Here is a 57,671-nt window from a genome sequence, read left to right on the forward strand (position 1 = left end):
AGATAAACTGCTCGCTGCCTTGATGCTCAAGATTTTGCCACTTTAATTGCTCTGCTTGATATTCCTGCCATTTTAATAATGCTTGGAAAGTTTCCTCATCAATATCAAGTGTTCTTTCCTCCGTGTTCTTCGTACTTTTAACATAGGGTTTATTCGAGTCATCTGTACCAATAGCTTGATGAATAAGAATTTTTTTGTTTTGAAGATTAATATCTTGCCATTGCAGTGCAAGAAGCTCCCCTTTGCGTAATCCTAAATTTACAAGCACGAGGAAAATTGCAATTTTTGAAATATCATCTGTTGCTTTCAGCTTTAGAATAAATACATCCAATTCATCTGGTGTATAGAACAGTTTTTCAGTTTGTTTATTACCATTCTTACGAAGTGCCATTTGTTCATTAGAACGCAATTCCTCGAGATCAACGGGATTTTTTGAAATAATTCCATAATTGACTGCATGTACTATGCATTTGTTTAATTCACTCGCTACCTTTGAAGGTCTTTTTAACTTCTTATCCCATACTTCAAATGACCGTAAAGTATCTGGGTAGGAAATATTTTTAACCTTTAAATTTCCATAGAAGGGTAGGATGTGGTTTTTGAACATACCTTTAATTTTCCCTAAAGTACTTTTTTCGATACTACTTTTTTCAAGGTATTTTTCATAGTGATTATGATAGAATTGCTCAAATGTAATATTTGAAATATCAGTTGCACTTTTTTGTAGTATTCCCGCTTGCTTTTGAGTATAAAAAGCTTTTGCTTCAGTTTTTGTTTTAAAACCACGCTTTGTAATGTCGATTTGCTTTTTCGTATAAGGATCGATCCCCCCATACATTTTCACCATATAATGAGGAACGCCTCTTTTCATATATTCTTTAACTGCTTTGTCCATTGTTGTCATTAGAAAGATCTCCTTTTGTGTTTTCCATTATTTTTTATGCTTGTACATTTTTTAAAAAGTGATTGATTTCCGTTTTGGAGAATCGCTTGCTGCGACCAATTGAATTACCTTTAAGCCCTTGATCAATAAGCTTTTGTAAACTTTTATAGGAAATTCCGATATAGTCGCAAGTTTCCTGAACGTTCAGCCACTCTTTAGCTGCATGCTCATTATGCTGTCCAATTGTTTCACCAAGTTTTTTTTCAAGGTTTTTATCAGGAGAAAATCCAAGCTTATTTCCAAGGTAAGAATCAAGCTTTGTATCAAGGATTGATTCAATGTTTTTTTTAAGGATTTTTTCAAGGCTTTGTGTAATTAAGCTTTCAATTTTTTCTTCGATTGATTTTTCAATAGTTTGTTCCATTTGTTTGTTCCTCCGTAATAGGTAATAGTGTTATTAAGCAATGAAGCCAGCAGAAGCATTAATACCCCATGCTACAAATTTGCAGAAAAGATAATTCAAAAAAAAGTGTCGGATACACCAAATCAGCTATTTATAAGCTTTCTAAGTCGGACAGAAGCTAGGATTAAGATAATTAAAATTGTTTACTTCTGAACATTTAAATTAGGTAGCTATGTTGTATAATTGGAAATTTTAGACTAGAAGAGAGGGTATTATGAAGAATTGTTCGTTATGTAATTTAGAGTTCGAACAGACAAAAATATCATCTTAAGTAATGGGTATTGCATGTTTTTACAATTAGATCAGGCACGCATAAAGGGTGTTCAGTTGGAAGGAGCAGGTATCATAATGCCTAAAATACATAGAGAGACAGCATTTGATTTATCGGCAGAAGAATGGAATGCAACCTATAAACTTCTTCATGTTGACTTGGAATAAAGATTGATTAAAACGCAGCTATTAATGATGTTTCTTATAGAAAATAATAGCCCCTATTTTGAACAAATATTGATCAAAATAGGGGCTATTTTTCATTTCAGTATTGGGCTTTTTGTAATAAAGATTGAACATTTCAGAAATCGAATATTCAACTAAACCACTCGTTAGTTGAATAATTAGGTTATCTTCTATTTTATAATAATCATCATAACCAATTAAATTAAGATATCCATCTAATCTATCATATCTAAAGTTAATTGATATTGTGATTGCATTCTTCCTAGCGTTTTCAGTTTATCGGCGTAAACAAGTTCGAATTTCTCTTTAAAATCATCCATGCCTTGAGAGAGTTTCATAACGGTAACTAAACCCTCTAAATGTTCTCTCAAAAATTTAAGACCGTTCTCTTCAGAAAGATATTGATGCAAACGATGTTTTCTGTCCGATCTATTCTTTTCACTGTTATATATAAGCGGATTTTTTTCATCTAATTTCTCCCATACATTTGGAGGTAACATGTCATATACATATTTGTTAGTGAATCCAGCAAAATAACGAGGTCTTTTTGTTGTTGTTGGATCGTATGGGAGCTTATAAAGGCGAAACAGTTGTTCAAAATAGTCGCTTTTAAATTCTCTTGAGTATGGACGTAATTCTTCTGAGATGAATTTTTCTAATAAAATCTGAAGTTCATCTTTACCTCTGATGTCCTGGTAATTGGTCGCCTCATCAATTAAAGCTGTAATTCCAACCTTTGCTAAAGACCTTAATAATATTTTTGCCTTTTCTAATACATGTTGCTGACCAGACTTAATTAATCCTTGTTTTTCAGCTTCCATGTAAATATCGCAAATAATAGGGATAGTATTAGCGTCATACCACTTTCCAGTTTTTCCGTTAAATTCCGCTACTTCAAACGGAGTTATTGTTTCTATTTGTTCAGGATACATTTCAGTTAGTAGCCCAGCTATAGTTTTTGAACCGATAATTGGTGGGAATCCCTCAATTCTTGTTTCTCCTTTTCTTGTTCGATCGAGTGCATTAAACAAGCTGGTGTCTTTTATAACTCTTCTACCATCATTTAAAACAGAACATGTTAATTTCGTATCGCCGATAAATAGTTCTGATTCTACGACGATTGCTCTTGAAAGTTCATGAAAATCCTTTGGATTAATTTGATTTTGATATTTTTCTACCAATTCTTTTTGATTCTTATTGAAATAGCAATCTTCATTTTCTTGTATCGCTACAAATATTTTTTCATTTTCAATTAAAAAGTAACCAACTTTTTTTGCATGGGGCATTTTTAAACATTTATCAACGTATCGAGGGTTACTGAAATCAAGCATAATATCCGCTCCTTTTTTAGGTCCGTATTTTAAATGTAAATTAGCAATATAAGGACCTGTAATTCAGAATATTAACAAAACATTCTCAAAATGTCCAATTTTTGGGTATTAAATATAAAAGAATGAATTATTTAGATGCTGGATAAGCAGTTGTAGAAAGTTAATTACTGAACAATATGAGTGGTTTTATTTAGTAAAGAAAAGTGTAAGGTGAAGACATTTCACCATTGATTACGAATACCTATTGTAAATAATCGATCTTTATTACAAAGTTACACTTCAAGAGGTTAAGAAATACTTAGATAGCCACTATAAACTGAATGTCTATAATTTAGTATGGAATTATGGTAGATCAGCAGGGCAGCATATACCACATGCTCTTTTGCATGTATTCCCTAGATATGATAACGAACCGTTAGCTGGAAAAGGAATTAGATATATATTTAAGGGTGAATTGCTGCATTTTTCAACAATTAGTCAGCTTTGCACAGTAATAACATTTACAGCACGCACACAACTCCTGCCCTAAAGTAAACTAAGTTACAAGACAATAATTTCAAACAAATAAGAGCTAAAAGTGCATTCAGATTAGCAGCTGCATTTGAGGTCTAAGTGCCTTTTTCTTTTTAATTGATAGTGTTTTTCTTTTTAATTGATAGTGTTTTGGTTTTCCATGATACGTGCTATTAATCGAAATGTAATAAGCGTGCTTGAAGCGAAAGTAATCCGTAAAGCTCGCTTTAAGATACGACAACAAGTAGGTTACACAGGCATGTATGTACACCTATACCTGCCTCTAGTTTGAAGGGAAAAGCGAGTGCGTGCACACATATAGGAATTTGTTGTACACAGTTGTCACATTTTAGACACAATCGTGGCGTTCCTGCCGTAAAGTGAACTAAATTAAGAGACGATAATTTCAAACAAACAGGGGGGATAGGTACATTCAGATCAGCAGCTGCATTAGAGGTCTAAATGTCTTTTTCTTTTTAATTGACAGTGTTTTGGTTTTCCATGGCACGTGCTATTAAACGAAATGTAATAAGCGTGCTTGGAGCGAAAGTCATCCGTAAAGCTCGCTTTAAGTGATAACGCCAATAAGTAGGTTTACGCACGGACGTATATACACCTATACCTGCCTCTAGTTCGAAGAGAAAAACGAGTGCGTGCACACATATAGGAATTTGTTGTACATAGTTGTCACAATTTGTACACATTTATAGCACTCCTGCCGTAAAGTGATCAAAATCAGAAGATAATAATTTCAATCAAATAGGGGCACAAGAGCATTTAGATTAGCAGCTACATTTGAGGTCTAAATGCCTTTTTCTTTTTAATTGACAGTATTTTGATTTTATAATGCGAAAAAGTTATATAACATTTATACAACTGTTATATAAGTTTAAAGAAAATTCAATAGGAAGATAATGACCGAAAAAACTACAATTAGATTCTTCCAATGAAAAAGACTCATAAAGATCAAAATAATGCAGTTATAATGCGAAAAAGTTATATAACAATTATATAACTTATGCAAGAAACAATATAAGTTATATAACATTTATACAACTTATATCGAAAAAGCCATAGGATATTTCTCGAATATTAGTGCCGCATTTATATGAAAAATGATATAAGTTATACAACATTTATATAACATTTATATAATTTATATCAAAAAAGCCATAGGGGTTTCTTGAATATTCAAGCCACATTTATATGAAATTGATATAAGATATACAGCATTTATATAAATAGAGGGAATTATCATTGGAAGAAATTGACTAGAAAAACTATTGTATAATTCCTCCAGGACAAAGGGGATTAATTAGCAATGGAAGAATTCGACTGAAAAAACTATTATCTGATTCCTCCAAGGATTTTAGCCTAATTAGAGCTTAAATTCTGAAAAAAATATTTCATTTTTTTATTGTAAATCCTTTAGTATCAAGGGTTGAAGTGCATAATTGCTTCGGTAATATCCCCCTAACCAATCGCTTACATCTAAGGGAAATGGTGCTATTGAATGTTGTTCATCTGAACTGTGATAGCCACGTTACAGTTTTAGAGGGTTTGGTGATTTACGGGCATGATTTCAATTCTCCGTAATTACAATTGATGAATATAAAAGAGCTAGTAGCCGCAAATTTTTGTAATAAAGCTAAACGAGCATATTAAAGTAGAAAGGGCATCTATTACTATTTCAGAAGTTTTTTATCTGGTAGATATTCCTACTGCTGCTTTGTTATTATTAAGGTAGTAATTAGATGCATAGTGACTTAATACACACTGGATAGGAATCATTTTCTTGAAATATTTGAATACCTGTTTTACTGGAAAAAATCATAAGTAGGTGAAAAAATGCCAGCAATCGAAATCCTATCTTTGCCGTTTAAGCAAGGTAGTATTAATCAAATAAGCAACACAGAACAATATTTAAATTACCCAGTCATTTATGTGCTGAATGGCAAAAAAGAGGCTTATATTGGTGAAACGGTATATTTTAAAAATCGAATGAAAGCACACTTAAAAGCTCGTAAAAATATAGATCAAATCAATCTCATCAAGCATGATGAATTTAATCGATCCGCAACATTTCATTTAGAAACGAAGCTTATAAATTACTTTCTTGGTGATGAAAAATATACATTGCAAAACAAAAGTAAAATGGCTAGTGATTTTACGCACAACTATTACAACAAACCGTACTACGATCAACAATTATTTAAAGAACTATGGCAGAAATTATATGAACAAAAGCTTGTTAATCATGAGCTTCATACGATTGAAAACAAAGACATTTTTAAATTATCTCCTTTCAAAGAATTGTCCATAGAACAACTCGAATTAAAAGAAAAAGTACTCGAATTTTGTGAGAAACAAGTACAAGCAACTACAACTGAATATGGCAGCTTGTTAGTGATAGAAGGTGAAGCTGGTGTAGGAAAAAGCGTTGTTTTAAGTTCGATTTTTAACACGATTCAGGAACGAGCTGAAGAAGCATCTTCACCACTGTATAAGACAGAAAACTATTTAGTTGTAAACCATGAGGAAATGTTTAAGACCTATAAAGGAATTGCGAAGCAGGTAAAGCATCTAAAGGGGAAAAACTTTGCGAAACCTACACCATTAATAAACACGCTTCAAAAAGAGCAGAAAAAAGCGGACATTATTTTTGTAGATGAAGCTCACTTATTGTTAACAAAGCCAGATACTTATAATAATTTTCATGGAAATAATCATCTTGAGGAACTTTTAAAGCTGGCAAAAGTAGTCGTTATTATTTATGACCAAGATCAAGTACTTAAGTTGAAAAGCCTATGGGGGGCTGCTACATTAGAGCAACTAAAAAAGTTGAGCACATACAAGGAAGAATATCAGTTATCAAATCAGTTCCGTATGCAGGCAAATGATGAGGTAATTAATTGGATTAATGCATTTAAACGTAAGCAGGTGCTGCCACTACCTCATGATGAAAACTATGAATTTAAAGTGTTTGAAACGATGAAAGCTATGCACGAAAAAATAAAGGCTCAAAATCATCAATTTGGATTAAGCCGTGTCGTTTCAACATTTGATTATCTACATAAAAAAGATGGTGGCACATATTATGTGAACGAATCAAATGGCGAATACAAAATGCCTTGGAACACAACAAGTACGAAATACACTTGGGCTGAGAAACCTGAAACAATTCATGAAGCTGGCTCCATTTATACAATCCAAGGCTTTGATTTAAATTACGTTGGTGTCGTGCTGGGTCCTTCTGTTCAATACGATGCTGCTAAAGATGAAATCGTTATTGATACGAGTAAGTATATGGACAAAGGTGCTTATACAGGTACGGAAGGCATTACCAATGTAAATGAAGCAAAAGAAAAAATCGTCTTAAATTCCATCAATATTTTAATGAAACGTGGCATTAAAGGGCTTTATATTTATGCAAGTGATGAAGCGTTGCGAGAGAAATTATTGTCTTATTAAAAAATAACGCTTTAAATGTTTGAGGACACTTAAAAAGTCGATGGCTAATTAAAATACTAATTCTTTTAATAAATTGATAAAATTCATTTTCTGTATAGATAATTGGAGGTAAGGTGTTATTAATGAACAGGAACATTAAGGATTTTACTATTGGAGTGTTAGCTTCTTTATCAGCTACATTTTTAACAACCTATGCTGTTAACATTATATTATTTGGTAAAACTATTAATCTAAGCGGATTTTTTAATTTAATTCTTGACTATAAGTTTTTATTCTATTGGATGCTATTTTTAATCTTTATAATAATAATTCGCTGGTTTATTAGAAAGCAAATATTTAATTTACAAACTCCTTTTCCTATGATTATAGGTTTAGGAGGACATTATGAATTAGAGTTTGAGGGAGAAGCTTATGGATTTAAGTGGAAAGTTTATGCGAATCCTAAACGTAGAAATAATTATACGGATGAAATATTGGATATCAATGTAGGTAAAGTGGAAGGTCCATATTGTAAAAATGATTACAGAAAGATGCAAAATACAAGAACATATTTTGGAAGATATAAATATAAATGCCCAAAATGTGGTTATAAAAGATTTCTTTTAAAGGATTCATGGACATTAAAATGTGATATTGAAGACGATCTTGAAGCAGAGTATAGGGAGAAATTAAAGTCGAATAAGCAAAACATTAGATAGTAGCTTACTAATGTAGATATATAAAATAATTTTAAGGAGCTGTTCGAAATGGGGAGTTTTCTAACAGAAATTAAACAGAAAAGAACTATCGAAGAATTAGTAGAGTTTATAAAAGGTGTCTACGAAAATGATACGTCATCATATTTGCCTGCTTTAATAAGTGAAGGTAGTTTCATTGGTACTGAAGAAAGTGATTTCTATTTAAAAGTAGTGTTAAAACATAAAGCATTAGATATTAATAAGACTTGGTTAAAAGGGAATCTGCAATTTTATTTAAATCAAGATGAAGATATTTATGATTCTTTAGATCTTTATAAAATATTTGTTCATAATTTAATTGTGTATAGAAACTTTAAGGAAACTAGCGTTTATGAAATTAATCCTAATTTGACTTCGAATGAAAATTATTCTGAATTAGGGGTTAAGGATTTAAAATATGTTGATGCTATTTACATATCAGGCATGCAACAAAATGAAGTACAAAATGTAATTCAATACGAAAAAAAAGGTTCAGATGAACATCTTAAAGTTAGTAAAAAATTCCTTGCGGATTATGTAGTCCACGAAGATTCTGAATGGAATACGGTATATGAATTGGTTGTTGAGTTTGAATATAGGAATAAAACTAACACTTTTGAACAGTTAGATTATCAGAATAACGAGAGTGCATTTATAGACATATCTACATCTTCTGGGGATATAATGATATTAGGGAGTATAAAAGTACCGTTTAAAAAAGAGGATAGGAAAGAAAGAACTATTAAAGTAATAGATTTAAATAATCATATCTTACGAAATCATAATCCTAAAAATTACAATGGAGATACTGATGAAGGATTTGTGGTTTTTTCGAAAGAAGCATATGAAATTTTAAAAGAGAGTTACTATTTTTATGGGATAGAAATTATTGATAGGCAGGATATTACTAAATCTATATTAGTAGATTATTTTCCTGAGAAAATTGTCTTTTTCGAAGCGGAATATAATAAACTCCCTGATAAAATTAAAGATAAAATTGACATATATAATCAAGAAATTTTGTACAACCTTGATGAAATCATTAGTAAAGCCATGTTTGAAATGCAATTAAACTCATCTTGGGGTTGGGAAAAGTATTTGGAACCAGATAAATTATTAGCAAGTTTATTTAGAGAGCGTTATTTCAATATTTCAACTGATCGAAATTTAAGTTTTACGTATCCTAACAATTTGGCGGAATTTGGAGAATTCATTAATATAATTGAAGAAATCTCTAAGATTAGGTTAGATAGATTCAATCAACAATCGGCTGAAGTTATAGCGTTAACAAATATTAGAGATAAAGCTAATATAGATGAGCTTACAAATTCATCAATTATTAATTTATATTTAAAATATTGTTATGCAGTTAATAAAAGATTGAGGGAGGAATAATGGATATTAAAATATTCGTTGGTCCTAATGGTTCTGGGAAAACTACAGCTTTAAAAAAAATATTTAAAGATAATCCAGCTGCCGTATATATAAACGAAGAAGGTCAACCACAGTTTAACCAAAGTAAAATGAAGGTTAAACTCGATTTTACTGCTTATAAATACATTTACAATAACGAATTAGAACGGGGTAGTGCTAATTCTAAAAATGCTGAAACCGAAACAATTTCTCCTAAATTAAATGCATTTATTAAATTACTTAGTAGCTTAGTTGAGAAAAATAAATATATGAATGATAAGCCATCTAAAGGTCAAGAAAAATTTACCAATATTTTAATGATATTATCCGAGTATAATTTAAATAATTTGGATTATATATGTTTTGATGAACCAGAGAATTTTTTAGATGAGGATCATATTAAATTAGTTTGTCGTTTATTTAGAGAATTAGCAAATGCGGATATAAAAATATGTATTGCTACACATAGTGTCCGTTTGCTTTCAGAAATTAATGTTAATATAAAAGACTTGTGTATTTTAAATCGAACAATAACAGGTGTAGAAACTATTAATTTAACATTAGAAAGATTGAGAAATATTATGGAAGAAACAGCTTGTAAGACTTTAAGTTTTGAAAACAGAAACTATACTATTAAAAATAATATAAAAACAAAATTAAATGCTTATGAAAATGAACTGTTTTTTCAAGCTTTAATTACTCAAACGCTATATAATGATGAGTTTTATAGATGCTTATTTAATAAATTTATTATATTAGTTGAAGGGAAATCAGAGATTTTGGCTTTTAATTCAATTAAAAATAGATTTGAGAGTTCAACTGAGTTCTATACTCCACACGGAAAAGTTTATATGCCTTTTTTTGTCGAAGTATTTAAAATATTAAAAAAAGATGTACTGGTTATTATTGATGGTGATGAGGGGAGCCAAGATGGATTAGTACTAGCTTTGACAGATTACTTTAAGGAGAAATCACTAAGCAGTGAAATTAAGTTAAAAGTACATAATCCAGATTTTGAAACTGTTTATAACATACCGAGTGATGAGATATTAACAGGAATTGGGATTTATCGTAGTACTAATGAATTTAAACCTATAGTCTCAATGATATATTTTAATGAAGTATCAAATCGTGATAATCTATACAATGAGATTTATGAAGTATTAAACCCTTTAGAAACAGTTTATGATTTTGAATAAATATAAATTTATTAATTAAAATGAATATTTTTTAATTGTAGTAATAAAAAAGATTCCTGAACAAGTCAGCCAACGAGAGGGAAAATGGATTTAAATTCAATTTATTCAGCCTATGTGAATTCCAACGAGATTAGCGGTCAGAAAATCCTATTCACAAACTATATTAGATTGCTATCCTACATCGTACATGGTGTAGGATTTTTTATTGCTCATTTTTTTCCACGTAATTTCCTTGATTCCGGTAATCTATAAATTTTCTTCAATCACTCCGTTTTTCCTCTCTTAAAATGTTAGCTAAGTAACATTGAAAATATAAATTAAGGCGGAAATGGATTTGGCATTGAGTTAACGTCATAAATGGCAATGGATTATACTCATTTTTTTGCAATATTATTCATTCACCTTGTCACTTGATATGGAGCCTCTATCGATATACTTCTGGCTAAGAAAGAGCAGAATAAAGATTATTAGGTAAAACAGCTTATCTTATAGATACCTCCATTCAAAGTATAAATATGCATATTTTTATGCATACCCTACATCGCCATTTATAGCAATTGTTAATTGACAAACACGGTGTAAAACATATTTTTGGAATAGTTTCTCTCGGAACTTTGTAGAATGAAAAAGTTGCTTGAAATATAAGCGATAGAGAGAAATAAATAAGCCATCTCCTATGCGTAAGAAAAATAGCAATTCGTTGTTATATCAACGTTAATAGAATTTCGGTGGCTAAAAAGGAGGATGAAATATGATTCACACAACGGAATTATTAATCAAACTAGATTACGAACATCTAAAATTTAGAAAGGATCACTATGGCAAGGAAGCAATAAACGAAATTTTACACAAGTATATGATTAAGGGTATTAGTATCGTGCAATTTTCAAATAAGCCAATTGCATTTTGCAAGATGGTAATAAATATTCCTTTGATTTTGAATAGAGGGAATGTAGAAGAGAACGATTATGAGCAAGTTGAACGTTATATTAAAGCAGCATTGAGTATCGTTTACGGTGATAAACAACTATTCAATCAGCATAATCTTAGTAGGATTGATTATCGATTTGATATTGAAATTTCAAATGAAAACATTAGGGAAATTTACGTTGAATTATTTAGGAAGTTAAAAAAGAAAACGGCTCACTTGAAAAAAAAGATTTATTTGACGTCACAATATCATCAATGTAAAAGCCTTCACATTATCTTCTATGATAAGGAACAAGAACGCAGAGACAAAAATGAATATATCGAAATATGGGAAAGAGGGGTGATGAGATTTGAAGTGTGTGTTGACAGAAATCATCTGAAGAATAAAAAGTATAGAAAAGGTGAACCAAGGTCTTTAAAGAATTATTTCAATAAAGAGAAGTATACTGAATATATGAACAACTACATGTTGAACATTTTCCCTACTGGTGATTTCTATTCTTATCCAAAGTTAGAAGCAATGATTGCTGCACTGGATATATCAACTAGAGTGAAATTACAAATGAAAGAATTTGTAAAATGTGTTTCTAAAGGAAGTTTAGATACAGCCGCTAAAAATTATTCAGCCAGCACATATCGAAAGTATTTGAAGCTTTTTAATGAGTTTGGAATAAATCCAATCACGATTCCACCTAAGTACAAGCTGGATTATTTAGAAAGCCTAGTGAAGAAAGCTGTATTATGAATAGGCGGAATTATTTCAGTAAAACGCAAAATACCATCACCTAGTATTTACTAAGGAATGGTATTTTTTTATTTTAGATTAGCGTAGTCTTCTGAAATGTTCAACAGATCGAGTGCCATTGAAAGAATATTTTTTTTAAGTCTGTACTTAAAATCTCATCGTTATAAAAGACATTCTGTTCTTGCCAAAGCGATTATATTTCGCATTTTCTAGCTACTATGTTCATATTCACAAATCCTTTCAAATTGTCTTTAAGACATCGACTTATTTGTTTAATACATTAGTGTAATTTGGTTTCTATGTTAAAATTAAGATAGTTATTTATTTGTATAAACCATAATTTTTAAAGTTAATTTTAGGAGGTTAATAAATTGAGAGAGGTACTATACTATCCTAATTTTTATATAGAAGATGAAAGATGGTTAAAATTCGCTCTTCTATATCTTGGAGAAGTTGTAACGATTATGCCTAACAATATGGGGAAAATAGAGCTATCGGCAAATCAACAATTAATTCTAAGAGAAACAAACTTGTTTTCAGCTCACTCTCCAACTTCTGAAGAAATAGAAGATGCTGCTTTAAATATTGGGGACACAATTGGTAGAATCACAATGAATCCTTTATTGCAAAATAGGGCAAATGGTTGGCGAGATTTAGAAAGAGAAAGTATGGAGATTTATTCAGGGAAAATGGCTTACAAATTGCAAGAAATGTTACTAGAAAAGGAATGGGCTCAAGAAACCGAAAGAGGGTTAATCATCAATAATGATTTAGCAACAGAATACATGACTTTATTAGCGAATGTTATTTCTAATAGAAGGGACATTCCAACAATATCTGATAAGAAGTCAGATGTAAGATATAGAGAATTAGATAGAATAGTTAGAACTGATTTTAGAAATAACAGTATAAAAACATTGAGAGATAGTATCGAAATTTATTTGCCTAGAAACATTGATGATACACCTATCGAAAGGATAATTGAATTCCGAAATAATCCAGTCAATCAAAGGAATTTAAACGAATTCCATGATGCGATGGCAGTGGTTAATAGGATGGGAGAAATGACATCTGAATATGATATTATTGAAGCGAAAAAAAGATTGATTGATGCAAAAAAACAGTATAAAAGCAATTTAAGGAATAGTTTTGCCGCTACAGGGGCGTCTATTTTAGGTATTTATCAACTTATTGATGGTGATGCTTCTAATTTAGATTTTTTAAAAGAGGTATTAGGAATGGGTGTAATTGCTGGAGTAAAAGTCGCATATGGACAAGTAAATGGATATACAAATACATCTAAGGCGGTTAGTTACTTAACTGAGGTAGAAAGGCTAAACAGATTTAATGGTTATAGAAGACCTTGGTAGTATCAATTACTTGCTAATTACACAATTCGATTGATAATGACTAAGATTTCATAATTACTTCTTTGGAGGTTGTTTCATTGTATAAGAAAATAGGTAGTTTTAATTTTAGTACATATTCGTTTATACCTGAAATTGATGATTTAGTTGATAGTTTTGCATCTAAGGCTTTAGATGAATTAAAATATTCTATTTATGTGCAGTTTATATTACAAAATAATGAATTTGAATTTGCGAACTTAGAGAAAAACTTAGTTAGAGATGTAGTAAGTAAAAACATAGTTTTTGGATTAGATATTCCGAGTGAGATGGCATTAATGGTTTTATCTCAAATTTTCAATATTGAAATTGAGGAGTTTTTAAAAGTACCTTTTAACGAATTGGAGAAAAGTCGCAACAAGAAAGTCGAGATTTTATTTGAAGATTTTCAAATTAAGGATTCTGCTTATGAATCTTTAAACAGTATAAGCTTTCCTCAAAACGAAGTTAGTAATTCTTACCCGAGGTACTATAAGCTTTATAGAGCTAGGAACTGCATCCTAAAGAAATTTAATCAAAGGTATTATTCGCATAAAACTTTAACTAAATTAGTTCAAAATATATACGAAGAATTTAAACAGGGCTTATATACGATATGTTTGAGTAAAAATCATAAAAAGTTATCTTTTAATAGTTTGGATAATATACTTAACAAAGTAATAAACGAGTATATTAATCAGATATTAAATAGTGTTAAATTAGGAAAAACAATGGAAGAAGGAGAGCAAGCAGCATATAAAATTAATTCACTACTTAATACAGCAGATATTAAATCGAAAGTATTTAATGCGTATAACTTCCAATTCAAAACTAATTTTAGCGATACTTTAAAGTTTGAATCATATGTTAGTTTAGCTGAAGAATTAATTAAAATAATTGAAACTTATTTAAAAGATATACCATTAAAAATTGAAAAAATCCACGTTGAAAGATTTAGTGACTATAGAATGATTGTTTTAGGCGAGATCTTCGGAAGTTTTAATAATGCCCCTTTATTGATAGGTGAATGTATAGATGCATACGATGAAAAGCTGAAATCAGAGACGGTAAAAAAAGTACTAGAGGAAAACTTATCAATAAGTGAATTTGAAATTGCACTAAGAGTTCAAAATATAGCAATTGATGAAAAAATTTATAAAAAACCTCTTCTTGAAGATGTGGAAGTACTGTCTCATTCGATGTTTTTAAGTTGGCAATCTGAAATTTACGATGCATTAGGAGGGCATCGAAAGCCAACGTTCGTTGATATTTCTAATAATGAAAAAGATAACTCAACTTGGTTTATTGTAAAAGGGTTTTCTTGCGGAAATAAAGATACAGAATTAGCTTACTCAATAGGCAAGGATAAATTAACAAGATATTTAGAACTTTTATATTATTTTGTTTCTCCAGAAGATGAGTATGATTTTAAAATAGCGGACCCCTATGTACTCTATAATAAAAATTCAGGTAATCTTTTACTCGGTAGGAAAGAATCAGGTTATAAAAGGGCGAAGAAAATAGATGATTTTTCAAATGAGCTATTTTTGTTTTTAAATAAGCTTTCATCTTCACAACAAAAGATAAGTAATAATATTAAAAGTTCTATTAAATTGTACTATGAGTTTATTAATACAGAAGATATATTTGCTAAAGCAAAATTATTAGTTTCTATTTTAGAGGCAATTTTTGCTGAAAGAGAAAGTGAAAAACTCTCTATGTATAGTGCAATTATAATAGCTGGTACGAACTATTCTTCTAAGGCTGAAAATATAACCTTCAAAAACATGAGAGAAATTTTATATTGGGATTTAATTGAGTTTATAGATGCAGTGAGAAGTGAATCACACCCTCTAATGTTAGAAGAAACGATAGATAGATTTAAAGTGTTTACCAAAAATATTTTAGGGACATATATTTACAATATCCCATGGGAAGATAGAGAAGCGTATGCTGTAAAAGATATTTTACTTTGGATATTACACATCAATCCAGCAGATGAGCACATTTATCATGGAGGTGCTCAAAATGACTAATACATTAAGTATTTCTAATGTTGAGCCTCTAGAAGTGAGAGAATATTTCGATAATTTTATTGGAGAAACTATCAAAATTTATAATCAAAAAGATGAGTTAATAGGCAAAGGTAGATTATCAATAGACTTTCACGCATTTAATGTTGGATTGTATACGCAGAGTGGGAATCCTAAACTAAGTATAACTATTAAAGAACTAGATGTGAAAACTTTGAATGATAACTATAAGCTTTTCTCTATAGTGAATTTAAATAGTAATTATTATAAATTGGAGATATCTAGGATTGATTTAGAAAATAGTGATGGCAAGTTAAAAGGAAAAGCTGAATTAAATAAAATTAGAATTTCTTTAACCACTCTAGATGATTATGAACACTTTAGAACATACACACAATCAATAAATTGGGAAAAAATCAAACTACCAGATGAGTTTGCTGGAAAAGATAAAGTCGATGAAGCCGGGGCATTTGAAGCACTATGTTTAGATATTATTAAGGAATGGGGCGGAAAAAACCTTGAGATTATAGGTAAAGGAGCTGATAGAGCTAGAGATGGATGTTTCTATGTAGACGCACATGCATGGATACCTATAATAACGGATTATTCCAATAGATGGGTACTTCAATGTAAGTACTCCAAAGACTATAATAACCTACTAATAAGTGAAATTTATAATGAAATAACAAAGGTTTTAATGCATAAACCAGATTATTTTCTGCTAATGACAAATAGAAAAATAACTAATGATTTTTTGGATTGGTTCAATGCTTTAAAAGATACTAAATATCATATTCCATTTAAATGTATTCTCATTAATAAAACACAAATTGAACAGGTATTAGCTGAACCTGGAATGTCACATTTAAAAAGAAAATATTTTGGATAAGATGAAATTTAAATCTATTTTAGTGATCCAGAGTATTTATATGATTCGAATGTTAATTGTAAAAAGACCTATTAGGACATATGGACAATGCAACAAATTTTGAGCATAGATTGTTGAGTACATTCATTAAGCAATAAAAAGGAGCTAGTTTCCCTGTATGGTGGTTTATAATACGGTGTTGACACGTCTGGCTATAATCTGGCTAATAATAATTAGACGTGCTTGGAAACGTTGATGTGACTAGGTTTATAAGCAATCAGTTCAAATTCCCGCCGTCTCCATACATGAATTTCATAGGAATTCAATGAACGTCAAAATCCTTGATTATAAGGGTTTTGACGTTTTTTAAATATTAAACAAATTCAAGTAATTTAAATCAAATGTAGTCATTAATATTATACATTTCAATATAGCTTGAGAATTTTAGTACCGCTTCTTCTTTTGCCCTCTTTGTAACATGTGCTTAGATGTTCATTGTTGTTTGGACATCGCTGTGACCTAAACGATCTTGCACTTCCTTAAACTAGCACCCGCTTCAAATAACAATGAGCAATGCGTATGATGTTAACCCTGTGTTGTAATTGTGCCTAGATTATATTTATCTTGAACTTGCCCAATCTATTTATGGGTCTTTGTAGGCTGTAGGATATTCATTGCTCTCAATACTATATACTAGCTTTTATAGCTAATCGTATTAAAGCACAGTACTAAATATGCGTGCTTCTGAAAATTATCAATGAAGAATAGTAGCTACAAATTATTAAAGATATAGATTTACTTTTAAGCGTAGCTTTGGAAAAAAGATTGATCAATAAAGATTGGTAATTTTTATTGAGGTTTTACAAAAAATAATCTATTCAGTTATTCTTTCAGATAGATTTAATTTGTAAGAAATGTACTTAAACCAACAAAGTAGGTTAGTCGGAGGAAGAAGGGTGAAGTAGAAGGAAAAATAAACCGCACTTTAGATATTTTTTTAAGTCTGTGGTTTTTTTATTTATAAAATAACAATTGCAGTATGCTTTTGATCCTTAGTTCAACTTCCATATGGCCAAAAAATAATTTTATTGGTGCACTATCCATACAATTACCTTTACGTGACATAGATTTACTTCAAAATAATATTTTTCATAAATAAAACACTACAGTTCATTTAGTTGATACAATAGAAATGTAAGGATTTTTGTAAAATTATAAAAAAGGAAGATATTTATGGATAAAGAGACACTAACAATCTTGGTATCGACTCTAACTGAACGGGATATAGTCAATATCTATAAGCAAAAGAAAATCAATAACCTCGGTTTCCGAGCGGGTAATATTGATGACGTTCGAAAGAATAGAAAACTTTTAGAGAATAATCTTTTAAAGGCAACCAACGTAAAGCAGCTGCATAACTATTTTTTGATGATGGATGCAGACTTCGAATGGGATCTAAAAAATTTATCTTGGGATGAAATTAAAGCTCTTTGTGATGAAAAAGGCATCGTAAACGTTTTAATTTCTCTTTATGCCCATGAGAGATTTGATGAGTTTAAAGAATTGGTATCTGGTCAGTTACAAAAAGAATTACAGGTTGAACAAAACCCTATTGAAAAAAAAACAAATGATATTTTGAATGAATCGTCTGATAGTTTATCTGAATCAAAACTTATTAAGACCATTAAGAAGTTGGAAACTAAATTAAAAAATTTAGAAGATGAGAATAAAAGTAAAGAAGATATCTATAAGGATAAGCTAGATAACATTAATAATTTATTAAAGGATATGAGAAAAGAAAAAGAGCAATATAAAATCGATAATGACAAGCTTACTCGAGAGAACAAAGAACTACAAGTTTTAAATCAAGGATTGCAACAACAAAAATATAAAGTTGAATCAGAGCGTCAGCAATTTTTAAACGAAGTGCAATTATTAAAATTAAGAATTGAAAATTTAGAAAGTGAAACCCAGCCGCAACTTTATGAATGCGATAATATATTGAAAGAAAATGTAGATTGTACAAATAAAGCCGAATATCAAATTGCGATATTTGGACAACCTGATGAGATTCTAATAAATAACACAAAACATGTAGGATTTGAATTTATCGAAGGTGAAGCAATAAAAGAGTTCAATACTGATAAAAATAATAAATATAATGAAATATGGATTATTTATTACGATCTAACTCAAAAAGAGAAACACTTAGTTAATAAGAAGCACCTTAAAAACAACAAAAGTGTTGAAGTGAAAATTATTAATAATTTAAAAGAATTAAACCAAAATATGTCGAATCTAGAGAAAGCACGAGGATAAATAAAATGTATAAAAAAAGATGGAATATTGATTTTGCAGGGGTTTTAGCTAGTGATAATGAAGTTGTTAAAAATAACGTCTTTGTAAATAAACAAGGCTTACTTCAATTTTATATTAAGATAATTTCTATCCTCCCAGAAGATTTCCCTAGTGAAGTTAAAATTGTTACATGTTTTGCTGAAGATATTGGCTATCCCGATACATCATTTGATGATGAAGAGCGTGAATTGAAGCTCGCAGAATTTCTTGAGAAGTACATCTTATTTTTCAATATAGAGGTACAACCAGGGATTGGTAACGATTATTATATAGCAAGAAATATTAGTTATGTGAAGAAAAATGATGAATTTAAACGCGAAGAAGGTTTAAATCAAATCCCTGTGTTTTCAGGGGATGCTGAACAAATTACACAACAAATTTTTGAAAGTAAGTTGCTGAATAATCGATTTGTCGGAGATAATAAAAATATTTCAAATGATGACTATGACACACCTAATGTAATTTGTTGGAAAGATCCGGTCAGCGACAATTTATCACTATATGGACCATTCGATTCCCATGATTATGCTCATGGAGGTTTTAGATTTAAGTTTAATTCCTCTAATTTATTTACGCTAGATTTAAGCGAAGACAATTTTTTTAATTACTATGAGAATAATAATGTATTGTATTTGCCACTAAATGTGTTTTATCAGTTAGAACAAAAAATGGAGATAAATGGAACTAAATTAGTTAATGAGGAAACACTCCAAGACCATGTATCAAGTAGTAGTCTTACTAAGAGCGTTACAAAAACGATTCCTGCTTTAACTCCTAATCCTGAAAAGATACCAGCTACAGAAAAAGAGGAACAATTTATGGAGGCTTTTAATGAAAGATGCATTACCAATGAATTATATTACGATCCGAAAGACCTTTATAACTTCCATACAGCGATGAAAACAGGCAGTCTAGTAATATTAGCTGGTATGAGTGGTACGGGGAAATCAAAACTTGTGCAGTGTTACGCTGATGCACTGGACCTCAAAAAAGAACAACAATTATTTATTCCTGTAAGACCTTATTGGCAAGATGATGCTGATGTTATTGGTTATTTAGATATTTTAAATAATGTATATCGCCCTGGCGATTCAGGACTGGTTAATATATTAATACATGCCTATAATAACCCTGATCAAATGCATATTGTATGTTTTGATGAAATGAATATTGCACGAGTGGAACATTATTTCTCACAATTTTTATCTGTCCTTGAGATGGATGATAATAAACGAGTATTACGTTTATACAATGATGAATCTCAGTATAGAATTTACAACAGCAACCAATATGAACCGTCAATTAAAATTGGAAATAATGTTTTATTTGTAGGAACCGTCAATCTCGATGAATCCACTTATCAATTTTCAGATAAAGTTTTAGATAGAGCAAATGTTATTAATCTTAATGTTATTTCATATGAGAAGATATCTGAACTAGTAGAAAACTCACGTGGATCTGAATCAAAAATTACGAAATTAGATATTTCTGCTACTGCTTACAATAGCTTTAGAAACAAAGAATCCAAAATTGGCTTGTTGGAACTTGAATCTAAATGTTTATGGGATATTCATAAGGAATTACAAAAAACAAATCGTAATCTGGGTGTGGGCTGGCGCATTGTGAAACAAATCGGCAATTATTTAAATAACATCCCTCAAAATTCCGAATTAAAGAGAGAAGAAGCATTTGATTTGCAATTAGTACAACGTGTTTTAACGAAGATTCTTGGTACGGAAGAACAATTTAAAGAATTGTTAGGCACTTATGACGCTGATAAAAAAGCAGTAATAGATAGTAAACTAATTAAAATTCTAGATAATGTTCAAGGATACGATATGAAGAAAACGCGAGAATTAATTCTAGAAAAATCTAGGGAGTTAAAGCTATATGGATGTACCATTTAAACTTGAATTTAAGCAACATAATGAAAAGCCTCAAGAGGTCGTGAAATTTGCAAGAAATGAGGATGAACTTTTCAAACTTAATGACAGTGAAATTCCTGTTGCTAAAGAAAATATTAACTTGTGTTTATCCTTTTCTTCAACAAATCTTGACGATAGGATGTATTTTGACCTTTTGGATATTGTGTTTAAAGATGAGCTTCATGAAGATCTAAGTTTTATTTCTCCATCTGATGAACCTCTTCAAATATATGATAGCAACGATAAGTATACAGGTGCATTAATTCCGGGATATTATAAAGTTATTGTAGTTCACGAAAATCAAAATTACTATACATGGCTAAAAATCATTCCTAAGCAAGTGACCACTGAACAATGGATTGTCATGCGAGAAGAAGTAGAAGCCGAATTAACAGGGCTTGCTAGAGATATATTGTATAAGCGTACTGGTACGCATTTAAATGATGATTCACCATTACCTTTAAACCTAATTAATAAAATTGAATTGATTAATTCAAGTTTTAATAAATGGAGGATAGCGTTTGAACATGTCTTCAAAAATCCATGTTATCGCCTGAAAAAAGCATATAAAAAAGTAGATAAATCGAAGGCCCGATTACTCGATCAAGTGTCACTAAGAAAAATGAGTTTTGACTCTCAAGCTAATGGAAAAGGTCAAGTGTATTCCAGTGAAAATATTTGTTTATACGATACATTGGAAAATAGATGGTTGAAATTTTATATTTCGGGTATTTTTAAACAACTCACATCTCTCTTCAAAGAATTGGACCATTTTCTGTTGGAAATTGAGGCTGCGATTAAAAAGAAAATGAAGTATAAAAACACATACATGCATGACTTACAATATCATAAATTGCTATCAACCAAAGAAGATCTGCAATTACATCGTTTTAAATTAACATCTATAATTAATGACTGTAACAAATTCTTGAATATGGGGTGGGTAAAAGAATTGGATGGTTTAAGGCCATTGCAAAATTCCATGGTTGTTCAGACTGATCCCAACTATCGAACAATCTTTAAGTTTTACAAAGATGTAATGGTGAAGAATTATGAGATTAGTTTAAGTCCTGAGTATACCTATTATTGGAAAAGGACAGACCAGCTATATGAAATATGGGGCTTTATTCAATTTATCAAAGCTTTCACCTCAGAAGAACTGGGCTATCAAATACAAAAAGGCTGGGTTTATAGTGCTTCCATTTCTAATGAACGAGTATTTGTGGTCCCATTTTTGAAACAAGGCACGACAATAGAATTAATTAAAGATGACATCCAGGTCAATCTCGTTTACGATGCAACCATTACAAAAACAGATGTCTCTCAACTTTTATATACGGACATGAGCGCTAATCGACCCGATTTACGCCTTGATTTTTATAAAGAAGGCGAATACATCAATTCGATTATTATTGATTTTAAATATCGCCCTTTAAAAAACATTTGGAATAATAAGTACCGTACAGATGTAATGGACCAATTGACGATGTATCGAGACAATCTTCACTCTCAACAAGTATTTTCTAAATCTTTCCCCGGGAATTGGCGGTCATTTAGGGCTGTTCTTGAGGTTTGGGCCATATATCCTCAGCACAAATTAAATGAAAAAAATGGTGAGCCACGCCAAATAAGATTAGTAGAATTAACGCCAAAAGTTGAACAGAACCTATTTATTAAAACCTTAAAGGATTCAGTTGATAACGTGATTCGAACATGGAATACATTCAAAAAAATACAATAAAAAGGATACTTGGATATGCTGAATTTCCATTACAAAAAGTATGCTTTAGTCAATTGATATGCAATCATACACATTGTTCACAATTTAATGATGCTCAAAATAAGCTGATAGTAGTAAAAGATTTATTGATGCCAGCTATTCGTAAATATATTAAGGAACATGATTATGTAGATGAACGTAGCGGGTAGAAAACTTACATGCATTCGTACCAAGAACGGTGGGGGGATATCTACAAGAACCTATGTTATTGATACATAAAGACTAGAGGATGAATTAGATATTCAGAAAGAGGTTTGGGAAGCACGTTTACATTTCTAGAAACACATAATTAGTATAGCAAAGGCTGTAGTTCACAATTGATGTGACTACAGCTTTCGTTAGCCCACGCTCTTTACGGAAGAAACGGATTCTCTCTCCAACTACTTTTGTTAAATCCGTAATGTAATCACCTCATCATTAAGGACTGACGAGAAATGAATCTATACCCATATACTATAGATATAATTTTTGATTAAAATAAAATAAACTATTTTAAGCTTGTTCGAAGACCTTCTAATAAAACATATTAGGAGGTATTTTCTATGGTAAATAGGGAGCGGAAACACGGTGTATTTGTGGTAAATTGTGATGTAGTTGTTTTATCTAGTAGTAAAGCTGAAAGAACCGATTGTATGCATATTAGCGAGCGGCTATCGATACGTTATTTACTCAAATGCGTATAGCGTGTAATAGACCGCGCACTATTGAAAGTTAAGGAGTACATTTTTAAGTTGGTCGTATCGAGTATGTAGAGGATATTAATATTGATAAGCTCTATCATTATTTAGATGTATTACAAGTTACTCCTGCGGCAAGATTAATACGTATAAAGTCGATTAAAGCAGTATTAATTAAGTTTTATAATAACGGTTGGAAACTACCAATCAAGTGTTCCTGGCTAATTTCCATAAGGCTTTCAAAATAGAAAAGCAATGACGCAAGAACAGCAGAAACATCTTGTCACTCTAATTATCATCCACCTAATCAAAACAGCACCTTCCACACAGAATGGAACAGTGTTTTCTGCATTTCATAAAAAGACTCATTTACTTATTATACGGTTTCTCCGTAATGCATTTAAATGTGGTTTTATACTACTTACATATTCTTTTATATTGATACTTCGAAATTCCCTCACTTAACTCCTTTACTAAAATAAGCTAAACTTATATTAAAAAATAAAATACGAGGTGATTTATTATGAAAAAAACAGTCCATGTCGTTGGTGCAATTATCGAAAACGAAAAAAATGAAATCTTCTGTGCGTTAAGAAGTCCAGAAATGGATTTGGCGAATTATTGGGAATTTCCAGGTGGCAAGATTGAAGTTGAAGAAACACCTGAACAAGCGTTAAAACGAGAGATTCAAGAGGAATTTACTTGTACGATTCAAGTAGGAGCAAAAGTAGAAGATACAACATATGAATATGAAAGAGTAATTGTACGACTTGAAACATACAAAGCGAAATTAGTGGATGGGCAACCGAACGCATTAGAACATGCTGCCACGAAATGGGTTACGCGAGACGAACTTACACAACTGAATTTCGCCCCTGCGGATGTCCCTGCAGTAGAGAAGATTTCAAAGGAAGAAAAATAAAAATAAATGAAATGATGTGAACTTAAGTGGAGCAACAGCAACTGATTCGAAAAATCGAAAACTCCCTTTACAAAGGATTTATCGATCAAAACAAGACAGTCTCAGCACAATTTAAACCAAAACTTTTAACAAACAAGCATCAAGAAACTGTCTTATCGACAATACTTCAAGAATTAAAAACATGTAAAACATTTATTTTTTCTGTCGCCTTTATTACTGAAGGTGGTTTAGCAACTTTAAAAACAATGCTTTACGACTTAAAACAAAAAGGGATAAATGGACGCATTTTAACATCAACGTTTCTAAACTTTAATCAGCCGAAAATGTTTAAAGAGCTTCTTAAACTTGATAACGTTGAAGTGCGTGTAACTAGTGAAAAAGGTTTCCATTCAAAAGGCTATATTTTTGAACATCAAGACTACTACTCTTTAATTGTCGGAAGCTCCAATTTAACTGACAGTGCTTTAAAAGCAAACTATGAGTGGAATGTTTATTTAACTTCATTAGAAAGTGGAGAAATTATTAATCATTTTAAAAACCAATTTGAAGATGCTTGGGATGAAGCGATTCCTTTAAAGGAAGAATGGATTGCTAATTACAAACAATTTTACGAGCTACAACCTTTTGTTAAATATACTACTTCGAGAACACTAGAACTAAATGCTGAATATTTAACAAATGCGCTTGCTGAAAGCTTAGCAATTCAACCAAATAAAATGCAGATAGCTGCGCTGGAACAATTAAATGCTCTTCGTGCAACGGGCGCTAGAAAAGGATTAATTATCTCTGCAACAGGTACAGGTAAAACGTTTTTATCTGCTTTTGATGTTCGAAGCTTTTCTCCTAAAAAAATGCTATTTATTGTACACCGTGAGCAAATCTTAAAGAAAGCGATGCAAGATTATCGGAAAATTCTTGGTGGACATGAAGATGATTTTGGCATTCTTTCCGGTACCTCAAAAGATGTTAATGCTAAATACTTATTTGCAACGATCCAAACAATTTCAAGAGATGGCTACTTTCAACAATTTGCAAAAGATCAATTTGATTATGTGTTGATAGACGAAGTACATAAAGCAGGTGCAGAATCCTATTTAAAAATTATCAATTATTTTACTCCGAATTTTTTACTCGGTATGACCGCAACACCTGAACGAACAGATAGATTCAACATTTATGAGTTGTTTGATTACAACATTGCCTATGAAATCCGTCTACAAGCAGCTCTTGAAGAAGAGATGCTCTGTCCTTTCCATTATTTTGGTGTTTTGGACTATGAAAAAGATGGCTTAACTATTGATGATGCAACAGAACTTCAAAAATTAGTATCTTTTGAACGTGTAAAACACATTATTGAGAAGATTAATTATTATGGCTATTCTGGTGATCGTATTCGTGGATTAATGTTTTGTAGTTCCAAGGAGGAAGTTCGTGAACTTTCTACTGCTTTAAACCATGAAGGTTTAAAAACGATTGGGTTAACTGGTGACAATTCACAGAATGAGCGCGAAGAAGCAATTCAAAAATTGAATAATGGAGAACTTGAATACATTTTAACGGTTGATATTTTTAACGAAGGAATTGATATCCCATTCTTAAATCAAATAGTAATGCTTCGCCAAACACAATCGAGCATTATATTTATACAACAGCTAGGTCGTGGTCTACGTAAACACGATTCAAAAGATTATGTAACAATTATTGATTTTATCGGAAACTATAAAAATAACTATCTGATTCCGATTGCCCTCTCTGGGGACCAAACCATGAACAAAGATAACGTCCGCCGAAAAACGGTAAATACAGACTATATAACAGGTGTGTCAACGATAAACTTTGAAGAAATTGCCAAAAAGAAGATTTTTGATGCTATTAACAATACAAATTTATCGACATTAAAAACATTACGGGATGCTTATACAGAAACGAAAAATCGTTTGGGTCGAATCCCTTTCCTCATTGACTTTATTGAGCAAAACTCAATCGACCCTGAGGTTATTGTAGGTTATTCCGATAACTACTATAATTTCTTATTGAAAATGAAGGAGTCAATGCCTTCTCTCACTGAATATGAACTTTCTGTTTTGGGAATGTTTTCAAAAGAGTTTTTGAATGGAAAACGAGTACACGAAATTCTTTTAATTGAAACGTTACTTTCTGAAGAATCATTTTCCAGAGAGTCTTTCATTCAAAGATTAAAAGAATTTGGAACATATGCAGATGATGCAACAATTCAATCCGTTGAAAACATGTTCTCACTAAAATTCCATGTTCAAAATGATGTGAAAAAGTATAAATTTAAGCCTATTATTGAAATCGTTGATGGACAATATCAATTTAATAAGGAAATTCAAGAGAGTGTGAGAGATTCAAATTTTAAAGGATATATTGAGGATATTGTAAAATGTGCTTATGTTAAAAATCAAAAGTATGATAAAACAAAAGCAATGACGTTATTTGAGAAATATTCCCGTAGAGATGCTTGCCGATTATTGAACTGGCCGCATGATGATTCATCAACTATTTACGGTTACCGTTCAAAACATAACACTTGTCCAATCTTCGTTACGTATCATAAAAAGGATGAAGTCGAAACAAGCCAAGCTTATGGTGATGAATTTTTAGCACCCGAACTATTTAGATGGTTCACCCGTAATCGTTTAACGTTGGATTCCGTTGAAGTAAAGAACATCTTAACTTATAAAGAGTCAGGGATGAAAATTCATCTATTTACGAAAAAAGATGACGGTGAAGGCACAGATTTCTATTACCTGGGCCAAGCAGACATTGCAGATGGTAGTGCAAAAAACGAAAAAATGCCTGATGGAAAAGGAAATCATCTATCAGTCGTTACGATGAATTTAGTACTAGAGCAACCTGTGCATTATGATATCTACCATTATTTAGTTGAAGAATGAAGGTTAGACTTGAAGTGAACTAATTACTTTGGGTCTTTCTCTTAAATACGAGGAAATTAAGGGGGAAAATTCTTGAAAATCATTTAATCAACCTTATTAAAATTATTTATCAAAAAAGACTAACCTCAAATAAAAAAATCCAATCGTTTTGATTAAATTCTTTTCAAAACGATTGGATTATTTCAATAAAAAATCAATATTTTTTAAAGCCACATCAGTTACTTTAAAGTGATAAAGTTCAGGCTTTCTTTAGTTTTGGGTATCCACTAAGAATAGCAATAATCCCACAAATCCCTATCAAAATCGGATAGAAAGAGTATTGCAGCATGCTCACTGGTGATATTCGGGCTACGCTTGCGGCTGCCAGGAATTGGGCTCCGTATGGCAGAAGACCTTGGATCGTACAGGAGAAAATATCTAATATACTTGCGGACTTTCTTGGTTCAATCCCATACTGGTCAGCAATATTTTTTGCAAGCGGACCAGCAATTAAAATAGCAATTGTATTATTAGCCGTAGATAAATTAGTTAGACCCACAAGGCCGGCAATCCCAAATTCAGCACCCTTTTTCGATTTAATTCTTCGTGTCGCAAGGTGAAGTAGGAAGTCGATTCCTCCGTTAAACCTAATAACCTCTACCATCCCAGCAATTAATATCGCAAGAAATGCCATTTCATACATACCTGACATTCCTTCGCCAATCTTTTGTAAAAGGCTCATTAAATGATAGCTGCCATCCGCTAAACCAACAGCCCCGGCGAGAACAATCCCAAGTGCCAGAACAAGGAATACATTCATTCCGGTTAACGCTAAAATAATAACCAGAACATAGGGAACAATTTTTATCCAATTATAGCTTAAATGCTCCACTTGAGCTGTTTCACCCATTGTGATAACTCCAAAAATAATGCTCGTTATAATAGCTGCGGGCAACACAATCCAGAAATTTACCTTAAATTTATCCTTCATTTGTGCGCCCTGTGAACGAACGGCAGTAATGGTTGTATCTGAAATAATGGATAAATTATCGCCAAACATCGAACCGCCAACAATCGAGGCCATTACTAAAGCCATGGAAAGGTCGGTATGCTCACTGATCCCAACTCCAATTGGCGCTAGTGCAACAATCGTACCCACCGATGTACCCATTGATAGGGAGATAAAGCAGGCAATGATGAACAGGCCTACAACAAGTAAGTTTGGCGGAACGACCGATAAAGCAAAGTTAACAGTGGAGTCCACTGCACCCATGCCTTTTGTTACCGCTGAAAAGGCCCCAGCCAAGAGAAAAATAAGAACCATCAGCATGACATTTAAATTTCCTGCGCCTTTGCAAAAAATATCAACCTTTCGCGAAAACGTTTCTTTTCGATTCATCGCCAGAGCCACAGCGCCCGAAATGGCAATAGCTACAATGACAGGGAAGGCATAAAAATCACCTGTAATAACCCCAGAACCAATAAATAAAACTAAAAAAACTACAAATGGGATTAGCGCCCATGGATTCTCTTTCTTCATTGTTCTACCTCCAAAAATTAAAAATGGACACGTCTTTTGTCCATTTCTCACTAAAAAAGGCCTCATCTTGAAACAACAAGAAGAGGCCTTATATCTATAAAACACTCCTCTTATCTACCAAGCCATTGCTTGCTGGATTTGGCACGGTAACTTAATCACTAAGTTCCGCTGCCGAGATTTCATAGGGCCAGTCCCTCCATCTCTCTTGATAAGAAGAAAAACATTATTTTTTTTGCACAATAATAAAATACTATAATAAAATATCTATATTTGCAACATGTTTTTAATCGAACTTTATTTTCAAAGTAACATATAAAACTTTTTCTTAAGAAAAAATTTAATTTAACAATGTTATAAATAGTATTCTGGTTTTTAAAAAGGAAAAAATATATTAAAAGCCACTAGAACACCTCTAGTTGATTTGATAAGGCACAATACCGCTACCTTCTATATCGATTGCTAGGGGCGAGATATAAAAGAAGATGAATAATCCTCTTAGTAATAATATATTATTTCACTAATGGAAAATCCTCTCCAGAGAATATTAGAAACTATGACTTTCTAAAAAGCGATCTATTTCTTTACGTGAAACACGTCAATCGTTGCCTCTTGTTTTCTCACTAATTGATCTTACGGTACCAATTGATCAATCGTTAACATTTCTAGCTGTTCGCGTTCATTAATTTGATACTTCGTCATCATGATTCATCACCTCAAAATCTACTTTTTAATGGATAAGGCAAATCAATTCGGAAAAACTTTCGTCTACTATCATGTATCGTCCTACGAACATCTTCTGTTCTTTTTTACCTAGAAATGTGAATAGTTTATTAAAAATAAGGGGATTTTATAGTCTTTTCGATTTATTATTGAAATTTATAAAGTATTCTTTATAATGGTAATGGGCGGAAAGGTTAGAATTGTCTGCTAATAAATGAGGGATGATGGAGCTTCGAGACTTTCTTCCTACCGGCAAAAAGTTTCCTTGTATGGATGAGTATATTTTAGTTCGATTCATCGCAAAAGTCTGAAATTATAATTGTTACAAATATTGTCCAGTTCCAAAGAAAACAATGAGCATGATCAAAACGATGGGTGCTTCCTCTCAGGAGACGATTGCGTCCACAGAAGGACTAGCAGCATTAAATGAAGTGTTGATGAATTTAACTATGGAACTTAACAATACAATTAATCATTTTTAAAAAAATAGCTAATGTCTATTTAATGATTACGCAACATGTTGAAATTACTTTAAAAATATTGATTTTAATGAAACACTAATGTTTAAAGTTATTGTTGAATAATTCCATGTGTACTAGAAAACCATTCGTATATCCTTAGTAATATGGGCTAAGGGTCTCTACTGAAGACCGTAAATCTTCGACTACGAACGGGCTGTTTTATTAGCCCGTTCGTAGTCTTTTTTTTTTGCTGTAAGCAACCATGGTCTTGCCGGTTCCAATCGTAGGATGAAAATTAACAAGAGTTTATATTCTCAGAAAGTGTGAGTGGAGGTTAAGAATAGCTACGTAGTAAAAAATCAGAGAGCATAAATTTTTGCAGTTGATATTTTAGAAAAAACTTAGATTCTGTTCTTTTATAAATATCAATCTATATCTTGTTAAGAATGCTTAAAACCAAAACGGATCCTTGGTTATTGTTGTGGTTTTCACTTCAATAATAAGAGAATTTTGTATAGTAAGGGGAAAAAACGAAAATGAAAAGACATTATTTTTTTAAGTCCACTATGTTTAGGAAGAAGGAACAAGGAAATCACACATATTGGCTAGATGATGCAAAGCATAAACAGGTGAGCGTAGAAATTCAAGATGCGATGATCTTGAAACAATTAGAAATGATTGATCTGTCGATAGAAGAGATAAAGACATCAAAAGCTATCCAACCGTTAATATCAGATCATATTGATGAAATCGTTACAACTTTTTATCAAACGATTACAAATGTAGAACAATTAAGAACAATTATTTTAGAAAATAGTACGCTTGATAGATTGAGAAAGACGTTAGAGACGCATTTAATTGAAATGTTTGGTGGTCAACTAAATGAAGAATTTTTAGAAAAGAGGATCAGAATAGCCAATATACACTATAGAATTGGACTAGAACCAAAATGGTATATGGCAGCATTTCAAAATTTGCAAAGTACGTTATTACATCTTGTGCATTGTCATGTTGAAAATCGTGACGAAAGTATGAGGATTAGTCAAGTCATAACAAAAATTCTAAATTTTGAACAACAGCTCGTACTAGAAGCGTATGAAAAGGAAAATCTCCGTCAACGCGAGCTTCAATACGATGAAGTAAAGACTGAGTTAAAAGCGAAAATAATGACGGTTTGTGAAGAAATGACGCATATTACTGAGCGTACGAATGTAGCTGTCCAAGAATTAGTGACAAGTAGTGAGGTCGTGAATAAATCGGTGTTACGAGGAGCTGACACTTCTAGAGATACGCAGCGACTAGCAACTGATGGGCAAGAGAAATTACTAGAATTAGAGTCACGCATTGATTCTATTTTTAGTCGCACAAATAAAATGGAAAAGATTGTAGGGCAATTAAATCATTCCGTCCAAGAAATAAGCCATGTTATTAATCTTGTTCAATCAATTGCGAATCAAACGAATCTTTTGGCACTTAATTCATCTATTGAAGCAGCCCGGGCGGGTGAACATGGCAAAGGGTTTTCTGTTGTGGCACAAGAAATAAGAAAACTAGCGAGCCAGACGAAAGCATCAGTTGAACAAATTAAGGGCTATGTTGATGAGACACAAGGTTTTACAGAGGAAGTTGTTATGACGATCGAAGAAGTTCATCATTTTGTTAAAGAAGGAAAAGAAGAATCAGATGCATCTGACTTAGCGTTTAATCGTATTATGGACTCGATGTCCACAAGTTTAGGCGATGTCGAAACGGTTGAACAGGGAATGGAAGCCCTTATATATAATATTAAAGAAATTAACGAAGCAATGGATAAAGTTGCAACGTCTGTAGATACATTAAACGTTGCTATAGGGAATTTATAATGGGAGTAGGTACTATGTTTCGAGATGTAGCTAAAGTTGAACACACATTGAGGCTATTAGAAGGGGCTTTCAGTGTTTTTGTAACCGATATAAAAGGAACGATAACGTATATAAATAATCACTTTTGTGAAATTTCTAAATGTAATAAATCAGAGCTAATCGGTCAATCATACAAAAAAATGAATGTACAGTTTGATTTCCATAAGGAGCAGCATATTCGAACGATTTTTGCTGGAGAAGTATGGCGCGGGGAAGTAAGATATCAAACTAGGGACAATAAAGAATACTGGTTTTATCTTGTAATTACACCGATTAATAATAATGAAGGGGACATTTATCAGTTTTTGGCTGTAGGTAATGATATAACAAATCATAAAAAGTTAGAATTATCTCTCAATGAAACTCTCAAAAACTTACATGATATAAAAAATGCATTAGATGAGGCTTCGATCGTTGCCATCACAGATGAAAAAGGTGTGATTACCTATGTTAACGAAAAGTTTTGTGAGATTTCTAAATATAAGAACGAGGAACTCATCGGTAAAACACATCGCGTCATTAATTCTAAATTTCATCCAAAATCGTTTTTTAAAACGATGTGGGAAACGATTAGACAAGGGAAGACCTGGAATGGCGAAGTGAAAAACCGTGCAAAAGATGGTAGTGAGTATTGGATGAATACAACGATTGTTCCTTTTCTTGATAGCGAAGGGAAACCATATCAATATATATCCATTAGAACAGATATTACCGATAGAATTAAGGCAGAAACGGCATTAGCAAAAGCGCTAGAAAGTGATTTTAGAAAAGTCGTTCAAAACCTGCAGAACTGTGTGTTTAAAATTGTTGATCATGAAGATACGAAGATTGTTTTTACTTTATGCGAAGGTAAAATTGCAGAAGAACTAGGATTAGTAACAGATGCCATTCGAGGTAAAACGTCTTTTGAAATTTTTGGAAGTGATGTTGCAACGCAGTTAGAGTTGAATTTCCATAAAGCTTTCAATGGAGAAACGATAAACTTTGAACTACCCTACTATAATCGATTTTTTTATATTACATTATCACCAATCTGGGAAAATGGAAAGATTGTTGAAGTCATCGGATCAATGATGGATATTACTGAGCGAAAGAAAGCTGAAGAAACGATTCATCATATGGCTCACCATGATTCGCTGACGAATCTAGCGAATCGAAGACTATTTACACAATTATTAAATTCAGCTGTGCTTAAGGCAGGGGAAAATCAAGAAAGTCTATGTGTGATGTTTATTGATCTAGATAGGTTTAAAAACATTAATGATACACTTGGACACTTAATAGGGGATGCGCTTTTACAATCAGTGGCTGATCGCTTGCTTAGCTGTTTACGAGATAATGATGTGGTTTCGCGTCAAGGCGGCGACGAATTTACACTCTTCTTATCGAATATTAGTCGTAAGGAAGCTGGTGCTGTTGCAAGACGAATTATTAAAACGATCTCCAAGACACTAACGCTCGAACATTTGGAATTGTATATTACGCCGAGCATCGGTATTAGCATGTATCCAGATGATGGAGACACGGTGGAAAAGCTAATCAAACATGCAGATGCAGCGATGTATTTAGCAAAGGATTATGGTAAAAATAACTATCAATTTTATACGAAAGAATTACAGCAAGCTATGCTTAAAAAGTTGAAGCTTGAAACAGACTTGCGAAAAGCACAGGAAAAGAATCAGCTGATGCTTTATTATCAACCGAAAATTAACATTACAACTGGAAAAATCATTGGGACTGAAGCATTGATTCGCTGGAATCATCCGAAGCTTGGCATCGTGTCACCAGATCAATTTATTCCACTTGCTGAGGAGACAGGTCTGATTGTTCCGATTGGAGAATGGGTCATTCGGACTGCGTGTAAACAGGCGAAAATATGGCAGGATGAGGGGCAGCCTAACTTAACGGTCGCGGTCAATATTTCCTTACGCCAATTTATGCAAAATAACCTACATGAAGTTATTGGTGAAATTCTTGAAGAAACGAGCTTAGCGCCAGAATATTTAGAGTTAGAAATTACAGAAAGTATGGCATCAGATGTCGATTATACAATTCGTGCCTTAAAGCGAATAAAAAGTCTGGGTGTAAGTATAAGTATTGATGATTTTGGAACTGGCTATAGTTCGTTAAGTTATTTAAGTAAATTTCCGATTGACCGTTTAAAAATTGATCAGTCTTTTGTAAGAAATTTGAATCTTAGCAATCGGGCGATTATTAAGTCGATTATTGACATAGCACACAATCTGAATATCGAAGTCATTGCTGAAGGGGTCGAGACGGAAGAACATGCTAATTTTTTACGTGAGCAAATGTGTAAAGAAGCACAGGGGTATTACTTTAGCAAACCACTTCCGAGTCATGAAGTAGATAAGATTTTAATGACAGAATTGAAAGATGCATAAAAATACTGCCCCTAATTGTTAGATATAACTAACAGTGAGAATAGTTCAGTTTGTTAACCAAAGAATAAATATAAACGAAAGTGTAAATAGCCGTATATCTGATAAAAAATCAATGATATACGGCTATTCGTGAAGTGTACCGAAAAGGTGCGCCTATTTTTTTATAATTCGGGCTTACGGTTTTTTTGTATTAAAGAAGATAAATAAAAGGAAATAGGTAGAGCTGGGAGTAAAAATATAAAAAAATTACTAAACGTTTACCTAAGTAATGAAATATTTGGAGATTTAGTTTTTTGTAATATAAAGTGGTATTTATTGGGCTATCAGTTTGAAAAAGTAAACATCAATTTTAAAGAGACAATTAAAAAGCTCAATAGATATGGTGGGGACGACCATGACTATTGAGCTTTTTCTGTTCAGAGAATTGACAGTTAATACAATAAATTAAACTGATCACCATAACCAATATCTAGCTCCTTGTGCGACGATGAATCGATCCAGCCATGTTTCAAAATTCATTGATAATCTTTGAATATCACCTACTTGAACATATATTAGATAGTCGTCTTCGCAATTCGCAACTTTCTCTGAATCAATGAACAAATAGTCACCATATCCTTTATAATACCCAATCATATACCAACTTTTATCATACGCACTTTTATAATAATTTATATCTGTATCATATTCATTTAAATAATTTAACATCTCTTTTATATTGAATAGTTCAAAGTAATCCATGCCTTCTGAAAATAATTTTCCACCATTACATAATTTTAAAAATGCATAAAAGTCTTTCGGCAAAATATGACTAGTCTTTAAAGAAAATTCTTTTAGTTCTTGGTCAGTTACTGGATTGTTCCAATCACATGTAACATTTATGATTTCCCCATTTTCTCTTTGTATAGTTATGGTCTTCTCTTTTCCTAATCTTTTATTTAATGATGATAAAATTAATTCAATAGACATTCTGAATCACCTTATTTGAAATAATTTAATAGTAGCTCATCAATGGGATATAGTGCACCTAGTAAAAAGATGATTGCCAAACAATTTCTCATTTAGCAATCACCTATTAAAAAACAATAAACAGTATACCTTTAGTGTAAAATAATCGTCATACCTATCGCGGTAAGAGCAGCGATAACAAATCCCCCTACTATAATCCATTGAGGAAGATCTTTTTTTCCGCCTCTCGTCACAAAATATTCAGTCACTCTAACAACCAAAAATAAAACTAAAGCTGGTATAGCTAAAACATTAATTGTAAGCTCTTTGCCTGTGACGAGCATTAAAGAAACGAATAACATTCCGTATACTAATGCTACATAAAATCCATTACTCGATGAATTTAGAACCCCGGATTCATTCAACTTTTTCTTATTTGTAGTCATAGTCGGTATTTAATCCCCCTCTACCTATTTCTTTTGCTAGGCCGAAAGTAAAAAAAGAAAGAACAATTGAGTGAAGTTCTCGTTCGCTCATGCTTACTTTTTTTATCCCCGAAAATGTGCAGCAACTTAATGATTGGTTTAATCAATATCGGTGTTTCTTTTAAATAACGATACTAATGCTAAAATTAAAAATGCTATTGCTGATGTTTTTATAAATTCCTTATATTCATTAGTTATATATTGACTGGTGATAAAAGATCCTACTGCCATTATTATATAAGCTGAAATACTTATTAATTTTGTATTTTTTATTTTAAATAAATATATTAATGATTCAACAAATAAAATAATAAGTAAAAGAATAAATATACGTATTAATATATAACCCAAAGTTTTCACCTTCTTTTAATCGATTAAAAAAGGATATCAAAGAATTGATACCCTTTTTTTTCGGATTCATTCAACTTTTACTTATTAGTAAACATAGTTGAATCCCCCCTAACGATATCAATTTCACCTATTTTGAAATGTAGAATAGAGTTGTAGATTCCTTGATTAGTGAGTAGTATAAAACCAAGAGAGAATATTGGTAGCAAAATATTTAAATTTCAATCTTTTCGATGCAGGTAATGCAACATTAGTGATAATAAATACAATCCCAAAAAACATCGGGGATTGTGACGCATATACTACGTCGAGTAAATAATCAAATATAGTATATTTTTACCATCGCTCTTGTTGCCATAAACAAGTAAAGAAGAATGGAACCAAGGAAACTGTGATACCAGCAACATTTCCTTTAACACCAGCCTTAATTATTTTTAACGCAGCGGATGTGTAATTTTTCTCTAGAATTAAAGCTATTGAATTAATAACAGTTGTAGGAAGAAAATCTTCAGCAGTGAAATAATTATTCAAACAACGGTCCACTGCAGCTGTTCGAGTTGTAGTTACAACTTCATTTTTACTTTCTTCAATAGCTTTTTCTACTTTTGCTAAATAGGGACTTATACCATACTTTCCTTCAATTTTCTCAAAATCCAGACCTACAGTTTGTCCAAATTCATTCACCACTATCGCTTGTTCAAATACAAATTCTAGTGCTTCAGCTAATTCTTGCACTTGCTGTTCATCAAATTCTGTGTTTGCCTTTTTGCTCTTTGCCAATGTTGTTGGTGATAAGGCTGATATTACTAAAGAGGGTACAAGCAGAGACGCGATAACTTTAGTTAGACGATTCTTCGTTCTTTTTCCTCCTTTTTTATTCATGTTTTTTATTACTAAATAGAGAATTAATAAACGCAAAAACAATTACAACCCATATGGAAAAGAAAAAGTTATAACGAAAATTCCAGCTACCATGTCTGAAATAATCCCAAACAGGTAAAGTTATAAATAGTAATACGAAATAAACAATATATATGTATTTTCTGATAAACTCCATTTAAGTCACCTCGAAAAAATTTAGTGAAAAACCGAATTATACATATTAATTATTCTGAAATATTACTGTTGTAAAAATATAAGTAATTAACCAAGTGCTTCTGAAGTACTAATGTGATCAGCACTGATTATACATTTGGTGATACTATAGCAAGTGGTGTCCCATAAATGCGATAGCAGCTAGAGTTCGATTGGTCCTTCTATATTTCCTTTACAAAATCTAAAAGCAAAAGGGACGGCTAGAGTCGATGGTTTCTTTGTGTTACCTTTTCTTATGTTTGGCGCCTTACCAGAAGCTTTACGAATGAAATCTAGAATTTAGAGTCATATAAACCTGTTTATATGATTTACTAAATTTATTAATAAGAAGTTGAATACTACCACCCAAAAGACCAAATATAATTACAACTGTCCATGGTACGTTAGCTTTAAATACATTATCTTGTATATGAACATAAACGATATCTTGACCAAACATCGTAGGCTGAAAATTAAAAGATTCTACTTTGGATAACACAGTGGAAATTGTTCCTAAAAATATAATTAAAGTAAAAGTGAAAATACTAAATAGAATAGCAACAACAATTTTATAGGATTTTCTCATCTCTACCTCCTGATTTCTTCTAAATTATTCTGGTAATCCTTCTACCAGGAGTAAAACAGGAAAATATTGTACACTCAAAAATCATAACAAACACAATTAGATTAGCGGTCCCTAAACATGCTATTCGTCCATGGATTTGGAAAGATTTTTATCAAAACATATACTAATCAATGTTAAACGTAACTTGAAATATAAAAATTCCTCTCCTAAGTAGTAACATACCATTAGCTATAAAAGTTTCAAAATCAAGTTTTTTCGTTAATTGTACAAGCTTTGAGAAAAAAACGAATTTTCGCTTCTAATGCCTAAATATGAATTTTCTTAATTACAATAGGTGGTTGCTAGAACAATACTTGGGGTGTTTTGTACAATTATTGCTGCAGATATTGAGGTGTGTGGCAATTGGTGGGGTATGGAGAGTTTGAAGTGTTGCAGAATGGAGAAGTTGTTAGTAAAGTGAATAGAGAGTGGTTCACTTGGGGGATAGCTACAAAGTTGAAATATTCAATGAATAGATGGAGCAAGCGGTGGTGATTGATGTCTGAAAGTAGATCAAGCTGTAGCTTCATTAGCATCGCTTTAACAAATAGAAGAAGGAGGTTGAACAATGATACAGTTGCATATAGAAAGTAAGAAAAAACCGGAAATTTATCGAAAGTTTTTGTTACCAGAGAAAAGTAGTTTTTCTTTGCTAGATGAAGTTATACTACTAGGCTTTGATTTGGATGTTTCGGGCTATTCTGATTTTGAAATTGTTAAAAAAGATGGACGAGTATCTAAAGAAAAAATATATTTTATACCTGACAATGACACGGATTTTGATACAGAAGAGGAGTTCCTCGCTGAGTGGTTTCTAAAACCTGGTGATGAAGCCGTTGCACAAGTTATTGATATGAGTGAACCATTAACCGTTCGATTAGAGAACTATGTGGATTTACCGATGAACTCTGAAACACCTTTATGTATTGCGGGAGCAGGCAATATTCATACAGGTAAATTAAACGAGATTAATTTGGAAGAAATTAATGAACGGATACTGGAGAGTGAAGATGTAGATAGTTTTTTAGATCTTCTAGAAAGCATAGAGCCAGATTATCTTTCTTTATTGGAGCTTGCTAATGAGCTCAAAAAATTGAAGCCATGGCAATATTTAAGGGATGATGAAGTCGTTGTAATTGACTGCGAAGAAGCAGAATACAAAGCACTTGTTTCTGTTATGGGAGCTGGTGGTGAAGAGTTCGGATTAATGATTTTTGATATGGAACATGGCTATGATAGCTTAACAAAGATTCTTTATGAGAAAAATTTATCGAGCGATTTCTCCTATGGTTTAAATGCTTTAACAGTGAATTTTGTTGATAGAGAAGAGTTAGATCCAGCAGATTATCAGCTAATTAAAGATTGTGGGTTGTCGTATAGAGGGAAGAAGAACTGGATTCAATTCCGTAGCTATCAGGAGGGAACACATCCTGAAACACCAAACTATCTAGAGGTAGAGTTTTTAATTGATGCTGTAAGTAAGATGATTAATATTATAGAAGCTCGGAAGGCTGGCTGGGAATATCCGCAGGTAGCTGCACATCAATATCCAACGTTTAAAGTGCAAATGGATGGTGAGTTACAGGAAATCTATATTTTGCAAATAAATAAATCAAAGCCAACGTATGAGTGCTACGAGGAAATTTCTATGTTTGAAAAAGCACAATATAAGAAAAAGCCTAAAAGCGCGCTACAACTAGAGTATGATGTATTTTACATGCCTTTTGGCGTAGAAACGGAACTAACGAACCGCACTGTTTATCCGATTGTTGGTATGCTTGTTGAACGAGGAAGCAATTTGGTTATTGAACACGAACTGTTCCCTATGCCTAAAACGCCACCTATTGCACAAAGCATTCTATGGGCATATTTACAAAGCTTTGAGGTAAGACCAAGTAAAATATTTGTCTCTAAAGAGGTAAGGCCGATGCTTCAGCCACTAGCAAAAGTGTTAGGGGTGGAACTTGTAGAAAGTGAACTCCCTGGTATTCAAGAAGTGAGAGAATTTATGAAAAACATGCCAATGGATTTATTTGAAGAAAAGTAAATAACTAGACCACACATTTCCGTGTCTTTAGGACAGTTAAATGTGTGGTTTTTATAAATGGACGTTTTTCTTTGCATTTATCTTCATTCAGCAAAAATGTTTTTTGTAACGTAAGTTAAAGAAGACTCCCACCTCTAATTATGCCGGGGCATAATTGATTGGGACATTCAAACAACAGAGCTAGTGATTGCAGAACTAATGGGTTTATACTCAGGTGCACTAAACAAGCCGGTACATGATAGCATAGGCGTTTGAGAATTACCCTGACGAAACGTATATGCCTTTTTAAAGGGAACACCTGCTATCCAGGGAAGTTCCCTCTTTATCTCATGAGATTATATCAATTTTTCAACCTATAACTATTACAGTATCTTCGAGAGTCACATTGAAAGAATAGTGTTGTCTATTAGTCCTGCAATTAAAAAAGTGTCTTCGTAGCACCTGGCTACCTATCCTTGATAAACACTTTCACATGTATCAGGCGCTGGCTCATAGAAGCAATGATTTTTAAATTGACCAGTAAAAGGTTGACCGTACCATGTTGGAGGACATGGGGCATATGGATTGAAATACCAAAGTGCGAATTTCGCTGGATGTTGTCTCCAATAATCCAGCGTCAGTTTTGCTAATCTTTTTTCATTAGGTCGCGCTCTTTGGTAAAACATATTCCCTTTTTGAACAGCTTCAAAAGAATAATTTCCTCCCTGTACCTGATAAATGACATCATTAATTGTTCTTAAATCTTTAAAGTCGGGACATTCCGCTACAAGACGATTCACAATGACATTGCCAACATATAGCATTCCTTGATTTCCTTCACCTTCTGCTTCCGCTCTCATCATCCTTGCCACTAAGCCAATGTCAGAATCTATATATTTTACTCTTGGCATTTTTTCACCTCCACCATATAGTATGAAAAAAAGCTTACATTATTGAAAAATTATTCATTCGGAAAAAGTGATGATCTATAAGAAAAGATTGAAAGGTCATTTCGAATGACTTTCGTGAAAGTGGGGTACCAATGCACTTTTATATGTATAAGCAGTTATGGGAGAGTAGCACCAACAAAAAAACACACCATCTATGCTATCGGTAAAACAGCAAGATGGTGTGTTTATGGGGTAGTATTAAAAATTCTTTTTAAAGTACGGTGTTTTTTTCATCACGATACATACTGGAATTGCGATGATTAATCCGACAACGTTTTGGATTAAGTCTCCGGGAATGGATGCCATCGGGGCAACCCAGCTTTTGAACATAATCGCTTGCCCGATATAGTAAACCCCCATCATCACGGGCATAGCAACAACGGCTGCTAAAATGTTTAGTCGGATGTCGTCGCCTCTATGTCCTTTAGACCAAGCGATTTTACCAACGATGGCGCCTTGTAATGCGCGGGAAATAATTGTCGTTGGCGCCCAAATTAACCAGCCACCTACGATATCGAATAAGCCCATTCCGATTGCTCCGGCAAGTGCTCCTTTTTTAGGACCGAATAAAATCGACGTGATTAAAAGCATGGATGTCCCTAAGTGAATAAGTCCACCTTGCCCAAATGGTAGCCTAATATTAATAAACATTGTGGCGACGAAAACAAGTGCTGCTAAAATGGACGTAATCACCAAATCAAATGTTTTCGTGCGCGATTTTGTATAGGATTGACCTTGTATATTTTGCATTTGCATGTCCTCACTATGATGAATTTTTCGATAATTTTAACTTTAGCAAAGGACTGACTATCGTAAAAGTGCCAATTTGATAAAAATATTAAAGGTCAGTTTAGTTTTTTATAAATATGCACGTTTTCGCATCTTTCTAATTATGATACGATGAAGAGAATACAAGCAGTGTTAGGTGGAGAGTATGATGAAAAAAGTTGCTGTAATTCAAGATATGTCATCCTTTGGGAAGTGCTCGTTAACGGCTGCGGTGCCTGTGCTGTCAGTGATGGGTGTTCAGGCGGTGCCACTACCAACTGCAATTTTAACGGCGCAAACAGGGTATCCGAGTTTTTATTGTGAGGATTTAACGTCAAAGATGGATTACTTTGTGGATGAGTGGAGCAAGCTTGGTGCGACCTTTGATGGCATACACACAGGCTTTGTGACAGGGAAAGAGCAAATTGATAACATTTTTCGATTTTTAAACGTGTTTCACTCAAGTAAAACGAAGCTGCTTGTCGATCCGGTAATGGGCGATTTGGGCGAGGTGTATAAAATGTATACAGGCGAGCTGCTTGATCGTATGAAAGCGCTAGTGAAGTGTGCAGACATTATTACACCTAATATTACAGAATGCTGCTTGCTTACAGGTTTGTCATATGAGAAGCTACAGAGCTATCAAGACGATTTGGATTATCTTCAGGCGTTAGAGGAAGCGGGCCATCAGCTACAGCAGGAAACTGGTGCGAACGTTATTATAACCGGTTTAAATCCGCCGCCAGCAGATGAGAACAAGCGTTATGTAGGCAATATGTATGTCGATGCACATCGTTCATTTTCTAGCATCCGAGAATACAACGGCGAGAGCTATTCAGGCACAGGTGATTTGTTTGCATCCGTCATTATGGGGGGCATGATGCGCGAGCAGGATTTAGTTGAGTCGATGAAGCTTGCCGAGACGTTTTTAGCCACTTCGATTGAAGCTACGTCAAAGGAGCAAATTCCACGTGAGGCAGGCGTGAATTTTGAAAAGTTTTTACGAATGCTACTCTAGAAATCTCAGACTTTTTATAAGATGAGTATGCTTTGAACTGACCTAGTCATACGATTCCGTGCGATGTTACATGGGTTTCATCCGTTAATCGATGGCAGCGGCCATACAGCACTCCTTCTACTCAACTTAGAATTGATGAAGGATGATCTTTTGTGAAAAAGAAATAATTAAAATCATGAATTGGGGAGGTGTATAATGAATTCAATTAGATATTACGTAGTGCAAGTAGATAATCGCTATTACCAGGAGAAAACAGATCCTCTTACATTTACAGACGATGAAGAACAGGCCTTTGCGTTTACGGATATTGCGGCTGCAAACCAGTGGGCTAATGAGGTCAATGGAATCGTCCTGACAAGAGAAGTCAGCTATAAGGAGCTAGAAGATCTTTCCGCACAATATCTGGTTGAGTACGAAGCATTGCCAAAAGAAGAGCGTGACACTATAGAATCATTTTGTAGGGAGTTAAGTATAGGAATATATGAATGAATCGAATCTTTTCGGTTCTTTTTTTCTTGCAGTTTTCGACTGAACTTAAGCATTCTATAGCACCAAACGCCGTATGATTTTATACAAAACCCGTAGCCACGATTGATGGTTGCGGGAATTTTTTGTAATATTAAGTGTGAATTTGTGCGTGTAGCACTTATATGAGGTGAGGAAATTGAAACTACTAGATGAACTTGCGGAGGCATTTTTAGATGGATTTAATGATGAAATGTCGTATGTGTTAAACCGTCGAACGGGTGAAGTTCTTTTGGATGCGCCAGAAGCTTTAACTGGCGAGCCTGAGATTGATTGGGATGATGAGGAAGTGGCAGCGGATTTAGTGATGATTCCAACCGTGTCATCGTCTGAAATGTATGATGTCATGGTTAGCTTTGCTAAAAAGCAACCAGATTCGATTACGATTCATTTAACCAACGTACTGAACGGAAATAAGCCTTTTCGATTTTTTAAGGAAAAAATTAATGAACTAGGTATCGAAAATCATTGGTACGAATTTGAACAGGATTATGCTAAGAGTAGAATGACGGAGTGGTTAGAAGAGTTTTCTAAAATTGAAGGTAGCTAAGCAATAAAGTAATTTGTGCGAAAAATCTTTTTCCCTTTCACACCCGGGTAAGCGGTCAAAGGCCCTTTTCATTTTGACGGGCTATCCGGGATGTGACAAGGAATAGCTGACAAAAATTACGATCACTATTCTTCATTTGTAAAAACTTTATTAGCATGGCGAAAAGTAATAATATTATCGTTTGGATTTACTAAAACAACAGTATCCCATGTAGGTTTAATTTGAAGTTCACCATGTTCATCAATGCGAATCATTGCATTTAGTTCTAGAATACCTTCAATAATAATTATTTCTTTTGCATCGTTATCTTTTACAGCTCTTAATCCATCTTTAAAACGAATTTTCCAACCCAAAAAATCTACTTCATTCATTGGATTACCTCCAAGAAAGTACTTTCAGCAATAGTTCTCAAATTACTATTTTAATTTTTTAGGTTTATCAAATGCCCAATTGAATAACATTAATCGACCTGGTGTTTATGGTAAGAATGAATTAAGCGAATTTGTAGAGAATAATTACAGGTTCGTTTTTATATTTATTGAAAATACTTACAATAGATGAAATAATGTATTCAACATCAATAAATATACTTCAAAGATTTTATTCTTACAAACTAAATAAGAGCTTTTAAACTCGTTAAAGGGAGTGATTCAAATGTTATATAAATTAAATAAGTCATCATTAGATTATGAAAAAGTTAAAAGGGTAAGCCTAGATTTTATTGGCTGGAAAGAGAAGGATTTGGAAAAGCTAGTATCTAAGCATTTACAAGATTTTATTTCTAGCAAAGATTTAATGACAATATTTAATGAACGTCCAAGACAAGAAGAACCAGATATTTTAGCAGTTGATAAAGATGGTGATTTGTACATATTTGAATTGAAAAGATGGGGTTCTAATCAAGAGAATTTGTTACAAGTTTTACGATATGGTCAATTATTCGGAAACAGTGGCTACGATGAATTAAATGAAAAATACTTAACTTATAGCCAAAGTAATATACCGTTAATTGAAGCGCATAAACAGTATTTTAATAAAGATACTAGTAATCAAATAACACAAGATATGTTTAATAATAAGCAACATTTCCTTGTTATGACGAATGGATTAGATCAGCAAACTGTTGAAGCGATTATATATTGGAAGAAGAACGGATTGAATATTGATGCAATTGTATACTGGATATTTGAGATTAATGGTGAACATTATATAGAATTTAATATGTATTCTCCTATTGAAAGTTATTTAGAATATGAGAGTAGCGCTTACGTTTTAAATACTAATCACAGCAATAATTCACTTACAACAAATGAAATGTTAGATGAAAAGAAAGCAGCAGCTTATCATAAGGGATGGCAAGAAAAAATAGAAAAGATACAAAAAGGAGATATTGTATTCCTTTATAAAAGTGGTACAGGGATTGTAGGATATGGTAAAGGAACAGGGGTATACAAGAAGAAAGACTATAATGGATATTCTAGTGCAGAGACATATACACCTTTAAATGAATTTTTCAGATTAAAACGCCCATTATCAGCTTCTGAAATGAAAGATATATGTGGACAGGGGTTTAACTTTAGGCAAACGATGTTCTCAATTAGTGAAGAGAATGCTAATAAATTGATTCAAACGATTCAAGAAAAATTTTTGTAACAGTTTATTTAAATTTGAAGAAACCTTTAGCTAATGTTGAAATAACTAACTACATTAGAATTCAGTATTTTTAACTTGAATTAGAAAAACGCCAAACGTTATGGATAACATTTGGCGTTTGAATATTTATTAAACAATAATTGAGTAGAATAATACCAAAACAAAGTTCAGATCCTTGATTAGATTTAGTATTTTAAATGACTAACAAAATAGCCGAGTGATTGTTCCTACTATGTAAATTGCCAAAGATAAAGGAAAAAAACTTTGACCCATTTAAAGGCTTTTATATGCACCTTCAATTGTTGTTGCTTATGCAATTAGCATTGCACTTGAAAAAGATATAAAAGAAGTTTTTTACATTGAGGAAGGGAGTGTTACTTAGTGGGTTTAGTAAGAGTTCCAAAATTCCTGAAACTTTTGTTTAGTTTATTGCTTGTATTCGTTTTTACTTTTGTGGCCTATAATTATGTTACCAATGGAGAAACTTTTAATGGGGTTATTTTTTCAATAGCGGTTCTAGTTGCTTTCTCTTTTTTAATTAAAGAAACCTTAACTACTGCTAAAAAGAAAAGTTTTTTAAAAAAAGAAGTGCTATTAGATAATTTTATTATTGAAAGATTAAAAACATCATTGAGCTTATCTTATCTTTACTTAATTATTCATTTAAGTATCGCTATTTTTGCGAATAATGATCTCGTTGCATTTAAAGATTCTGTAACCTTTGCATTATTTGTGAGCTTTAATATATTTATAGTTACTCAAATTTTTCAAGCATTATTTTATTATAGTAAAGAATAGATTTTCTACAAATGCCTTTACTCCCCTTTATTAGATGAGTTGGAAAATACTCTAATAAAGGGGGTTTTTTTATGGGTAATATTGTTAAATAATCTATATTAAAAATCCTTTGAGGGAATTATTGCTCCTCCATTATTCTAAAATGATGCTTTTCATGGATGGCAAGTAGCTGAATGGATTGAATAAGGTTAGGGTAGTGGGCGAGGGGGTCTGGAAAGACGATATGTCCAGCTATATCCTCCTCAATATCTTTCACCAACTTTTGCATTGCACTCGTTTCGTTTACTATGTATGAAAATGATTCGCCATACTGTTAGATTTCATATTTAAACATTCTCCTTTGTGCTGTTATTTCCATTTTAGGGAACTATCTTGTGAAAGTACATAAAACTCTATTGGTAATTGTCGATAAAAATGAAAAGTATTGTAGGAGGGAAACGAATGAATAGTAGACTTTTAACAGCTGCAGATGCTGAAGCATATCGGAATTTAAGATTAGAAGGATTACAAAATAATCCTGAGGCATTTGGTTCTAGCTTGGAGGAGGAAAAGGATTATCCGATTGAGATGTTTGCCAACAGATTTGAATCGCAGGGTTCTTACACGTTAGGTGTATTTGATCATGAAGAATTAGTGGGCGTTGCGACGTTAGTTCAGGAAAATAAGCTTAAGTTAAAGCATAAAGCGAGCATCTTTGCTGTTTACGTTTCTCCGAAAAAGCGAGGGTTTGGCATTGGTAAGCGTTTAATGGTCGAAGCAATTAATAAGGCGAGGGAGTTAAAGGGAGTGGAACAACTTACTTTAACGGTTGTATCAACGAATGCTTCAGCAAAAAGGCTTTATTCTTCTTTAGGGTTTGAAGTTTTTGGAGCGGAGAAGAGGGCATTGAAAATAGGTCAGGAATATTTTGATGAGGATTATATGGTTTTGTTTCTTTAATGAAAAAACTCCAATAGCTTTTTAGCCTTGAACTGCGCCCCCAATTGTTAGACACACCATCTAACAATTGGAGGTGCAGTTTTTTGTTTTTTATGACGAGCCCCAATGAAATAGTGAAAATAAAGCAATGATTAAAATCATCACAGCAATCATAAAAGTGACGTAGCTACTAACGCCACCCGTTTTATTTTTAAGTAGCTTCAAACTTATTACTATATTAATTATAGATAATGGGAATGCTAGCCAAAATCCTAAGTTGCCTAAGAGTTCAATCTGAATTGGTGAATGATTGTAAAAGTAATTATAGGTGATACCTAGAACAAGTAAAATTGCCAGCACAATATTGATCGATGCAATTTTTTTATTGTTGCTGATCATAATCGCCTCCAATCGATCCTTTTATTGATGTATAGTATGCTTGAAAAAATAATGTGATAAAGTATTTAAGCTTCATGGTTTTGATTACGTTTATAATACGATTTTCATATATTTTGGTCAATGAGGGACGGTCATCCCACAGTTCTCTTGCCCTAATATTATCTAAATTATCGGGAACTTTGGTAAGTTTTAGATGTCTGCTCTTTATGACACCCTGTCAGTTGTTTGACGCATAGATGTCCTATAACTTCAAAGAAAGATACTGGATGAATTTGGTTGAATAACGTTTTGTGGAATTGTAAAATGGTGTGATTATGTCAATTTTTTTAATTAAATGTAGTCTAAAAGTTAAAATAGGAAGGCGGGAGTGGAGACATTTGAAAAATTTTGTATTAATTTTATTTATAGTATTTTGTGTAACTGGTTTTGGGACGCTTTGGACAGGATTAAATTTTCCTATTGAAATTCAAAATGAAAAAATAGCAAGTATTTTTTGCTTAGTTATAGCAGCAGTATTTTTAATAATTTATTATATTTTAAAATCAAAGGAAATTAAATAAACTACGCATACTCTTCTAGCGTAATAGACTAGAAAACAGAAAGGGAAGACTAAGTGAGGAATGAAAAAAATACCTTGAAAATGTTAGTAAAGGTCTAACATTTTCAGGGCACTTCAGAATAGAATGTTTTCACGAATGTTCAGTTGCAATATTCGGTTAATTTAGCGGCTAGATTTTTAATTTTTAGGACCTATTCTTCCACCTTTTGTTAACCAACTCCAACATATCTCGAAAAACTTCACCTTTTTTTGTAATAAATAAGGAAGCCCAATAAACAACCAATATAAAAAAGCAAGAACCAACACGCCAGTCAATATACTGTTCATCTGTGTAGCAATAAAAATGCTAAGGAACATAATAAGAAAATATAGTACAGCAATTCTCTTGTAGGCTATCATAAATTTCCCCTCCCATTTTTAATATAATCATACATTAAATGAGAGAAAGAGATAAACTTTTTAGTAATAAATTACATCCGAGTCACAAGGAGATTTAATATAATAAAACCCCCTCAATTTGGAGGGGACTTCTAAATAGGTCATATTTCGTTAGCTTGAATCTGACAATATCCCCTCAATAAATTAGAAGAAAGACTGGCATTTTTAATAAGATTTATTAGTAAATAGCGTTCTTTTGGAGAAAGACTGTCATTCGTTAAACAATTTGTATAAAATGATTGAACTTCTCTCGCTTTACAGTAACAAGCCATCAATTTTTCAATTTCCAAGTGGATCATCCTCCTTTTTTGTAATTAAGAGACTTTATAACTTCAGATAATTCCATAATGACAGCTTCTAATTTATCTATTTTCCTTTCAAATCGAACGAACAGATAGACTGTTATGGCAATTGGGAACCCAAAATTTCCTATCAAGCTTATCCACATTGGAACATTTTCTGGCGTCATAATGTAAATAACCCTCCTTCTTACTCCAAATTAGTAGTGTAAGATGATACTCGGATTCGAACCGAGGATAAAGGTGTTGCAGACCTTTGCCTTACTGCTTGGCTATATCACCAAAATTTAAACTGTAATATGTAAAGAGAATCTTTCCTGTATAAAATCAACCTTAAAATATTATTTTGTGATGGCTTCATTTCTAATGTTTGAGTCCTCTTTATAGAAAAAAAAGAGGTCTTTAAGATGAAGTATGCTATAACGGTATATTCAAGCGATGGATGTCAATAATGTGTTAGGTTAAAGAGGATATTAATGATGAGCATGTATTGAAGGAATTTAAGCAATATGAAATTAGCGCTATCCCATTTACTGTATTAGTAACTGACAATAAAGAAGAGAGAATTATTGGTTATCAGCCAGAAAAAATAAAAGCTATTTTAGATATTTGAAATAGTTGGATTAAATCACCTTTTTCGTATAAAAGTTGATTTTTTTATCTTTTTAAGAACGTTTGTTCCTATTTCGGTTTATAATATAGATACTACATTCACTTTATTTAGAAAGAAGGCGGATATATAGGAGGGATTATTAAATGGGCAATGATAACCAAAAAATTGAGGAGTTCTTTTACAAAAATAATAAGCAGGTTAACAATCCAATTATTAAAAGCTTTTTGTCGGATTCCGAAAATCTTTATTTGGTACAAAAAGCTATCTTATATCCAACTGATATAAATAAGAAACTTGTTGATGAATCTTTTCAAACTCACTATATAAATGTTAGGAAAATAAAATACGTCAGTAATTTAATTTACTTCTTTAGCTTAGATTTTGATAAAAAAAGAAGAAGGGTGCAAAATCGCATTTTATTAATATTAGATAAGGGCTTATCAGAAGAAGGTGGCACGACCGCAAAAGAGCTAATAGAAGATGTAAGCAATGAAAATGAACTTAATAATATAGTTGGTGAAGGTTTATTGGACAATATTGAAGATGATCAGCTTTTGAAGTCCTTGCAAAAACTAACAGTTAAACAGCTCCAAATTTTAGAGATGATTTATGTAAAAGATCTTTCTATAAAAGAAATAGCTCAAACATTACAAACAACACCACAGAATATATCAAATCTTCACAGGAAAGCTTTAAATAAGCTCAATAATACACTCAGAAAGAAAGGGGATTTATATGGCGAATTTTGAAAAACAACACAACGAAGAGACTCTAACAATTATAGAGAATTTCATACCTAAAATTAAACAATGTTTACACATTACAGATTATCAAGAAAGGGAAGATTTGGAGCAAGAAATTAAACTGAAAATTATAGAAAAACTCACGACAGTAAAGTTTCAAGATGCACCTAGTTTTTGGGATTTTTTCTCGTGAACTGTATCCCTATGTGGCTCGAGTTGGAAACCTAATCAAGTTCTTGGCAAACCTGATTATATTTTGGGTAAACCCGAGCGTATCGAGTAGCCACCCGATCACCTTTTCAGCATACCCGAGCGGTTTGAGCTACAACCCGATCACTTCGAATTACAACCTATGTCGACATCTTGAAAAAATAAAAAACGATGCACATAGCATCTTTGCTATGTGCATCGTTTTATTGATTGATTAGCCTTTTAGGAAATCAGGCTTTGCGAAGTTTGGGTTTGGATATTTATAGAAGCCTTCGCCTGTTGCGCGACCTAGTTTGCCTTTATCGATATACTCTGTTTTTAAGAGGTTGGCTAATTTTTTAAAGTTTTCTTCACCAGTAGCAACGGCTTTCGCTTCTACAATGTTGAATGCAGTATTAATGCCGACAATGTCAAGAATGGCGAATGGACCTAGTGGTGCTCCTGTTCCGATCATCCATGTTTTATCGATTGTTTCTGGGTCTGCTACTTCTTTTACTAATAGTGATTCAGCAGCATCTAAAAATGGAACTAGTAATGAGTTCAAAATATAGCCTGGTTGTTCTTTATATAATGGTAGTGGAACCATGCCGATTGCACGTGCAAATTCTACGACTTCATCGAACACTTTCATATCAGTGCCTGGGTGTTTCATAATTTCAGCTGTGTTGTTTTTCCAAATCGTATTTGCAAAGTGAAGCGCTAAGAATTTCTCTGGACGACCAGTTGCTTCTGCAAATTGGCTTGGTAATAAAGTGGATGAGTTTGTAGCAAAGATTGTTTTAGCAGGGGCAGCTTTGCCAAGGTTTGTGTAAAATTCAGTTTTGATTTTTACGACTTCGGGAATCGCCTCGATCACAAGATCAGCATTTGTAACCGCTTCCGCTAAATCACTATTAAAAGATAGACGTGCATATGCAGCATCAACTTCTTCTTGAGTCGCACCTAAATCTTGTTGGTATAATGGTTTTAATTTTGAGATACGATCTTGTGCATTTTTTAATGCTTCATCATTAATATCGTATACCGTAACATTAAATCCTTTGAAAGCTGATTGATAAGCAATTTGACTACCTAAAACGCCGCTACCTGCAACCGTAATATTTTGATAATTCATCATGAATTCCTCCTTTGGAATTATTACATTAATATAATGGTTTGGGGATGTTATAAGTCCCTTATTACAACTCCATACTACTTCTTTCAGTATCGAAAAATCAAATGAAAGACTCAGTTATTATAATGATATAAAGAGTTGTACGCTGAATTAATTTTCCGAAAAGTATAACAATAAAATAAAAAACGCCACTCGATAGAGTGACATTTTATTTGTAGGCAGCATTATTTCGAATTGTGCTATCTGCTGTCCGACACGAAACTTTATACCTACTAAAGAAAGAATAGAGTTTGCTATTTTTCCTACATAAATAAAATGAATAAATAAACATATTGAGAAAGGATATTTACTCAAAGTGAGAGATAATGATACATTTCGTTAGATTTATTGTAAAATATACCTAATTTATTTTCTGGATTTACTTGAATTTTTAGTAATTTTTTATCGTATAAAAAATAGGGCTTTCTTATAATTTTGAATAATTTACATATTTTTATAGATTTACTAACACTTGTTTTAGTACACTGAATTTATGAATTGAAAGGGGCAAGAATAATGAAAAAAACAATTTTAGCTGGCGCACTTAGTGTTGCATGTTTTACAGGAGGTTTTGGGTTACAAGCAAATGCACAAGTAAATACACATGTAAATGCGCAAGAAGTAGAGGTTGCTAGCATTATCCATCCAAAACAGGCAGTTGCAGCGACTATACAGGTGCAATCAATGACCTACCAAGATCTCTATAAAAGACTACTAATCTCAGATTTAGCTATTGATGAACATGGTGTTGTAACAACAAAAAATAGTATCACGGCAAAGTTCTCCATAGATCCTAAATTGAGTGCACAGGAACAAAAAGAATTTAAAGAGTTGTACGGTAACGCTATGCAAATAAAATTTACTCCATCTGGAAATTCATTTAAAGGAGAAGTTTTAATTGGTGGAAAATGGAGACTACTAGATAATAAAGAATTAAATACTATAATTACAACAATGATCCCAGAAAAAAGTTTTGACTTAAAACCAGGTGGTTACTTCACAGATTCTATCGGACACTGGGCTGAGAGCTATATCCAAGTACTTTATCAATTTGACATTATAAATGGTACATCTGCTACAACATTTAATCCAAACGGACAAGTAACACGCGGACAATTAGCTTCTATGATTTTCCGTGCTTCTGGATTAGATGTGAATGAAGATTATGAAGGTCCTGCTACATATAAAGATTTGGCAAAATTCCCAGGTGCAAAAGAAGTAGCGATTTTAGAAGAGTATGGCTTAATCGATATTTTTGATGGTGTTAATTTTGAGCCAAATAAACCTGCTACACGTGAGGAAATGGCATTTGTAACAGCAAGATATCTAGAAGGAATGGATTATGATGTAAGTAAAGTTAGCAAAAATAACCCATTTACAGACAAAAATAAAATGCGTCAAGAAACTGTTGAAGATATCGGATTATTAAAGCAATTAGGTGTGATTGATGGAGTGAAAGGTCAATTTAATCCAAAAGGTAATCTTACACGTGCAGAGTTCTCTAAAATTTTAACACTAACATTAGTGTTACTTGATGACGAAGAGTAATAAAAAAGAAGCAATCCACCAGATAGTGTGGATTGCTTTTTTATTCGATTAGCATGTGAAACACATAACTTAATAAATAACCTAGTAAAATATAGGTTAAAAAGGATTTTCGTGTTACTGAACGAATATGATGCAAAATAAATTCTGAAATACTGGCGGTTGCGATTAACCCAATCGATATGCCCATTAGTACCCCTTGTGCCTTTTCTGTTAAATCCCAATATTGTCCAATTTGTATAAAAATACTAAAGAAAATTGAAAATGCTATGAAATAAAGAAACAGTCTCCAGAGCCTTTCGCCTTGTGATAGTAATGCTGTTGACAGTGCAAAGCCTTCTGGTAGATGATGTAGAATAATTGATGCTGTAATTGTAATACTTAATGCAGCGTTCCCTAACAAATTTCCGACTGTGAGACTAATTGGAATGGTGTGGATAATTATAGCAATTGCGAGCAGTGATACAGAGGGGTTTTGTGAATGGGAAGTGTGAAATAAACTATTGAGTATTTGAAAAATTAAGTAGCCAATAAGAATTCCAAGTATAAGACCAAATGATTTGTATAGTTGAAAAGAAGAAGGAATAATGTCCAGTACAAGTAAGCCAACTAAAAATCCACCACATAATAATGATAATCCTTGGGTTGTATGCTGAAATAGCTTAGAGAATATCCAAGCAATAGCTCCTCCGATGCTAACACTGAAAAAAAGAAATCCACCAAGTATCATTGCACTCAACTGCAAAATTCCTCCACCCTCTATATACTTTAAGCCGTTTTAAAAAATATATGCTAAGTAGAAATGAATATGATACCCGTAGTTTTAGAAGAAATCAGACACCCTACTGGAATAGCGCCCAAGTCGGAACGGAAATCAACTACAAGTTATAATAGGATAAAATTGACTGAATATTAGTTTAATTCTATACTTTTCAGTAGTAATACCAGATTCATTGATTTAGTAACTACTAATGAAGGTGAGGAATGTAAGTATGAAATGGGATGCGAGTTATGATGTGGTAGTAGTAGGTTCGGGGGCAGCGGGATTAACAGCAGGTCTGACAGCAAAGCTACAGGGCATGAAATCATTAGTCATTGAAAAGACAGATCGTTATGGTGGGGCATCTGCCTTGTCTGGTGGTGCACTATGGATCCCAAATAATCATGTGATTAAGGGTGAAGGTGTTCCAGATACACATAAACTAGCGCGTTTATACTTAGATTCAACCATTGGTGATCGCGTGCCAGAGGCTTTAAAGGAAGCTTATATTACACGAGGACCAGAAATGTTAAGGTTTTTAAATAATCATACTAGGCATATGCGTTTCCAATATGCTAAAGGTTATTCAGATTATTATCCTGAAAAACCAGGTGGCTTATCACAAGGACGATCGATTGAGCCGATTATTTTTGATTTGAAGAAAATGGGGTCATTAGCAACCACGATGCGTCGTTCGACAGTGTCTACTAAAGGCTTTACGATGAATAGCTATGAATTTCATAAGGTAAATATGGTTAGACGTACGACAAAAGGAAAAACGACTGCGCTAAAATTAGGTATGCGAATGGTGAAGTCGAAAATCACAGGAAGTCTACCTGTTGCATTAGGGGAAGCATTAATTGCTCGTTTACGAATGTCACTTGTTGAAGTAAATGGGGAGCTGTGGATCTCGACTGCATTTAAAGATTTTATCGTTGAAAATAATCGGGTGACTGGTATCGTAGTTGAGCGAGATGGGCAAGAGATGCGTATTGAGGCGAAGCGTGGGGTAGTCCTTTCTTCAGGTGGTTTTTCTCATAATCAAGCATATCGTGAAAAATATTTGCCAGCACCAACAAACGCAAAATGGACTTCTACACCAGAAGGACAAACGGGTGACATTATCGATCCGGGTGTAAAAATAGGGGCGGCACTAGATTTAATGGATAAAGTATGGGGAGCACCTTCAATCATTGATCCACAAGGACAACCTTTCTTCCTTGTTGCAGACCGAGGAGTTCCTAATATGATGGTTGTGGATAGTGCAGGAAAACGTTATTTAAACGAAGCGGCACCATATCATGAATTTGTAGACAATATGCATATGCACCATCAAGAAACAAATCATGCTATACCTTCTTGGATATTAATTGATGCGACGGCAAAGAGTCGCTATATTTTCACAGGATTATTCCCAGGACAAGCTTTCCAAAAAAGTTGGTTTGACAATGGTATAGTGAAAAGTGCACAAACAATTGAAGAGCTTGCATGGCAAATGAATGTTCCGCCAGAAAATTTAGTGGAAACTGTAGAGCGGTTCAATGCTTTTGCTCGTAATGGTCGTGATGAAGATTTCCTTCGAGGGGATAGTGCCTATGATAATTATTATGGAGATCCTACATTGAAGAATCCGAACCTTGCTGAGCTGAAGAATGCTCCATTTTATGCACTACGTTTATATCCGGGAGATATCGGGACTAAGGGTGGCTTAGTGGTGGATGAGCATGCTCGTGTTGTAAGGGCAGATGGTACGGCAATTGAAGGATTGTATGCATCGGGGAATTGCTCAGCTTCTATTATGGGCGAAACATATCCTGGACCAGGCGCAACATTAGGACCTGGTATGACATTAAGCTATATTGCCACAACGCATATGGCAAATGCAGCTAATAAGGAAGCATCGACCTTGCTAGAGGTATAAAAATAAGACCTAAGTTCAGTATTTTACTGGATTTAGGTTTTTTGATTGATTCTCAGGTTACTAAATAAAGAGTTCTAAAAGTTAATTGATATGAATATATTGGATATTAAGTGTTAAATTGGGTCATCACCAAAAGTTAGGTATGACGTTTGTTAAAACGTATGCCATGTATATATGGATGGAGGCTGAGCGACTCCTTGAATGCACCCAGTCGGAATGGAAATCAACCTCACATTATGGTAATGAACCGTTAAATTAATAATTTTTTATGAACATAAAAAGGAGTGATTAAGCACGTGCTATCTTATAGACTCGTAACAACGATTGAAGAGTTGGAGTCCTATAAAAGTACTTGGTCTGAGATACTTGAACGTGAAAAAAATGATAATCCGTTCGTTGAATTTGAATGGGTTTCGACATGGTGGACGACGTTAGGAGTTAATGACAATGTCGAGATTTACATAGTCGAACATAAAGGTATGGCAGTAGCATTTTTCCCATTTGTTCGTTGTGTACGATTTGGTGATATACATCATTTTGTTTTTTTAGGACAAGGGTTTGCTACTTATATGGAAGTCATTGCAGAGAAGCAATGGAAGGAACCCACAATTGAATATTTACTAAAAGAGTTTTCTCGGAAATATAAACGTTTTATTATAGCGTTACATGGCTTATTAGAAAGTAAAAACACATCTCAAATATTAGAAAAATATGCAATAGAACATCAGGTACCTCATTCTATTTTCCGAACTGTCACTCCCTATATTGATTTTCAATCTATAAAACTTGAAGATTTTCTTCAGAAGCATAGAAAAAAGTTTAAAAAGATTCAACGGCGTGAAAAAAAGTTAAAGGCGCTTGGACAAGTAACCTTTCAAGAAGTACAGTGTGAAAGGCTATCTGGCATGTTTGACTTGTTTGCGAGAAGATGGCAGAAGAAGATCGATAAAAGTGGGTTTACAGAACAACAAACGCGTCGCTTCTTTGAGCGTTTGGCAAGGGAGAAAAGTAAGGCGTTACGAGTAGAAGTAGATAGTCTCCAGTTTGAAGGGGATTGGATTGGTTTTACCATCGATATTTGCTGTAGAGATCGGAATTTTTGTCAGGCGATGGGACATGAACCTGATTTCAATATTTTTGGACCTGGTCGTTTAATTGAGCGAGAAAATATGCTCAAGGCACATGCCTCGAACTATCGTTTCTATGATTTAGGTAGTGGTTATGAGCCATACAAGTTTGAGTGGTATACACATGTTGATTTTACTAGAAAATTTATGATGAGCACGAAAGGTAAAAGGGAACGTACTTTAAGATTGATGATGGTTTTGTTTGATAGATTGAAAGGTCAATTAACGAATAATCATCAACTTGTAAAATTGAAACGAGATCGATTTGGGGAGTTACGCCATTTTTTAAAAAGTGCTCATCCAAAGGATTGGTTTCATTCCTTAAAGAAGGGTATTAATCGCATGATAGCTGTTCATATTTTTGATATTTATGTCGCTGAGAATGGCCAAGGACAAACTACATCAAGCTTTAATGAAGTGTTTATTCAGGATGTGATGGCATGTAAGGGGCGTGCTAATTTTGTTTCGAACTATCATAAGGGCTATCGGATCTTTAGAAATAGCAAAAACGAAATGGCTTATTTAAGACATGATCAAATATTTTATGAAGAAGTGACAGGGTTTACACACAAGCTTCCATCCAATATTTCATATATTAAAGAAAATAATCATCAGCTGTCTGATATCGTTGCTAAAGTGCAGGAGGAAGGAAGAGCCGTCTGTACCTCAGTTTATTGGTATGAAGGAAAAAGACGTAGAGAGATTGTTCAGTTAGGATTTCAAAGGGTAGAGAGGATAAAAATAATTCAATTGTTTAAATGGAAAAAGGTATATCGTCAAGAAAACAATTGGTTAAAATATCTACAATCACAAGGGCAAAATTTTGAACATCTATGGCAATTAGCGCTATTACCTCTATTTGTTTAACTTCTTTCAGCAAAATGTTTTATTGTAGCGAAAGCAAAGCGTCAGTTACAAATTGTTTTATTGTAGCGAAAGCGAAGTGCAATTAAGCCAAGGAATAATTGATAAAATCCCCAGCGTCAGTGAAGCGACGCTGAGGATTTTTATAGTTAAAAGTGTATACCAGGTTTATCGATAAGCTTGCAGCCTGTACCATATTTCGCTTTTAAGGCACCTTTGAAATTAGTTTGTTCAAGTTCAGGGTATGCCTGTTTCCAAAGTTCAAATACATTGTGACTAGAAGCGGTACCGTCTTTTGTTAGTCGAACAATATGGAAACCATATTCATCATTGCATCGAGCTAGGGGACGATTTTCGCGCACTGT

At 32.9% G+C, this 57,671-nt stretch carries 51 protein-coding genes, 1 tRNA gene, 2 pseudogenes and 2 riboswitches (2 of these 56 only partly in view); of the genes and pseudogenes, 31 read left to right on the forward strand and 23 right to left on the reverse strand.

Annotated elements, in window-relative coordinates:
- The 3 genes from AN161_RS04180 to AN161_RS04190 form a co-directional block, all read right to left on the reverse strand.
- Window positions 1–904: the 5' portion of a tyrosine-type recombinase/integrase gene (locus AN161_RS04180; RefSeq protein WP_053593127.1), read on the reverse strand. Its footprint begins 248 nt before the window's first position; the window shows 904 of its 1,152 coding nt (coding positions 1–904); its start codon is at window positions 902–904; its stop codon lies beyond the left edge, outside the window.
- 34 nt (window positions 905–938) lie between these two features.
- Window positions 939–1,307, reverse strand: a complete 369-nt coding sequence (locus AN161_RS04185; RefSeq protein WP_053593128.1) for a helix-turn-helix domain-containing protein — start codon at window positions 1,305–1,307, stop codon at window positions 939–941.
- Window positions 1,308–2,017: 710 nt separating this feature from the next.
- The gene (locus tag AN161_RS04190; protein ID WP_053593129.1) at window positions 2,018–3,133 is read right to left on the reverse strand and encodes a P63C domain-containing protein; all 1,116 of its coding nucleotides are present in this window, start codon (window positions 3,131–3,133) and stop codon (window positions 2,018–2,020) included.
- 253 nt (window positions 3,134–3,386) lie between these two features.
- On the opposite strand from AN161_RS04190, the gene AN161_RS28515 reads away from it, so the two are divergent.
- Window positions 3,387–3,662, forward strand: a complete 276-nt coding sequence (locus AN161_RS28515) for an HIT domain-containing protein (protein ID WP_347230948.1) — start codon at window positions 3,387–3,389, stop codon at window positions 3,660–3,662.
- A gap of 460 nt (window positions 3,663–4,122) precedes the next feature.
- Here AN161_RS28515 and AN161_RS04195 read toward each other — a convergent pair whose 3' ends face one another.
- Window positions 4,123–4,350 (reverse strand): hypothetical protein, encoded by a 228-nt coding sequence (locus tag AN161_RS04195; protein WP_053593130.1) that lies wholly within the window; start codon window positions 4,348–4,350, stop codon window positions 4,123–4,125.
- 1,144 nt (window positions 4,351–5,494) lie between these two features.
- On the opposite strand from AN161_RS04195, the gene AN161_RS04200 reads away from it, so the two are divergent.
- The 8 genes from AN161_RS04200 to AN161_RS04235 all read left to right on the forward strand — a co-directional run bounded on the left by AN161_RS04200 (window position 5,495) and on the right by AN161_RS04235 (window position 16,427).
- Window positions 5,495–7,117, forward strand: a complete 1,623-nt coding sequence (locus AN161_RS04200) for a DUF2075 domain-containing protein (RefSeq protein ID WP_053593131.1) — start codon at window positions 5,495–5,497, stop codon at window positions 7,115–7,117.
- A 122-nt stretch (window positions 7,118–7,239) separates the two neighbouring features.
- On the forward strand, window positions 7,240–7,815 hold the full coding sequence (locus AN161_RS04205; protein ID WP_053593132.1) for a hypothetical protein: 576 nt from the start codon (window positions 7,240–7,242) through the stop codon (window positions 7,813–7,815).
- A gap of 48 nt (window positions 7,816–7,863) precedes the next feature.
- Entirely contained in the window at window positions 7,864–9,228 is a 1,365-nt protein-coding gene (locus tag AN161_RS04210; protein WP_053593133.1) for a hypothetical protein, read from the forward strand.
- A complete protein-coding gene (locus AN161_RS04215) occupies window positions 9,228–10,445 on the forward strand; it encodes a TOPRIM nucleotidyl transferase/hydrolase domain-containing protein (RefSeq protein ID WP_053593134.1) in 1,218 nt (405 codons plus the stop codon). Before AN161_RS04210 ends, AN161_RS04215 begins: the two co-directional genes overlap by 1 nt.
- Window positions 10,446–11,196: 751 nt before the next feature.
- On the forward strand, window positions 11,197–12,120 hold the full coding sequence (locus AN161_RS04220; RefSeq protein ID WP_053593135.1) for a hypothetical protein: 924 nt from the start codon (window positions 11,197–11,199) through the stop codon (window positions 12,118–12,120).
- Between the two features lie 371 nt (window positions 12,121–12,491).
- Window positions 12,492–13,490 (forward strand): hypothetical protein, encoded by a 999-nt coding sequence (locus tag AN161_RS04225; protein ID WP_053593136.1) that lies wholly within the window; start codon window positions 12,492–12,494, stop codon window positions 13,488–13,490.
- 77 nt (window positions 13,491–13,567) lie between these two features.
- Complete coding sequence (locus AN161_RS04230) at window positions 13,568–15,541, forward strand: hypothetical protein (protein ID WP_053593137.1); 1,974 nt, start codon at window positions 13,568–13,570, stop codon at window positions 15,539–15,541.
- Entirely contained in the window at window positions 15,534–16,427 is an 894-nt protein-coding gene (locus AN161_RS04235) for a hypothetical protein (protein ID WP_053593138.1), read from the forward strand. Before AN161_RS04230 ends, AN161_RS04235 begins: the two co-directional genes overlap by 8 nt.
- A gap of 376 nt (window positions 16,428–16,803) precedes the next feature.
- Here AN161_RS04235 and AN161_RS30470 read toward each other — a convergent pair.
- Window positions 16,804–16,988 (reverse strand): annotated as a pseudogene (locus AN161_RS30470) (hypothetical protein); the annotation flags it as partial.
- Window positions 16,989–17,639: 651 nt separating this feature from the next.
- Between AN161_RS30470 and AN161_RS04240 the strand changes: the two are divergent.
- The 5 genes from AN161_RS04240 (at window position 17,640) to AN161_RS04265 (ending at window position 26,986) form a co-directional block, all read left to right on the forward strand.
- On the forward strand, window positions 17,640–18,725 hold the full coding sequence (locus AN161_RS04240; RefSeq protein WP_053593139.1) for a hypothetical protein: 1,086 nt from the start codon (window positions 17,640–17,642) through the stop codon (window positions 18,723–18,725).
- Between the two features lie 5 nt (window positions 18,726–18,730).
- A complete protein-coding gene (locus AN161_RS04245) occupies window positions 18,731–20,671 on the forward strand; it encodes an AAA family ATPase (RefSeq protein WP_053593140.1) in 1,941 nt (646 codons plus the stop codon).
- Entirely contained in the window at window positions 20,655–22,430 is a 1,776-nt protein-coding gene (locus tag AN161_RS04250; protein WP_053593141.1) for a DUF2357 domain-containing protein, read from the forward strand. The genes AN161_RS04245 and AN161_RS04250 overlap by 17 nt, the downstream gene beginning before the upstream one ends.
- A 1,239-nt stretch (window positions 22,431–23,669) precedes the next feature.
- Window positions 23,670–24,068: an 8-oxo-dGTP diphosphatase MutT gene (gene mutT / locus AN161_RS04260; protein ID WP_053593143.1), complete on the forward strand. Its 399-nt coding sequence runs from the start codon at window positions 23,670–23,672 to the stop codon at window positions 24,066–24,068.
- A 26-nt stretch (window positions 24,069–24,094) separates the two neighbouring features.
- Entirely contained in the window at window positions 24,095–26,986 is a 2,892-nt protein-coding gene (locus AN161_RS04265) for a DEAD/DEAH box helicase (protein WP_053593144.1), read from the forward strand.
- 238 nt (window positions 26,987–27,224) lie between these two features.
- Here the strand turns inward: AN161_RS04265 and AN161_RS04270 are convergent, their stop codons facing one another.
- Window positions 27,225–28,505 (reverse strand): Na+/H+ antiporter NhaC family protein, encoded by a 1,281-nt coding sequence (locus tag AN161_RS04270; RefSeq protein WP_053593145.1) that lies wholly within the window; start codon window positions 28,503–28,505, stop codon window positions 27,225–27,227.
- 107 nt (window positions 28,506–28,612) lie between these two features.
- Window positions 28,613–28,720: riboswitch (SAM riboswitch) on the reverse strand.
- An 864-nt stretch (window positions 28,721–29,584) separates the two neighbouring features.
- Here AN161_RS04270 and AN161_RS30935 point away from each other — a divergent pair.
- The 3 genes from AN161_RS30935 to AN161_RS04280 all read left to right on the forward strand — a co-directional run bounded on the left by AN161_RS30935 (window position 29,585) and on the right by AN161_RS04280 (window position 33,989).
- A complete protein-coding gene (locus tag AN161_RS30935) occupies window positions 29,585–29,707 on the forward strand; it encodes a hypothetical protein (protein WP_277815921.1) in 123 nt (40 codons plus the stop codon).
- Between the two features lie 105 nt (window positions 29,708–29,812).
- A riboswitch (purine riboswitch) is annotated at window positions 29,813–29,912 on the forward strand.
- 310 nt (window positions 29,913–30,222) lie between these two features.
- Window positions 30,223–31,548 carry a globin-coupled sensor protein gene (locus AN161_RS04275; protein ID WP_053593146.1) on the forward strand — a complete coding sequence of 442 codons (1,326 nt, stop codon included), beginning with the start codon at window positions 30,223–30,225 and terminating at the stop codon, window positions 31,546–31,548.
- Window positions 31,549–31,562: 14 nt separating this feature from the next.
- Complete coding sequence (locus tag AN161_RS04280) at window positions 31,563–33,989, forward strand: EAL domain-containing protein (RefSeq protein WP_053593420.1); 2,427 nt, start codon at window positions 31,563–31,565, stop codon at window positions 33,987–33,989.
- A 453-nt stretch (window positions 33,990–34,442) separates the two neighbouring features.
- Here AN161_RS04280 and AN161_RS04285 read toward each other — a convergent pair whose 3' ends face one another.
- From AN161_RS04285 to AN161_RS04305, 5 genes are all read right to left on the reverse strand, one after another.
- Window positions 34,443–34,958: an SMI1/KNR4 family protein gene (locus AN161_RS04285; RefSeq protein WP_053593147.1), complete on the reverse strand. Its 516-nt coding sequence runs from the start codon at window positions 34,956–34,958 to the stop codon at window positions 34,443–34,445.
- 131 nt (window positions 34,959–35,089) lie between these two features.
- On the reverse strand, window positions 35,090–35,383 hold the full coding sequence (locus tag AN161_RS04290) for a hypothetical protein (RefSeq protein ID WP_053593148.1): 294 nt from the start codon (window positions 35,381–35,383) through the stop codon (window positions 35,090–35,092).
- 138 nt (window positions 35,384–35,521) lie between these two features.
- Window positions 35,522–35,773: a hypothetical protein gene (locus tag AN161_RS04295; protein ID WP_053593149.1), complete on the reverse strand. Its 252-nt coding sequence runs from the start codon at window positions 35,771–35,773 to the stop codon at window positions 35,522–35,524.
- A gap of 333 nt (window positions 35,774–36,106) precedes the next feature.
- Window positions 36,107–36,688, reverse strand: coding sequence for a hypothetical protein (locus tag AN161_RS04300; RefSeq protein WP_053593150.1), 582 nt, complete (start codon window positions 36,686–36,688; stop codon window positions 36,107–36,109).
- Between the two features lie 436 nt (window positions 36,689–37,124).
- Window positions 37,125–37,430, reverse strand: coding sequence for a hypothetical protein (locus tag AN161_RS04305; protein WP_053593151.1), 306 nt, complete (start codon window positions 37,428–37,430; stop codon window positions 37,125–37,127).
- A 607-nt stretch (window positions 37,431–38,037) separates the two neighbouring features.
- Between AN161_RS04305 and AN161_RS04310 the strand changes: the two genes are divergently transcribed.
- Window positions 38,038–39,516 carry a hypothetical protein gene (locus AN161_RS04310; RefSeq protein ID WP_053593152.1) on the forward strand — a complete coding sequence of 493 codons (1,479 nt, stop codon included), beginning with the start codon at window positions 38,038–38,040 and terminating at the stop codon, window positions 39,514–39,516.
- A gap of 449 nt (window positions 39,517–39,965) precedes the next feature.
- Here the strand turns inward: AN161_RS04310 and AN161_RS04315 are convergent, their stop codons facing one another.
- Window positions 39,966–40,406, reverse strand: a complete 441-nt coding sequence (locus AN161_RS04315) for a cell wall hydrolase (RefSeq protein ID WP_053593153.1) — start codon at window positions 40,404–40,406, stop codon at window positions 39,966–39,968.
- Between the two features lie 237 nt (window positions 40,407–40,643).
- Window positions 40,644–41,195 (reverse strand): ECF transporter S component, encoded by a 552-nt coding sequence (locus AN161_RS04320; RefSeq protein WP_053593154.1) that lies wholly within the window; start codon window positions 41,193–41,195, stop codon window positions 40,644–40,646.
- Between the two features lie 187 nt (window positions 41,196–41,382).
- Between AN161_RS04320 and AN161_RS04325 the strand changes: the two genes are divergently transcribed.
- From AN161_RS04325 to AN161_RS04335, 3 genes are all read left to right on the forward strand, one after another.
- On the forward strand, window positions 41,383–42,231 hold the full coding sequence (locus tag AN161_RS04325) for a pyridoxamine kinase (protein ID WP_053593155.1): 849 nt from the start codon (window positions 41,383–41,385) through the stop codon (window positions 42,229–42,231).
- A gap of 195 nt (window positions 42,232–42,426) precedes the next feature.
- A complete protein-coding gene (locus tag AN161_RS04330) occupies window positions 42,427–42,720 on the forward strand; it encodes a hypothetical protein (protein ID WP_053593156.1) in 294 nt (97 codons plus the stop codon).
- A gap of 175 nt (window positions 42,721–42,895) precedes the next feature.
- Window positions 42,896–43,306, forward strand: coding sequence for a UPF0158 family protein (locus AN161_RS04335; RefSeq protein WP_053593157.1), 411 nt, complete (start codon window positions 42,896–42,898; stop codon window positions 43,304–43,306).
- A 125-nt stretch (window positions 43,307–43,431) separates the two neighbouring features.
- Here AN161_RS04335 and AN161_RS04340 read toward each other — a convergent pair whose 3' ends face one another.
- On the reverse strand, window positions 43,432–43,677 hold the full coding sequence (locus tag AN161_RS04340; protein WP_053593158.1) for a hypothetical protein: 246 nt from the start codon (window positions 43,675–43,677) through the stop codon (window positions 43,432–43,434).
- 283 nt (window positions 43,678–43,960) lie between these two features.
- On the opposite strand from AN161_RS04340, the gene AN161_RS04345 reads away from it, so the two are divergent.
- Both AN161_RS04345 and AN161_RS04350 read left to right on the forward strand, forming a co-directional pair.
- On the forward strand, window positions 43,961–44,959 hold the full coding sequence (locus tag AN161_RS04345) for a hypothetical protein (protein ID WP_053593159.1): 999 nt from the start codon (window positions 43,961–43,963) through the stop codon (window positions 44,957–44,959).
- Window positions 44,960–45,340: 381 nt separating this feature from the next.
- Complete coding sequence (locus AN161_RS04350) at window positions 45,341–45,757, forward strand: hypothetical protein (RefSeq protein WP_053593160.1); 417 nt, start codon at window positions 45,341–45,343, stop codon at window positions 45,755–45,757.
- A 118-nt stretch (window positions 45,758–45,875) separates the two neighbouring features.
- Here the strand turns inward: AN161_RS04350 and AN161_RS28530 are convergent.
- Window positions 45,876–46,040, reverse strand: a pseudogene (locus AN161_RS28530) (DinB family protein); the annotation flags it as partial.
- Window positions 46,041–46,198: 158 nt separating this feature from the next.
- Between AN161_RS28530 and AN161_RS04355 the strand changes: the two are divergent.
- Entirely contained in the window at window positions 46,199–46,696 is a 498-nt protein-coding gene (locus AN161_RS04355) for a GNAT family N-acetyltransferase (RefSeq protein ID WP_053593161.1), read from the forward strand.
- Window positions 46,697–46,786: 90 nt separating this feature from the next.
- On the opposite strand, the gene AN161_RS04360 is transcribed toward AN161_RS04355, so the two are convergent.
- Entirely contained in the window at window positions 46,787–47,074 is a 288-nt protein-coding gene (locus AN161_RS04360) for a hypothetical protein (RefSeq protein ID WP_241774500.1), read from the reverse strand.
- A gap of 377 nt (window positions 47,075–47,451) precedes the next feature.
- Between AN161_RS04360 and AN161_RS04365 the strand changes: the two genes are divergently transcribed.
- Window positions 47,452–47,634 carry a hypothetical protein gene (locus AN161_RS04365; RefSeq protein WP_053593162.1) on the forward strand — a complete coding sequence of 61 codons (183 nt, stop codon included), beginning with the start codon at window positions 47,452–47,454 and terminating at the stop codon, window positions 47,632–47,634.
- Window positions 47,635–47,810: 176 nt separating this feature from the next.
- Here AN161_RS04365 and AN161_RS04370 read toward each other — a convergent pair whose 3' ends face one another.
- The 4 genes from AN161_RS04370 to AN161_RS04380 form a co-directional block, all read right to left on the reverse strand.
- On the reverse strand, window positions 47,811–48,032 hold the full coding sequence (locus AN161_RS04370; protein ID WP_053593163.1) for a hypothetical protein: 222 nt from the start codon (window positions 48,030–48,032) through the stop codon (window positions 47,811–47,813).
- Between the two features lie 140 nt (window positions 48,033–48,172).
- Window positions 48,173–48,361 carry a hypothetical protein gene (locus AN161_RS04375; protein WP_053593164.1) on the reverse strand — a complete coding sequence of 63 codons (189 nt, stop codon included), beginning with the start codon at window positions 48,359–48,361 and terminating at the stop codon, window positions 48,173–48,175.
- A 5-nt stretch (window positions 48,362–48,366) separates the two neighbouring features.
- Window positions 48,367–48,540: a YvrJ family protein gene (locus AN161_RS27330; protein WP_075807171.1), complete on the reverse strand. Its 174-nt coding sequence runs from the start codon at window positions 48,538–48,540 to the stop codon at window positions 48,367–48,369.
- 41 nt (window positions 48,541–48,581) lie between these two features.
- Window positions 48,582–48,652 (reverse strand) — tRNA-Cys (locus AN161_RS04380).
- A 208-nt stretch (window positions 48,653–48,860) separates the two neighbouring features.
- On the opposite strand from AN161_RS04380, the gene AN161_RS30940 reads away from it, so the two are divergent.
- The 3 genes from AN161_RS30940 to AN161_RS04390 all read left to right on the forward strand — a co-directional run bounded on the left by AN161_RS30940 (window position 48,861) and on the right by AN161_RS04390 (window position 49,919).
- On the forward strand, window positions 48,861–48,983 hold the full coding sequence (locus AN161_RS30940) for a hypothetical protein (RefSeq protein ID WP_277815922.1): 123 nt from the start codon (window positions 48,861–48,863) through the stop codon (window positions 48,981–48,983).
- A gap of 143 nt (window positions 48,984–49,126) precedes the next feature.
- Window positions 49,127–49,732, forward strand: a complete 606-nt coding sequence (locus AN161_RS04385) for a sigma-70 family RNA polymerase sigma factor (protein ID WP_053593165.1) — start codon at window positions 49,127–49,129, stop codon at window positions 49,730–49,732.
- Window positions 49,719–49,919, forward strand: a complete 201-nt coding sequence (locus AN161_RS04390; RefSeq protein ID WP_053593166.1) for a hypothetical protein — start codon at window positions 49,719–49,721, stop codon at window positions 49,917–49,919. Before AN161_RS04385 ends, AN161_RS04390 begins: the two co-directional genes overlap by 14 nt.
- Window positions 49,920–50,150: 231 nt before the next feature.
- On the opposite strand, the gene AN161_RS04395 is transcribed toward AN161_RS04390, so the two are convergent.
- On the reverse strand, window positions 50,151–51,050 hold the full coding sequence (locus AN161_RS04395) for a 3-hydroxyacyl-CoA dehydrogenase (protein WP_053593167.1): 900 nt from the start codon (window positions 51,048–51,050) through the stop codon (window positions 50,151–50,153).
- Between the two features lie 555 nt (window positions 51,051–51,605).
- Between AN161_RS04395 and AN161_RS04400 the strand changes: the two genes are divergently transcribed.
- Complete coding sequence (locus tag AN161_RS04400; protein ID WP_053593168.1) at window positions 51,606–52,637, forward strand: S-layer homology domain-containing protein; 1,032 nt, start codon at window positions 51,606–51,608, stop codon at window positions 52,635–52,637.
- Between the two features lie 40 nt (window positions 52,638–52,677).
- On the opposite strand, the gene AN161_RS04405 is transcribed toward AN161_RS04400, so the two are convergent.
- Window positions 52,678–53,364 carry a zinc transporter family protein gene (locus AN161_RS04405; RefSeq protein ID WP_241774508.1) on the reverse strand — a complete coding sequence of 229 codons (687 nt, stop codon included), beginning with the start codon at window positions 53,362–53,364 and terminating at the stop codon, window positions 52,678–52,680.
- Window positions 53,365–53,626: 262 nt separating this feature from the next.
- Between AN161_RS04405 and AN161_RS04410 the strand changes: the two genes are divergently transcribed.
- Window positions 53,627–55,315, forward strand: a complete 1,689-nt coding sequence (locus AN161_RS04410; RefSeq protein WP_053593170.1) for an FAD-dependent oxidoreductase — start codon at window positions 53,627–53,629, stop codon at window positions 55,313–55,315.
- A 296-nt stretch (window positions 55,316–55,611) separates the two neighbouring features.
- Window positions 55,612–57,309 (forward strand): GNAT family N-acetyltransferase, encoded by a 1,698-nt coding sequence (locus AN161_RS04415; RefSeq protein WP_075807172.1) that lies wholly within the window; start codon window positions 55,612–55,614, stop codon window positions 57,307–57,309.
- 146 nt (window positions 57,310–57,455) lie between these two features.
- Here the strand turns inward: AN161_RS04415 and AN161_RS04420 are convergent, their stop codons facing one another.
- Window positions 57,456–57,671 carry the 3' portion of an NUMOD4 domain-containing protein gene (locus tag AN161_RS04420; RefSeq protein ID WP_053593171.1) on the reverse strand. 492 nt of this gene lie beyond the right edge of the window, so only the last 216 of its 708 coding nucleotides appear in the window; its start codon lies beyond the right edge, outside the window; it ends in the stop codon at window positions 57,456–57,458.

The organism is Lysinibacillus sp. FJAT-14222 (genome assembly GCF_001278875.1).
In the GTDB taxonomy this organism is placed as follows: Bacteria; Bacillota; Bacilli; order Bacillales_A; family Planococcaceae; genus Lysinibacillus; species Lysinibacillus agricola.

Bases quoted from the DNA above. Each gene is read 5' to 3' on its own strand.
- AN161_RS04185 (WP_053593128.1), bottom strand. From the start codon at position 1,307: ATGGAACAAACTATTGAAAAATCAATCGAAGAAAAAATTGAAAGCTTA.
- AN161_RS04190 (WP_053593129.1), bottom strand. From the start codon at position 3,133: ATGCTTGATTTCAGTAACCCTCGATACGTTGATAAATGTTTAAAAATG.
- AN161_RS04195 (WP_053593130.1), bottom strand. From the start codon at position 4,350: ATGTGTACAAATTGTGACAACTATGTACAACAAATTCCTATATGTGTG.
- AN161_RS04200 (WP_053593131.1), top strand. From the start codon at position 5,495: ATGCCAGCAATCGAAATCCTATCTTTGCCGTTTAAGCAAGGTAGTATT.
- AN161_RS04205 (WP_053593132.1), top strand. From the start codon at position 7,240: ATGAACAGGAACATTAAGGATTTTACTATTGGAGTGTTAGCTTCTTTA.
- AN161_RS04210 (WP_053593133.1), top strand. From the start codon at position 7,864: ATGGGGAGTTTTCTAACAGAAATTAAACAGAAAAGAACTATCGAAGAA.
- AN161_RS04215 (WP_053593134.1), top strand. From the start codon at position 9,228: ATGGATATTAAAATATTCGTTGGTCCTAATGGTTCTGGGAAAACTACA.
- AN161_RS04220 (WP_053593135.1), top strand. From the start codon at position 11,197: ATGATTCACACAACGGAATTATTAATCAAACTAGATTACGAACATCTA.
- AN161_RS04235 (WP_053593138.1), top strand. From the start codon at position 15,534: ATGACTAATACATTAAGTATTTCTAATGTTGAGCCTCTAGAAGTGAGA.
- AN161_RS04240 (WP_053593139.1), top strand. From the start codon at position 17,640: ATGGATAAAGAGACACTAACAATCTTGGTATCGACTCTAACTGAACGG.
- AN161_RS04245 (WP_053593140.1), top strand. From the start codon at position 18,731: ATGTATAAAAAAAGATGGAATATTGATTTTGCAGGGGTTTTAGCTAGT.
- AN161_RS04250 (WP_053593141.1), top strand. From the start codon at position 20,655: ATGGATGTACCATTTAAACTTGAATTTAAGCAACATAATGAAAAGCCT.
- mutT (WP_053593143.1), top strand. From the start codon at position 23,670: ATGAAAAAAACAGTCCATGTCGTTGGTGCAATTATCGAAAACGAAAAA.
- AN161_RS04270 (WP_053593145.1), bottom strand. From the start codon at position 28,505: ATGAAGAAAGAGAATCCATGGGCGCTAATCCCATTTGTAGTTTTTTTA.
- AN161_RS30935 (WP_277815921.1), top strand. From the start codon at position 29,585: ATGATCAAAACGATGGGTGCTTCCTCTCAGGAGACGATTGCGTCCACA.
- AN161_RS04275 (WP_053593146.1), top strand. From the start codon at position 30,223: ATGAAAAGACATTATTTTTTTAAGTCCACTATGTTTAGGAAGAAGGAA.
- AN161_RS04280 (WP_053593420.1), top strand. From the start codon at position 31,563: ATGTTTCGAGATGTAGCTAAAGTTGAACACACATTGAGGCTATTAGAA.
- AN161_RS04285 (WP_053593147.1), bottom strand. From the start codon at position 34,958: ATGTCTATTGAATTAATTTTATCATCATTAAATAAAAGATTAGGAAAA.
- AN161_RS04290 (WP_053593148.1), bottom strand. From the start codon at position 35,383: ATGACTACAAATAAGAAAAAGTTGAATGAATCCGGGGTTCTAAATTCA.
- AN161_RS04305 (WP_053593151.1), bottom strand. From the start codon at position 37,430: ATGAGAAAATCCTATAAAATTGTTGTTGCTATTCTATTTAGTATTTTC.
- AN161_RS04310 (WP_053593152.1), top strand. From the start codon at position 38,038: ATGATACAGTTGCATATAGAAAGTAAGAAAAAACCGGAAATTTATCGA.
- AN161_RS04315 (WP_053593153.1), bottom strand. From the start codon at position 40,406: ATGCCAAGAGTAAAATATATAGATTCTGACATTGGCTTAGTGGCAAGG.
- AN161_RS04320 (WP_053593154.1), bottom strand. From the start codon at position 41,195: ATGCAAAATATACAAGGTCAATCCTATACAAAATCGCGCACGAAAACA.
- AN161_RS04325 (WP_053593155.1), top strand. From the start codon at position 41,383: ATGAAAAAAGTTGCTGTAATTCAAGATATGTCATCCTTTGGGAAGTGC.
- AN161_RS04330 (WP_053593156.1), top strand. From the start codon at position 42,427: ATGAATTCAATTAGATATTACGTAGTGCAAGTAGATAATCGCTATTAC.
- AN161_RS04340 (WP_053593158.1), bottom strand. From the start codon at position 43,677: ATGAATGAAGTAGATTTTTTGGGTTGGAAAATTCGTTTTAAAGATGGA.
- AN161_RS04345 (WP_053593159.1), top strand. From the start codon at position 43,961: ATGTTATATAAATTAAATAAGTCATCATTAGATTATGAAAAAGTTAAA.
- AN161_RS04355 (WP_053593161.1), top strand. From the start codon at position 46,199: ATGAATAGTAGACTTTTAACAGCTGCAGATGCTGAAGCATATCGGAAT.
- AN161_RS04360 (WP_241774500.1), bottom strand. From the start codon at position 47,074: ATGATCAGCAACAATAAAAAAATTGCATCGATCAATATTGTGCTGGCA.
- AN161_RS04370 (WP_053593163.1), bottom strand. From the start codon at position 48,032: ATGATAGCCTACAAGAGAATTGCTGTACTATATTTTCTTATTATGTTC.
- AN161_RS27330 (WP_075807171.1), bottom strand. From the start codon at position 48,540: ATGACGCCAGAAAATGTTCCAATGTGGATAAGCTTGATAGGAAATTTT.
- AN161_RS04385 (WP_053593165.1), top strand. From the start codon at position 49,127: ATGGGCAATGATAACCAAAAAATTGAGGAGTTCTTTTACAAAAATAAT.
- AN161_RS04390 (WP_053593166.1), top strand. From the start codon at position 49,719: ATGGCGAATTTTGAAAAACAACACAACGAAGAGACTCTAACAATTATA.
- AN161_RS04395 (WP_053593167.1), bottom strand. From the start codon at position 51,050: ATGAATTATCAAAATATTACGGTTGCAGGTAGCGGCGTTTTAGGTAGT.
- AN161_RS04400 (WP_053593168.1), top strand. From the start codon at position 51,606: ATGAAAAAAACAATTTTAGCTGGCGCACTTAGTGTTGCATGTTTTACA.
- AN161_RS04405 (WP_241774508.1), bottom strand. From the start codon at position 53,364: ATGATACTTGGTGGATTTCTTTTTTTCAGTGTTAGCATCGGAGGAGCT.
- AN161_RS04410 (WP_053593170.1), top strand. From the start codon at position 53,627: ATGAAATGGGATGCGAGTTATGATGTGGTAGTAGTAGGTTCGGGGGCA.